We start from the raw sequence: 52,454 nt of genomic DNA on the forward strand, positions 1-52,454 counted from the left end.
AAGGCTCTAAGAAAATAATGCCAGGTGAATTTGACCATAAAATTGAATCCCTAGGAGGTTTAAGTAATGCTTCAACGGGTTATGATGACGTACATTACCACGTCCTCATTCCACCAAATAACTTTAGAGAATCACTTGCTCTTTTGACAAATATTGTTATTTCTCCAGATTTTAATACTGATGAATTCATAAAAGAAAAAGGTGTAGTCATTGATGAAATAAAACAACAAAATGATCAGCCTGAAGAAAAATTATTTAATTACTTTTTAAAAAGGGTTTGGCTAAGTTCTTATTATGCCAATCCGATACTAGGAACAGAAAAAAGTATTAAAAAATTGAATATATACGACCTGGAAAAATTTCATAGGGAAAACTACACTAAAGAGAAAATTTGCATAGCAATCGCAGGCAATCTCTCAGAAGATATTTATAAAACTTTTGAAAAAAGTGATTTATCTGGGATAGCAAAAAAAACAACTTGTAATGATCAAAATTTTAATAACTACAAAAACAAACCTTTCTTAAAAATTAGAAATGGTAGAGAATTAATAAAGTTTGATAATTTAGAGTTTTCAAGAATACTTATGGCCTGGTTTATTCCAAACCTCAGTGATCAAAAGAATATTATTGGACTAGAAATTGTAGCATCAATACTATCTGTAGGAAGAAACAGCAGGTTAGTAAAATTTTTAAAAGAAGATAATAATCTTGTTGAATCAGTATATGTAGATGTTAGTGCTGGTGAATTAGGCGGATTATTAATATTGGAAGCAAGCTGTGAAAACAAAGATATTTATTTAGTAGAAAAGCTAATTAATAAAACAATAGATGAATTTTTAGATTATAAACTTTTAACTTTAGATGAAATAAAAAAAGCTATAAATATTGTAAAAAGTAATTATGTTTTTAATTTAGAAACATCTACACAACTTTCCTCATTCTTTGGAAATGAACTCCTTTGGGGAAGGAAATCTTCAATCTATAAATTAGAAAGTTATTTGAAATATTGGAATGATTTGGATAATTTTAAAGAGATCTTAAGATTTATCAGTGGAGATAAATTCACTTTGATAGCGTCATCTACTAAATGATAAAAAGATTTTTTTTAAATAATAAAAAAAGAAATTTTTCAATTGCTTCAATCTGGATAAAAGGTGGTAGTGATATGGATAGTATTAGCAAAAAAGGGATAAACAATATTCTATGTTCGTTACTTACCCGAGGATGTGAAGGCTTTGAAAATTTTTCCCTTTCTGGATATATTGAGTCCTATGGAGCAGAATTAAATCAAGAAGTCTTTGAAGATGGTATTTCAATAAGCATTAAATCCCTAAATGAACATTTCAACAAATTACTCCCTTTATTGGATTTAATAATTAATAAGCCAATTCTTCCTGAAAGTGAATTTCAAAAAGTAAAAAAATCATCAATTGATTTGATTAAAAAAGATAAAGAGAATCCATTCAATATTTGTTTTGAAAAATGGAGGAAAATTGTTTACTCAAGCCACCCTTATGCTTTCAATACAATTGGTAATGTCAATGATGTCTTAAAAATTTCCTATAAAGATATTTTGTCTGAGTTTAAAAATTTCAAAAAAAGAAATAAGTTTTTAATATCAAACAATCCAGAAATAAATGGAGAGCATTTGGGCACATATGATGAAAAGATCTTAAAAGAAAAATCAAGTCCTCAAAATAATGATTTAGATTCTAATAGCAGGTTTGATTACACTGATAATGATTCAAATCAAACTATAATAATGATTGGGAATCAAACTTGTTCTCGTAGAAGTAGTGAATACTTGCCACTTAAAGTTTTAGAGTCTTATTTATCTTATGGAATGACTGCTGCTTTATTTAAACTTTTTAGAGAAAAAAATGGCATAACTTACGACCTGGGTGTTTTTAATCCTGTTAGATGTAAAAATGCGCCATTTTTAATTTACTTATCAGTATCTAATAAAAATTCCATTTTTGCTTTTGAACTTTTGTCTTCGCTATGGAAAAATTTACTTTTAAAGCCATTGATTGATTCTGAAATTTTTTTAGCTAAAGAAAAATTAAAAAGTTCTTTTCTTTTAAATAATCAATCTTTAGATGAAATTTTACAGAGAAATATACAAATAATTAGCTATGGGATATCACCTATTTCGCAAATTGATTTCAATTCTAAAATAGACGAAATTTCTTCATTAGACATTTTTAAATTAACCAATAAATATTTTTCGAGACCTTTTTTGAGTATCTCTGGCAATAAAAAAATATGTTTAGAAATTAATAAAAGGTGGAAGAAAAATTTTTGAATTAAATTTTTTCAATCTTATCGATATCGATTAAAAAAGAACCTCTTCTAAACTTTACCTCAACAGTATCAAGAGATTTTATTGATAGGATTTCTCCAATTTCTTCAATAGCCACTAAATCAGGTGGTCTAAGCATTGGCATATTATCTGAAGTCTTCAGATAGGAGACAGGAGCTATTAACTTAACCTTATCTTTGATCTCAAATTTCATCAATAAAAAGAATACATTCAAGAGTAATATAAGCATAAAGTTAGAGAAAACATCAACGAAACGCCGTGATTCATTCTAGAATATGTTAATTATCGAATTATAAATTAATGAATCAGAAATTTAAAACAATAATTTTGTGGGCTTTACCTATACTTTTAGTAATTGCACTTACATACCAACTTTTATCTTCTAGCAATGTTGATTCATTAAAATCAAATGGAACAACCATTGCGCCAAGAAATTCCGCGGTAGCTAGAGTTAGTTACGGAAGATTCTTAGATTACATTAATTCAGGAAGGGTTACATCCGTCGATATTTTTGAAGGTGGTAGAAATGCAGTTATAGAGACAATAGATTCAGATTTAGATAATAAAGTTCAAAGATTGCGAGTAGATCTACCTGGCTTAACACCAGAACTTATAAACAATCTAAAGAATGAAGGAATTAGCTTTGATGTACATCCTGTTAAAACAGCTCCACCTGCATTAGGAATTTTGGGTAATTTACTTTTCCCAGCTATTTTAATCGGTGGTCTAATTTTATTAGCTAGAAGATCTAACGGCATGCCTGGAGGTCCAGGCCAAGCAATGCAATTTGGTAAAACAAAGGCTAGATTCGCAATGGAAGCTGAAACAGGGGTTGTATTTGACGATGTAGCAGGAGTTAACGAAGCGAAACAGGATCTAGAAGAAGTTGTGACTTTTCTAAAAAAACCAGAAAAGTTCACTTCTGTGGGAGCAAGAATTCCTAAAGGAGTTTTATTAGTTGGCCCTCCTGGAACTGGTAAAACACTTTTAGCAAAAGCAATTGCAGGTGAAGCTGGAGTACCATTCTTTTCATTGTCAGGTTCAGAATTTGTTGAGATGTTTGTTGGCGTCGGTGCGAGTAGAGTGAGAGACCTTTTTAAAAGAGCTAAAGAAAATAGTCCTTGTTTAATCTTTATTGATGAAATTGATGCGGTTGGGAGGCAAAGAGGTGCTGGTATTGGAGGAGGTAATGATGAGAGAGAACAAACTCTCAATCAACTGCTTACTGAAATGGATGGATTCGAAGGTAATAGTGGCATAATAATAATCGCTGCAACAAATAGACCTGATGTTTTAGATTCAGCCCTAATGAGACCAGGAAGATTTGACAGGCAAGTAACCGTAGATGCGCCAGATATAAAAGGGAGACTATCAATACTTGAAGTACATGCAAGGAATAAAAAACTTCAAAAAGATTTAACTCTTGAAAGTATTGCCAGAAGAACTCCAGGCTTTACTGGAGCAGATTTAGCAAATTTATTAAATGAGGCGGCCATCCTAACAGCGAGAAGAAGAAAAGATTCAATCAGCATTTCAGAAATTGATGATTCTGTAGATAGGATAGTCGCTGGGATGGAGGGTTCTCCTTTAACAGATGGCAGAAGCAAAAGATTAATTGCTTATCATGAGGTTGGACATGCTCTAATTGGTTCGCTAGTAAAAGCTCATGATCCTGTTCAAAAACTAACCGTCATTCCAAGAGGTCAAGCGAAGGGACTAACATGGTTCACTCCAGATGATGAACAAACCCTCGTTAGTAGAGCTCAATTAAAAGCTAGAATAATGGGCGCGTTAGGAGGGAGAGCCGCAGAAGACGTTGTTTTTGGCAAAGGTGAAATTACGACAGGAGCTGGTGGGGATTTCCAACAAGTTGCTTCTATGGCACGCCAAATGGTAACTAGATTTGGAATGAGTAACTTAGGTCCTATTGCTCTAGAGGGTGGCAATCAAGAGGTTTTTGTTGGTAGAGATTTGATGACAAGAAGTGAAGTTTCTGATTCAATATCCAAACAAATCGATGAAAGTGTAAGAGTAATGGTCAAGGACTGTTATAAAGAAACTTACTCTATAGTCAGCCAAAATAGAGAAGCTATGGATAAAATTGTTGACTTACTAATAGAAAAAGAAACACTAGATGGTGAAGAATTTGTAAATATTCTCTCAAAATTCACTACTATTCCTGAGAAAGATAGAACACCCCAATTATTAAGCTAATCTTGAACAGGTTTTTTATCCAATACTAGATCTATTAATCCATACTCAACAGCCTCTGTTGGAGACATATAAAAATCTCTATCAGTATCTTCTTTAACAGTTTCATAGTCTTTACCAGTCCTTTCTGATAATTCAGTATTAAGACGTTCTTTTAAAAACAAAATTTCATCTGCCTGAATTCTTATGTCGCTGGCTTGACCTCTTGCACCTCCAAGTGGTTGATGAATCATTATTCTTGAATGTCTAAGACTGCTTCTTTTACCTTTAGTACCTGCAGCCAATAAGAAAGCACCCATGCTAGCTGCCAACCCCACACAAACTGTATGTATATCTGGCTTAACATGTTGCATTGTGTCGAAAATGCCTAAACCATCGTAGACAGATCCTCCTGGAGAATTTATATACATGTAGATATCCTTCTCAGGATCCTCTGCTTCAAGGAATAATAATTGAGCAACAATTCTATTGGCAGTTTCACTAGTAACTTGTTCTCCTAAAAAGATTATTCTCTCTCTTAATAATCTTGAATAAATATCAAAGACTCTTTCACTACCACCAGATTCTTCTAAAACTAAAGGGATCATAATAATATTTATTTGTTTATTAGATATTAACGATATTGAGTCAACATACGCTAACCTTATTAAGGTTTACATATAAAAAATTGAAAGAAAAATTGACTGTTTCAGATAGCAAAAAGTTATTTCATGAACAATTTCCTTATGTCATACCTGGACTCTATAAAAGAATAGTTGATGAAATGCTTGTTGAGCTAAATCTTTTAAATCATCAAAATGAATTTGCACAGGATTATCTCTTTTGTATTGGCCTGGCTGAAACATTCAAAGTATTAATGAAAGGATACAAACCTGAGAATCATTTAGATTTACTTTTCGAATCATTATGTAGTTCTACGAATTTTAAAGCGAAGGAAATAAAAGAGATCTCTCAAAAATCTCAAGAGGAATTTAAGGATAAATCATCAAAAGATACATTAAAGTTATTAAAAGAAAAAAATAATTCCAAACTTTATCCTTCAAGGATATTAAACTTAGGAGTATATATACTAATTTCAAATTCAAAAGATTTCAAAGATGGAAATGAATCTGAGATGAATAAGATGATGACTGATATTTTTGAGAACTTAAAATTATCTAGTAATAAAGCAGAAAAAGATATTGGAATTTACAAAAGCAGCATATCCAAAATGGAACAAGCTAAAGAACTGATAGAAGAACTAAGAATAAAGGATAAGAAAAAAGATTAATAGCAATAAGATTATTTTTTTAACCTTTTTTTATCCTTCCAAGAGATATAAGAAATATAAATTACAGCTAATGTTATAGATATGAGTAAAACTAATGACGTAATAATAAGAAATTTACTTAAATAGACTTCAAAAGTTAAAAATGAAATCATATGTCAATTGAGCCGTCACCATTTCTTCCCCAAACAACCATTGCGATTGAGAAAGTAAAAATAGCAGCTAAAGAAGCCCATCCTATTTGAAAGATCATTAGATTTAAATCACTTATATAAATATAACAGAACTTCAATTTTTTTTAATCATTTTTCATCTAAAGTTAATTTCTCAGAAATACAATTTAGCAAATAGAATAAAAATAAAAAATTTGGGCAGATTAGTATTAAATCATAGTTCTAACATCGAAGGTCTAATTCCAATTCTTAAAAAGTTAGTCCTTAACACAAACATTAATACTATAACTCCTGCAGCGATATCAAGAGTAAGGGGTAGATCTTCTAAATTGATCATTAGATTATCAGTAAAAACTATAAACGGATATAAAGCCATCGCAAGAAAGGGTAAAACAGCCCAAGAAGTTTTTATTTCAACAGATTTAAGTAAAGATGAATTAAAACAAATTATAGAATCTTACAATATCAAGTAATTTAATAAATAATAATAAAAATTTGCTAAGTAGAAAATCAATGAAAATAGTATTTAATTTTTCTTTGTTTTTATTTGTTTTGCTATTGGGGGTGGATAAGTCATTCTCGCTTACTGATTACCAAATAAAAAATATTTGCAGAAAAGAAATAAGAGAATCAACTTGCATAAAAAATTTAAAAGATAAAAGGTATCTTCTAAAAAAAGGTAATTTTATTGAAATCCCAGTAATACCTTATAAAAGGTAATGAGAATTTAAATTTCAAATTCTGATTCAAAAAGATTAAAAGCATCATTATAATTTTCCAGAAGTCCTTCAGAAATATCATGAAATCCATGTTGATCATAATCTTCATTTACTTTGTCATATAAGTAGACAACCTTGTTAAACGCGCTCATATATTCCGTTTGTATATCTTCATCATCAATATCATAGATTTTGGCCAAAACCAATTCGACATTTTTTTTTGATGAATATATTTTCTTCTCAAAATCTTTATTTAGCTTCCTTCTTTTTTTTTTCATCTATAATTTTTATTTTGAATTCCAATTTACAATACTCAAATTCATAGATAAATTAAATTAAAACTTATAAAATAAAAATATAGTTTCCAAATCAAAATAAAACTCCTACATTCCAAGTATATTATTCGATGATATGAATAAAAAAGAAACAAGTAATCCTAAAGTTGTTAGAAACCAAAATCATGAATCCAAGAAAATGAATACTTCTGAGAACCGCAACAAAAAGAGTAATAATGATCTTCCATGGTGGGTAGAGTTTTTATTTGTTCAAATAGGATTGCCAGATAATTTACTAATAAAAATATTAAGGACAAAAAAGAAATCGAAAGAAATTATAATTAATAATAAAAAATTAATAATATTAATTTTGTTTGGGTTAGCCACATTCTCATATTTTTATCCAGTTATTAAACATGCAAAAAATAAATTAGATTGTGAAAAAATTGCTAAAAACTACATTATTAAAAATAAAAATATAATTCGGATTAATAAAAAAGAGTTAAGAATGTTATCAACAAATTTTTGTTATGGTGGAAACGAAATTAACAAAATTGAAAATTTAAATAATTAAAATTTTCTCTTTATTTTGAATTAACCAACTATATTAAAGTACAATTGCTACTTTGAGTTTAATTAAGATTAAATTTAATCCTATGTCTGATATAAGCCAAAAGAAAGAAAACGTAAAAATGCATTTAAAAGAATTAAGGCAAAATTTAAAAAAAATGCACTTATCTGTAACAGACGAATTGATATTGCCTCAGCCAGATGAAATAAAAATATTGATGAATAAAATGGATCAACTATTAAAGTTAATAGAATCAAAATAAACTATAATTTTAAAAGCTTATTACAATTAAAAGCCAAAATAAAATGAAAAGAATAAAACAACTTTCACAAATATTTTTAATGTTTTTTGTCTTAACTTCATGTAAAACATCAATAAATAAAGAATCCCCTGAAATTAATTCTGAAGAAAGTACTAAAGAGAATGAAATTTCAGAATCGACAAGAATGGAAATAAAATTTTCTTGTGGAGAAGATGGGATTTCTAAATATTTAGATGATGGATGGATTATCTTAAAGGAATATTCTCAAGAAAAAATTTGCACTTGGAAATCTGTCCCTTCTACAAAAGATTGTGATATGGAAAAAGATAAAGGATGTAAAATAACAAAACCTGATAAAATTGGAGAAGAGAAAATTTATTTATTAGAAAAATAATTTTGTTTTATGAATCCAAAATCAGAATATTTAGTAGATTTAATTTTTAAAAAATTAAAAAAATACAAAGCCAAAGAAATTATTTTAGAAAAAGAATCCTTAAAGAAATTTATCTCATCACTTTTAAAATAAAAATAAATTAGAAGAAAATATAATAGAAAATGTTATTATAAATTTAAAATTTGGATGTGAATATGTATAATTTTTCGTCTTTAACTATCGTGCTAATGATTACTTTTATTGTTAGCCTCTATTTTTTATATAAGGTTACTTCAAATGCAAAGAATTGAAAAATATTTCTTACATTTTAGATAATTGGGTCGTCTCTAAGAAATAAAACAGAATTATTGCTTAAACCATCACTGATCCATTCTTTATACTCTTCTAAAACACACTTTTTATCAGAATCACTTAGTAGTTTTATTCTTTTTCTGGCATTATCCATAGCTAAATTAATAGAGAATTCGCAATTTTTAGAATATTGTTGCATTTTTTTCTTTTATTTTAGTAAAAGTGATTACCAAATCTGTATTATAAATGACAATAAATAAGTATTAATTTATAAGGGTATAATGCAATACTGAACTATTTTTTATATATTTGTGATAATTAGACTTTAAATATTATCATGTCATACGAAGCTGGAAGTAAAGAATGTAGACATTTGATTGAGGCGAAAGACAGTCTTCTTTCTGCAATGGAAGCTTTAAGCAATATGAATTCAACGGATTTATTACAAATTCAAATTAAAGAAATATACAACAAACTCGAAAATATGCATGATAATCGCAAAAAAATTGAATCAGCTAAAAATTATTTATAATTAAATTCTGTTGATTTAGAAATCCCCAAATTGAGTTTTTATCTTTCTTACTTTTTTATCTGATAATAAATCCAGTAAAGCATCAAGTTGAGCATGAACTTCCTTTGCCTCATTTGGATCTGGCAATAAATCGTCTTTTATAAGCATTTGATGCATTTCTCTAAGCTCTAACCTAATATATCTAAGGTGAGAACTTACTTCCTCTCTCTTAGTTGCACTCATATTTGCCTTAAATTAAATCCATTATACATTATGAGGTTTTTGTCATGCCTAATTAAATTAAGCTGTATTGGAAAACATTATTTATTTAGTAAATTTTCAAAAATTTTCAATCTTGCAATGTAGTAGTATATTTTTCATGAAAAACAAAAAGTCTAGAAAAATTAAACCTAAATTAAATAAAAAAAATCAAGAATTAGGTCAAACAAAAAGTTCTGCAAAATTAGTCCTTTTTATATTTGGAATAGGTCCAATAATAGGCATAGCAATATTTTTATATAGCAAGGGATTCTTTAATTCACCAATTATGTAAATCTCAAATATTAATTAACTAGAATAATTAAATAAAATAAAAATAGTTATTGAAATTTCTTTAATGAAAATATCCTAAATTCGGCCAATTTTCTAGCATTTTCTGGATTAGAAACTAAAAAAGGATGATCAGCTAAAAATTCAAATACTTTATCTATTTTTAATTGTGAGTCCTCACAATCAATATTTTCCCATACCTCATCAAATGAAATGGCAAAGCTGTCAGCATTATCATAGAGTTTATCATTCATAAGATTTTTAATCTGAATTAAATGATTTTAAAATTTTGAACATGTCTAAGAGAGTAATTACAGGAAGGATATAAGACAAACTTTAACACTAATTTAATAGATATCTTTAATTGAAAGCTTTTTTAAAATTACAAGTTCTTTGATTACTTAACTTCAAATTAATACTATCAATTAAGATATGATCATATTTGACAGAAGTGTTACAATAATGACATATGTAAAAATTTATGGAAAATAAAGTTAAAAGAATCGGATATCTTCCAAGAAAAAGGGTACTTGAAATTATTGATGAAATATCAAAAAGTGAATCTATAAGTAGATCTAAAGTTGTAGGGTTATTAGTTGAGGAAGCCTTAGGTGCTAGAGGAATTGCAAATTTTGGATACAGGAATACTAGTAAATCAAACTTATACAAATCTGATAATTACAAAGATTTAAAGAATGAAAAAGTTAATTTAAATGATCCAGAAGATGAATTTGTTGATGATAGTGGCTACACAGTTTCTTCTCACAAAAAATTAGATCGTTCAATATCATCTGCAGATATCGAATTAGCAAATAAAATTAATATTCTTAAAGAGTCTGGATTAATATAACCTCCAATAATAATTTTTTTATTTCTTTGTGCACAATATTGAATCATTGTTTATTCTTAGTCAAGAAGAATATTCTTTTTACTAAATTGGAATATTAAATCCCTCCTAACACTAATTTTGTAATTAAAAAATGAAAGATATTAAATGTCCTTCATGCGGCAAAACCTTTAAAATTGATCCCAGCAGCTTTGAAGAAATACTTCTTCAAATAAAAGATGAAGAATTTAATAAACAAATAAAAGAAAGACTTCAACTGGCTGAAGAAGATAATAAAAAAGCTTTAGAAATCTTAAAAAGAGAATTAAAAATAAAGTTAATTGAGCAAAATCAAATTAAAGAAGTTGAGATCCAGGCTCTTGAATCTAAATTAAATATTGCAGAAGAAAAAAAAATAAATGCCTTAAATGATTTAAGAAATCAAGCAACAAATAAAGTGAATTCACTTAATAATGAATTGAACAAATTAAAGGATGAAATCAAAAACCAGTCTTTAATTTCAGAATTATCCTTAAAAAATAAAATAAATGAAGCTGTTTCTAATTTAGAACATAAAAACTCATCTCTAATAAATTCCATTGAAAAAATGAAACTTGAACAGTCAATTAATGAAAAATTAATTGAAGAAAAGTTTAAAAGCAAAATTAGTGAAAGGGACCTGACTATTCAGGAGCTAAGAGAAATGAAATCTAAATTGTCTACAAAGATGATTGGAGAAACCCTAGAAATCCATTGCGAAACTCAATTTAATCTTAATCGCGCTACCGCTTTTAAAAATTCATATTTTGAAAAGGATAATGATGCTACTTCAGGAAGTAAAGGTGACTATATATTTAGAGAATTTGATAATAATAGAATTGAAATAGTATCCATAATGTTTGAAATGAAGAATGAGAGTTTGAATGGAACTAATAAAAGAAAAAACGAAGATTTTTTAAAAGAACTAGATAAAGACAGAAGACAAAAATCATGTGAGTATGCAGTACTTGTTTCGCTTCTAGAACCTGATAGTGAATTATATAATACCGGAATAGTAGATGTTTCCCATAGATATCCAAAGATGTATGTCATAAGGCCACAATTCTTTTTGCCAATTATTTCTCTTCTTAGAAACGCATCTATGGAGGCTTTAAAATATAAATCACAAATTGATTTAATGAAACGCGAAAACTATGACATAACAAATTTTGAAAGTACTCTTGAGCAATTTAAAGATGCAGTTGGTAAAAATGTATCTCTAGCCCAAGACAGGTTTAATGATGCGATTTCAGAAATAGATAAATCAATAACCCATTTGCAAAAAACTAAAGAAGCTTTAAATCTTTCAAAAAAACACCTTTTATCCGCTGACAGCAAATCTCAAGATTTAACTGTAAAGAAATTAACTAGAAATAACCCAACCATGAAAAAAAGGTTTAATGATTTAGAAAATTTTGATGAAGAAGTAGCTTAATTAAATCAAGAAAAATTTCAAATTAATAATAGTTAAAAATACATTTAATTACTAATTTATAAATCTATTATTAATAATAAATTCCATAGTAAAGAAAATAAAGTCTATGAACACGCCAATTTTCACAATTGCTAAAGATCTTAATCTTGAAAGTAATAGGATATTACTTGCCTGCAAGAAACTTGGAATCAATGCCAAAGCTGCTACAAAGAGATTAAATAAAGAAGAATTCGAAAAAATTAAAAGTTATTTTGAAACTGGCAAAAATGTATCAGATGAAATAGTCAATCTTAATAATAATGAAAGTAAAGAAAAAAACAGTGCCAGAATAATTAAAGAAAAAGTAAAGATAAATTTTTTCGCAAACAGACTTATTCGCAAATCGTAAAAAAATATAGTCATGAAAAGTTAATAATTTTAGGAGATTTATTCCATAGTAAATATTCAATAGATAAAACTCTTCAACAAAAAGTTGAAGATCTTACAGAGCTTCTCAAAACTAATGTTGAAGTTTAAGAGGAAATCATGATGTAGGTTGTAATCTTAAAAATATAAAAATTTTTGATACAAAAAAAAATAAAAACATGACTTTTAGCCCTGAGCCTGTCAATTCAACAGGTAGTAAAACTTTGAATATTTGTGGACATTATCATCCAAAACTCTTTTTAAGAAGCAATGGTGATAAATTATCTTTTAGATATTTTGCAATGGATAGAAATACTTTATTTTTGCCTGCATTTGGAGACTTAACAGGAGATTATCCCTGTAGAAAGTTATTTAAAAAATGGGCAATTGTTTCTGAAGAGGAAATTATCGAAATATAATTCTTAAGAAAAATTTCTAATAAGCTGCATTAATTTTTTAATTAAATATACTAATTTATACTTAAAAGTCTCATTTAACATTTTCTTCATTTATCTTATAATTAGGTATTTTCTACTAATGAATAAGTAGATGACCAAAATTAAATACATATAATGACTCTTCCTTCAAAAGCCAATTCACGTTATAAAAAAAATAAACGGATTTTATAGAAATGAAAAAATTCATATACTTGATTTTATTTCCATTTCTTATAGTTCCTCTTGGGACATACGCAAATGAAAATTTTTCCGTCGAGATAGAGGCCCTTACACTCGTAATGGAAAAATATAAAGAAGAAACCCAATCTAATATTGAGTTAAAAACTAACAATAAAAAGCCGACTTATTTGGCTCTTAAACAAGATGAATGCAATGCAACTGTTAAAGTTACAGAAAAAACAGGGTTAGAGGTTGTTAATATCGAATCATTCGACGTAAATGTCTGCAAGAGAGAAGTCTATAAAGTCATCAACTAAATAGGGAGAAGATAAGAATTTAATAAAAATAATAATAAAAGAGGACTTTTACTTAAAGAAGGCGAGACCTCGAAACCTAACAGAAAACCTTTGGAACGGGTACTGCATATTTAATTAATAACTTCTATTTGATTTTAGAGATGTAATTAAAAGTACAAAATATTTTTAATTATTTCTTCTTTGATAATGTTTGTGATTCTTCTCTAGACATTAAAGCTTCAATTTGAGCAAGAACTTTCTGAAGTTCATCCGTTTTTGTTAGAGATGCTTCTGCTACATCTCTTAATTTTTCTAACTGTTCTTTAGTTTTATCCATGATAAATAAATTAGAAAGAAACTACTTTAAAAAATAATTGGTTTTGAAACAAATTTTTAGTAACACACAGACCAATATTCTCTCTTTTTTTCATAAAGTCAAATAAATTTCCGCTTATTATTGTTTTTTTGAGAACTTCCAATAAATACTTTATTTATTATTGAAATCATAAGATTATCTAAATTAGAAAAATTTTTGAATCATGAAGTAAATACAGGCAAGCCTATAGTTGCAGTTGTAATTAAGGCACCAGCGAAAATCAAGAATGGTAGAAAAGGAAAGTTTTTCAACATTTAATTTTTAAATTAGAAATAACTATATAGGTATTTATACTGTTTGTCTACCCCTAAAGTGTTTTAGAAGTAAAAATTTTTCTTTTAAAAGTAAAAATTAAACATTAACCAAATTTACCTGATATGTATTCCTGAGTAGTTTTTTCTTTTGGAGAATTAAAAATTTTCTTTGTTGAATTAAATTCTGCAAGATAACCAACTTTTCCACCATCACCATCTTCATATGCGATAGCATTGAAAAATGCAGTCATATCACTAACTCTTAATGCCTGCTGCATATTGTGTGTCACGATTATTATGGTGTAATTCTTCTTAAGTTCGTGCATCGTCTCCTCAATTTTTAACGTAGAGATTGGATCTAATGCAGAGCATGGCTCATCCATGAGAATTATTTCAGGTTCAATCGCAATGGTTCTGGCAATACATAATCTTTGCTGTTGTCCACCAGATAAAGAGTAACCACTGTCATTTAATTTATCCTTACATTCTTCCCATAAAGCAGCTTTTCTAAGTGAACTTTCAACTAATTCATCCATATCTCCCGTAAAACCATTAATTCTTGCTCCAAATGCAATATTTTCGTAGATAGATTTAGGAAAAGGATTAGGTTGTTGAAAAACCATTCCAATTCTTCTTCTTACTTCAACTGGATCTACTCTTTTATCATAAATATTAGTTCCATCAAAAAGGACAGTTCCTTTTAATGAACAATTAGGAATTAGATCGTTCATCCTATTTAAAGATCTAAGAACAGTTGATTTACCACAACCAGAAGGGCCAATAAGAGATGTTATATTGCCTTTTTTAAAGTTACAAAAGACATTTTTTACAGCCTCAAAAGTTCCATAGCTAATAGATACATTATCAAGAGATAAAATGACATTCTTTGTTATCTTTTTCTTAGTTTTAATCATTTATACTCTCTTAGTTTTCTCAGTGAAAGCGGCCAATATTCTTGAAAATATATTTACTGATAGTATCGACAAAACAAGAATAAAGGAAGCTGCCCAAGCTAATTTATTCTGAGCATCGTAGGGTTCTAGAGCAAAATTGTATATTAATACGGCCAAAGAACCCATCTCGTAAAACAAATCTCCAAAACCAGTTATGTAGTAGTAAGAAAATAAAGCAGTAAATATCAAAGGTGCTGTTTCGCCTGCCGCTCTTGCAATTCCAAGTACAACACCAGTAGCAATAGATCTAAAAGCAGAGGGCAGAGTCACTTTCAAAATAGTTGTATACATACTTGCTCCAACGCCAAGAGAAGCATATCTCAATTCATTCGGAACCAACTTTAAACCTTCATCGGTTGTTTTTATCACAGTGGGCAACATTAATATTGAAAGAGCCATTCCTCCCGCCAAGCCACTGTACATACTTCCAAACAAGATCTTTGTAGAAACAATTAAGGCATAAATAAATACACCTGCAATTATTGAGGGAACTCCCGCTAAAACATTTACACCAAATCTGATAAATCTTGAAAAAGCACCACCTTTAGAATATTCAGCTAGATATATGCCACCGCCAACGCCTACTGGTATGGCAATAGCTGAAGCAATAGTAGTAATTATTAATGTCCCGATCAATGCAGGATTTATACCTCCTGCATCTAAATCATCTCCAGGCGGATTTGGTTCTAAAGTAAATAGTTCTGGTGTAATTTGAGCTCCACCTTTGATAAGAATATAAGTCACCAGAGAAATCAAAGGAAGTATTGCAATCAATGCACAAATTGCGGATAAAGAAGTAAAGAATTTATCTCCTATATTTCTTGATAATCTTTTCTGATAATAAAGTGAATTCATAATTATCTAATATTTGAGACTAAATTTCTTAACTAGCCATTGAGCAAAGATATTTACCACTAACGACAGGATCATCAATACAAAAGCCGAATAAAAGAGTGATGAAACCTGACTTCCATCAGCTTCACCAAACTGGTTTGCAAGCATGGATGAGATGGTATATCCAGGGGATAATAGAGACCAACTAAATGTATTGGAATTACCAATAATCATTGTGACCGCCATTGTTTCGCCCATTGCTCTTCCTAAAGCCAATAGAACACCTGCCATAATTCCTGATAATGCTGCCGGCAAAATCACTGAAAATATTGTTTTCCATCTACTTGCTCCAATTCCATAAGCTGCATTTCTTAACTTTTTAGGAACCTGATTAAGTGAATCCCTTGCAATGGAGGTCACTATAGGCAAAAGCATTACAACTAAAATTAATATTGCTAACAAGGAATTCCTACCTGTAGGTTCTGTACTAAATAAAGGCATCCAACCATAGAAATTATGTAAAAAAACAAAAAACGCTCTAAAAAAAGGTTCCATAACAAATATTGCCCAAAGTCCTAATACAACAGATGGAATAGCTGCTAATAATTCAACAAATGAACCTATTGTTTCTCTAACAACTTTAGGCACAAAGTCTTCGGTAATAAATATTGCAGTTCCAACTCCCAGAGGAATAGTTATTAATAACGAAAGAAATGATGTTACCAATGTCCCATATATAGCAGTAAAAGCTCCGTATTCATCTTTTACTGGATTCCATTCAGAGGTTACTAGAAACTTCAAGCCATACCTTGAAAAAGATTCAAATGACTGAAAAAAGACTACTAAAATAATTCCTAAAAGTATTATTGCTACGAAACTAGACAAGACTAGGGCAGTATTCTTGAAGATAATATCTATATGTTTTTCGATACCGAATCTTTTACGATTCTTGAAAAGAGTTAATTTCTCTTCCATTTAAAAAAGAATATCTCTATAAATCTACTACTAAATGCTGTAAATGACGTTAATAGGGGTTAAAGGTATCTGAAAGTCATGATAATTTGTGACATGTATGGAAAATCATATCTACTTTAAGAGCTCTACTGCTACAACAAGATTTCCCAACAAACCGATCAAAATATTTAGCTGTTCTTTGCTACCAAATGCTATTAATACCTGACCTGGTTGAAGTATGAAATTGCCTCCAGGATTGGTTACCAACTTCTCGTTTTCCTTAATGGCTAATATTTTTGCACCACTCTTTTTGCCTATTCCAAGCTCAAAAAGTGATCTTTTCTCGGCAGTTTCAAAAAGACTAATATCATTACTTAATTCAAATTCTTCAATTTCACATTCACTTCCAGCGAGAAGATCAAGAAAGTCAATTGCTATTGGTCTTAAAGCCATTGAGGCCATAGCTCTACCTGCAGCTATATAAGGACTTACAACTATACTTGCACCAGCTAATCTCAACTTACTTGCAGCTTCTTCAGTTCCAGCTCTTGAAATTACTCTAATAGAACTTCTTATACCTTTAGCACTTAAAACCACATATAAATTTGAAGCATCATTAGGTAAGGTAACAACTAAACTTTTACATTTTTCTAATCCTGCCAGTTTTAAGGTCTCATCAAGAGTTGCATCAGCACAAAGCACTTCTAAACCATTTTCTTCGGCAATCTTTTTTCTATCTTCATCACTTTCAACAACAATAATAGGAATGTTTTGCGCTTTTATTTGGTTAGATATTTCCTGCCCTACCCTCCCATATCCGCACAAAATTACATGATTTTCCATTTTTCTAAGAATTCTTTTAAAACGTAATTCGTTTACTCTTTGAAAATAGCCTGACTCGAATAATCTAACAGCTTTTTGAAAGGTAAATTGAATAAAGATCAATCCGCCAACAATTACTAAAAGAGTAACTATCCTGCCTTCTGGACTTAAAGGTTGAACTTCTCCAAAACCAATTGTGGTTATTGTGATTAGAACCATCCATAAGCAATCACTCCATTCCCATCCCTCTGTAATTCGATAACCAATTGCACCTAACAAGAACAGAAAGAATAAAGAAGAAACAAGACCAAACCAAGGCCTTAAATAATCTTTAATAAAATAAAACTCAAATAATCTAGGCTTCATAACCATTATTATCTTTAAATATTCAAAAATTTCAAAATATTTTCTATTATGTTTCTAAAACTATCTATTTTTATAAGTGAAATACATAATAAGCAGGATAATAATATTTATATTTGTAATTCTTTGCATTAAACAAATGATTACTGTGTCAGGTCTTATTTAATTATTGATTAAAAATTAATTAAGGTTTTACTTGTACTGATTCAATTAGAAAATCAGAAGCTGTCCTTAACCAATCAGCAACTGTAAGACGAAGTTCAGGCTGAGAATATACAAGTGCAACAATAATTCCAACTAAGATTATCTTTATCATGGTATTTCAAATATCCTTATGAATTAAAGCACAACTATTTAGTAAAAAGAACCTTAAATTTATAAAAATGAGATTAATTAAAATTTCACTAATTGATTAAACAAGTATTCCACTCTTCTAAGATTAACACCCAAATCAGATTGACCTAATCTTGCTGCAGATCTTATTTGAATGATTCCTTTTGATCTATCTAAATAACTTCTTACATCAAGCTTCAAAATTTCGAGATCATCTGGAAATCTAAAAATCAAGCTTCTACAAACACCTCTCCAATAATTCCTCCCACTTTCAATAACTTCTGTCCTAGGTAACCCTTCTGCGATGGAAACAAGTTGAATAAACTTTTGATCAACATTTATTAATTTCTTTTCTATCAAGACACTATTTAATGGATTAGTTATTGGTGCAAGAGCTTGAATAGAGGAAACCATATTTTTAAAAATTATATAGATCTTCTAACCGATTTCATACACAAAGTGAGAGGAAAAAAGTAATAAATTTTCCTATAAAAGTATTCTCTTTATAAAGATTCCTTATTTTGAAATCAAAATTCTAAAATTTGAGATTTTTTATTGTTTTTTTTGATAGAGATGTTTGCCTACTTTGTTTACTATTTAGTTTCTTAACCCATAAGAAAACTCCTACAAACAAAAAAATTTCAACAATAATTCCAACCTTTATTAAACTCATTTTTTATCCTCTTTTTTCTTATTGGTGCCCTCTATGGATGGCACAAGAATATTTAATAACCACTTTTTAAATGAACTTAACGGTTTCATAATCTATTTACTTGCCTTTTCTCCATAAACTCCTACCTTTGATGAGATCCTCTATATTAGGCCAAGCTGCTATTAATTCCTTAAGTGCTTTTCTATTAGGAGTATAGAAAACACATGACAATGCACTTATTAGATAAAGTATGAACCACAACTTACTTTCTGAATAAGCTAAAAACAAAGAAAAAAGAAAACTTCCAATAAAGAAAAAGAAAAATGACCTATTTACTATCTCTAATGGAGTTCTTTTTAGCCTATAAAATTTAATCTTTTTACTATCTTCTTCAGTATCTTTCTGAATTTTACTTTCGTATGAATTAATTATTTCTTCTTCAAGAACCTTTTCATACTCTAAATTATAAATTGGATCGCTTTTATCCTTTTTATTTTTCATTAGTATCTCTACATTATAAATATAGTAACGAATTTAAAGTGTTTTAAAAAGTATCAAATTTTATCTATCAATAGAAGCTATACGAATAGATCATGGTTTTGAAAATACTTTAAAAATGTCTTATTTATAAAAGATAGATTGCTTAAGACATTCTTTTTTATTTTTCCTAATCTTTGGCCCATTTTAAATAATTACCTCTATAAACTTCTTAGCATTCATTAATTTGGAAGGCAATATTTAATTACGGAGTTAATATAGTTTAGAGATTTAAATATTTATCTATATGCAAAGATATTTGATTTCCTACGAATTTACTGATGGAGAGGATCAAGAAGAAGGTGCGGAAATGCTAATTAATTGGTACGAATCAGGCGGTCCTCAAAATAGACCAGAAAACTATGAGGTTCATTCATGGATTTTTATGGTACAAAATGGGATAGGACATTCTGTAGTTAGTGCAGATTCTCTTGAGACAATTTGGAAGCAATGGCATCCTTGGAGAAGGTTAATGGATATAAGTATTCAGCCATGTATGGATCTTGATGAGACAGTCGGGTTATTCAAAAAACAAAAAATGAATACACGAATTGTCTGAAAGTATTTATAAGACCTAAATAGAAATTTCTTTTTAGTAACCACTAATACTACATACATATTTCCATTCGGTAAAAAGGATAAGATTAATTTTCCATAATGAATGATTCCTATCACATTTACTTCAAAGGAGAAATTCTTTTCAAAAATTTAAGTAAAGATGAATTCGAATTTGTTTGGGGAAAACTTTATACTTCTTATATAAATGCCCTAAGCAAAGAGATTACTTACGAATTAATTAGTGACAATAACACTTTAGAGTCAAACTTTAACCTTGAACCTTCTTATTAAATTAATAAATAGATATTTAATTATGAATAAAACAAGAAAAGCTGTTTCTCTTTTATTTTGAGGAACTCTTTTTCTTCTTTAGTAATATCTAAACCTAGTTTATTTGCCTCAATTTCAACATTTGAACTATAACTTTCATAGTTTTGCTCTTTTAAATAAGCCAACAATACCAATATCTGTCATAAACCAAATAAAGTGATAGGTTTCTCCAATTGGCTCTTTTTTTAAAGAGTCATTAATCAAACTGCATGTTGAATCCATTTATCAGTGAGAGGCTTTTAATTACCCCCATTGCAATACCTTACTGCCTCAGAATTACTCCTACCATCTTCAATAATTTCAACAACACAATTATTAAAAAGTTTAGACTCTTTTTTAACTGAACAGAATCCAAAAGCAATCGCAGCCAAAGCTATTGCAGATACTAAACTAGAACCAAGTTGAATAAAGCCATAGGCAAACATAATGTTTCTCTTGCCAGAACATTTTTTTGAATCCTTTTTTTCTTCTGTCATTTTAAGAATTTAAAGTTCTTTAAATTTATATGATTAATTTAAGGATTGAGAAATAAATACATAGAGAAAACTTAAACAAGTCCAAATTTGAACAATTGAGACAAAATTTTTTAAATTCAAGTTTCCTTTTATTTTTCTTAACTTTAATTGTTAATTTGATACAACATACAAAATTCAAATTTTAAAATTATTTTCAACATTAGTTTAAGAGAAAGGGTTTATTGCTAATTTAAAAAGTAATGATTCCATTGTTATAACAATAGATTATGGTACTTTTTAAACTACATTTATTTTTTTTTTGATGAAGTATAAATACTTAAAAATTAATTTAGAAAAGCTTGTTTTGATAATGCTCCCCGAGAGTTATCCACTTTTTCAGTGTTTTTCAACAGGGTTTTCCACAATATGTTGATTAAATTCAATTTTCTATGTGCAAAATAAAATATTATCTCTTAAAAAAAATAACATCCACAATTTGTTTTTCAGATAACTAGGATATGAATCTTTTTTATTTAGACTTATCTTATGTTGTATTATTCCAATTGAGACTAGAAGGAATTTTACTTCTGAAATCAAAAAAGAATAAAAAATATCAAAGATTGGTGTTCTTACAAATGGAAATCAATCTTTAGTTAAAAACTTTAATAAGGCACGATAATTTTTAGACCCGTAAAAAATATATAAAAAAACTAATAACTTTTATTTTAGGACGTGTTAGTACTTGTCATAAATAAATACATTAAATAAGTATTTATTTAATCAAATATAAACTTTTCATTAAATATCCAAAATAAAAGCCCCGCCTTTAAACGTAAAATTTAAATAATAGTTATATTATTTTTATCCCAGTAAGAGATCTGATCAGAAATATAAATGATAAATATATAGGTTTTATCTATATATATTCATTGCCTATCATCTAAAATTTTTTTTAAGGATGAATACTAAAGAACTCAAATTCAAATACAAAAAGCTTTTAAACAAAGCAGCCAAAGCTAACGGACGTAAAGAAACCGTTTTTCTCTTAAATCGTGCTGCTAAAATCAAATCTAAACTTTATTCTAATGTTAGAGTAAATTGCTCTAAGTGTAATGGAGCAGGATTTCTAAGAATTTCATTGGATGAAACTAAGACTTGTCTCTCTTGTTATGGAAGAGGCTTTTTAATTAAAGAAATTCAACAGTTTTAAAACAAATTTGATTTATTAATGAAAGATCTCATTCAAACTCACAAAAAATTAATCAAAACAGTTAAAGAACAAATGGGGTTTTCAGATTATGGGATGTATTGGCTTGCTTTCCTGGAAGGGGGCTTAACTATTTGGTTGATAGATAGAATCTTTTTTCACTGATTAAATTTTTAATCTAAATTTTTTCAAAAATTTTTTTGATATTAAATAAATAAATTTTTCGAAACCATTTAAAAAGTTGTAGCATAGTAAAAAAACAAAATGCAATTACTGGGATTGATTCTTCTTATAGCTAGTAGCTGGTATTTATGGAAATTAACATCAAACTTTCTCGACGAACCCACAAAAAAAGAGTTATCAAATAGTTTTAATAACCTTAAAATCAAATTTACTGAGGGGAAGCAAAATTTTTCCAAAGCAAAAATAAGTGAAGCTTGGGAGAAATACAAAGAAGAAGGTGGAGCCTTATCCAATAAAGACAAAAGTTAGTGGATTTATTCATTATTACAAGTTTCACTAAAAATATTACTAGAATTGATCTGATAGGAATTTTGCTAGGTCACTTTATTTTTGCCGTTGCATTGACACAGCTTTTAGATTGGAACTGGTTGAAAAAACTTATGAGTGAAGAAGATAAAACAAGGATGCTTAAAAGTTATACATGGAAAGACTTATTAGTTGATGGAGCAATTATTACAGTAATTCTGGGAATTATTTTTTTAATAATTAGCATTTTTTTATAAATGGAAATAACTTACATACTTCTAGTTTTTTTATTGCTATCAATTGTGATTTTCTCTCAAATAATCAATTCTTCTGATAAAAATCGACCTTAATGACAGAAGTAACTAGCAACTCCTCAACTGGATGGTATTTAATCGCTTTGGTAAGTACTTTATCTTTTTTAGCCTTAGTATATTTTGGCCAAAAAAGATAGCTCATACTTTTAAAGAGTATTTAATTCATAAAAAAAACCCTGCAGCTACTTGAGATGCAGAGTTTTTGATGATTAAGTGAATGTTTTATATAAATCTATTAATAATGAAACCCTTTTTCTTAATTAGAGAAAAAGAGACCAATGAATGTGGTGAAGATACTGAATTCACGGTCTCTTTATTAACCGCATTTTTCGGTAGATACGACAATGAATCACCTCCTTTACTAATATTTCTTTAAACATAACTAAAAGAATTAAATAAGAAAAGAAATTCGTTAAAAATTTAAAAGTTTTTTAACAACTTAACTTTCTTAATCTCTGATATTAATAATCAATATAAAAGTAAAGAAATTACCAAGGCAAAACTTCTCCGTTAGCATGCCAAAATGTACCTGAGTTTTTTTTATTTAGAGAATCAATGCGTTTTAGAAGTCCATTTGCTGATTCTTCAGGACTAATTCCATTTCGAGTAAAGCCAGTCATTCTTGTACTCACTAACCCAGGATGCAAAATAGCTACATAAATATCTTCTTTTAATAAATCTATAGAAATTGATTTTGCTGCCATTGATAAAGCAACTTTAGACATCCTGTAACCATAAGAACTTCCAGATGTATTATCCTCAATTGATCCCATTCTACTTGTAATAAAAGCAACTTTAGAAGAACTATTTAAAAGATGCTTAAGAGATTGAGTGATAAGAATTGGACTTAATGCATTCACTTCAAATTGTTGCAAAATACTTTCTTTATCTAAGTTTTCTAAAGAATTAAATTCATAAATTCCTGCATTGTGAATTAAGCAATCCAAATGAACTCCAGATAGTTTTCTACGCAAATTTGTTATTGACTCATTAGAAGAAATTTCTATATTCTCTTCAATTCTCACTCCTAAATTTCTAAGTTCTTTTGACGCTTTCCTACACGTTGCAATTACATTATCTCCCCTCTTATGAATTTGCTTACATAATTCTAATCCAATACCCCTATTTGATCCTGTAATTAGAAAAGTGGACATCTTTGAGATAAGGAATAAAAAATTTATTTAAATTCAAATATAAAAAAACAACCTCGAAAAAGAAAAAAAGTTATACAAATCATAATAAAATTTTTGTATGGTTATAATTAAATTAATATTTATAAGAGTTTATAAAGGTAAGCAACGATATTTTTATCATCCAACATTTAATTTATGGAAGTTTTTAATCAAGAATTTATACAAGAGATTATTAGGTTAACCTGGAGAAATCCTGCTTTCATGGCTATAGCTATTGCCTTAGTTTGGCTTATCCCACAATTATTTATCAGGAAAATTATGAAACAAAAATATGAGCAAAGAAAAATAGAAATTCAGAAAAATAAAATTCAAAAACTTTATCCAAATACTCCTAAATAAAAATTTTTGTTTTAAAGTGTTCTAATAAATCAAAATACTTTTATATTTGAATTAAATATGGTCTACAAAATCATTAGAATTGACGGAGAGCATGATAAATTAACCTCTCAAAATTTTAATAAATATTTCGATGCCTACGATTTGTTAGAGGAATTATATAGTGATTTATGTTGTTCAGATGCTGACTATGGAGATATAACTTATTACGATATTGTGGAAAATAATAAAAACCCATAACAATGGAGAAAAAGAAATGGTCTCCCTCCCAAGAAGAAAATTTAGGTATAATAACTAGTGTATATGAACACATCAAAGAAGAACTTTCAGAACTTCAAAAAGAAACTGGATGTCCCGATTCTTTTATTTATGACTTCATTGGGAATATTCAGAATGAATGGCGTCCAAACTCTTGCCACTCCTTAGTTAGAAATAAAAAAAAGAACAATTAATTTTTTTAAGAATTAGAGTCAAATATGTAAAAATTTAAAGAATTTTTTTTAAATAAAAATTATTGAATATAACCTAAAATTAAAAATACTTAAACATGATTATTAGTGAGCTAGTCATCTGCCTTATTATTGGTAGGAATGCATATTATGGTTTAGTTTTGACTGGAAAAAGTACCCTTTAGTTCTTTTAACTTTTTAAGATTTTTCATGAAATGGCCTCCCACTCTTTGCTGGACTGCACCAAAGACAATTAATGGTAATAGGCATTTTCAAGTTAAAACTTATGGTGGTAAAAATGAAGATAGATGGGTTGATATTTTTCCTACCAAAAATAAAAAAAGATATTAAAAGGATTTCAGGGGCAAAACTAAAAACCGAATGGAATACGGGATGGTTGAGGCTCCCACAAGATAAAAATTAATTTGTCTATGTAAACAAATATTATTAACCAGAAAAATGTAAAATATCATACCTAATACAAAAAAAATATCTTCTAATATTTTTAAAAAGCTATTTAATATGAAGCCAGATTCGAAGAAAAAACTTCCTAATAAAAAAGTTATAAGTTCAGCAAAATTTGAGGCTAAAGAGCAATTCACAAAATCTGCATTAGAAAATTTAAAAACAGAAAATGAGAGACTTGTTAATTCACTGAAAAAATCTGGTGAAATTAAAGAATAAAAAAATATTTTACAAATTTAAAAAAATTTTATTAATATATTATTTTATAGATTAAGCAATGATTGAAAAAATCTCGCTTGCAAATTCACATTTACCTCAACTTATTGGGTTAGTACTTATTTCAATAGGCTATACATTAGGAAATAAATTTTATCTTCCTAAAATCGAACAAAAATAGTTTTTGCCAGTCATTAAACTATTATTGGTAAGTCAATACTAATTAAAGATATATTCTTATAAAAAAGTCTCAATACCCCCTAATTTAGTTTATTTTTTAAACAAATAAATTAATCGCCAAAATCCGCCACACAGAAATGACCTGTCACAATAACGTAACATTTAAGTTAATCTAAAAGTTGAAATCCAAAAATAAAGTAAAAATATATACTTTTTCTTTTAAATCATGTTACATTCATTAATAATTCTAGTTTAATTTTCTTTTTCAATAAAGCAGAGATAAGGAAATTTTTATTATGTAAAAATGTCATTTACACTTTGGCTAATTAATTTATCGCAGATTCAATATAATTATGGATGCTCTCACTAGTTTTATAATTGTAATAATTGCAATTACAATCCAATTTTCTCTTTTCACTATCAAAAGGTTGCAGGAGCCTTTAGAAACCAATTATTTGATAGATCAAAATTCCAAAAAAATTAAAAACTATCTGAGGAAATATTGGAAAAATGCTGAAATTACAAATGGTAGATTAGCTATGATTGGTTTTTCAGCTTTAATATTAAACTATGGCTTTTTTGGTTCTATAATTCCTGGGTTTATTTAAGCGATAATTATATTTAAGATCTTAGAAAAATTAAATCTCGCTTCCTAAAAACTCTCCTTTTTAGAAAATAATTTTTATTATAAGAAAAAAGGCAATTGAGTAATTCTAATTTTGATAAAAATGGATTAGACAGTTTTGGAATACATTGGCTCCAATATACTGCTTTTGCTATCTCTTGTTTTGCTATATTTACGACTTGGGCATTTTTCTATGATGAGATATTTCATAATTTCATAATGAATATTCTCAGATTTATTAACTGCAGCGGCTTTAACTGTAACGGAGCTTTTTAAACTTTTATGGCTAATCAAGATCAGAAACAATCTTAATTGATAATGCGTATGAAGAAATAAAAAATATCTGTATAGATCTTCAAAAAGATAATATTGCTTAGAATTTAGAAATTAAAAATCTATTTAAAATAATTATGAACGAATTGGTAGAAGAGAAAGAACAAAAAATTGGTTTTGTATTAAGTTAATGTTAGCCGCTATCTATAGGAGCTTTGTCTTTACATTAGTAAAATTAAGAATATATCTTATGCTTTAAAATGTAATATTAATACTTTCAGAGTTTTTAAAAAATTAAAAAGGAATGAATCTCGTACAAAAGAAACATTCCTAACTTAGCATTAGTTTTATTTAGATTTAAATTTTATAATTTAACTCCTCTGGTGGACTTTCAATCATTAGATCCCTCCGATTCAACAACTTAAACTTACGCGTTACATACAAAGAAAGTAAATCCGTAAAAATGCTGATTTATTATTTTCTAAAATGTTTGAATTAAAGAAGCCAATTCTGGTGCATCTAATAAAAGTGCAAAAAATGTAAGCACGACTATTAAAAATATGGAAAAATAAAATTGAATCATATTCAAAAATTACTTTAAAAGATTTTTTTAAGTTGTATAAAATAATGCTTTGTTTACATAATTAAATATCTCTACCTAGAAAAGTTTAATTAGAGAAAACTAAGATGCTTCAGGAGAAAATATAGTCCTATTTTTTTGCCAATACTCACAACCTTTAAGTAAAGGATCACACTGTGATATACGTTTTCCCTATCTTGGACAGATCAAGACAGTAGCAAAAGTTTATGGAGTGCTGTAGCGAAAGTGATTGTAAGTAATACAAATCTTTGTATTTTTTCGTTTTAGGATAGATTCTTTTAGATATTCCCATTTTGGCGGATTTACCTTAATGATGATTACTGGAATTTACTAGTAACAATTTGCCAACCTCCTGAAATTAATTCATTCCATTTTTCAAACGCAAACTCAATAGAATGAAGTCTTGAATTTTTAAGTTGGGCTGGTTCACCTAATTCATTTGCATAGAAAAGGTGGGTATATACTTTTAAGTTATTAGATACAGATTTCTTATAACTCTCAAAAAAAATTAATAAACCACTTTTTTGGTTAAACAACCAGCCAGCTGGGGGGTCAATAAGGTTGCCACTATAAAAATTAGTCCGAACATTAGCAACTCCTGATGTCATTAAGATAATACAGTTGTACTATTACTATAAATGTACTATTCTTCAACGTCAAGTATTTTTTCCAAGTAATTATTAAGATACAAAAATTACTTTCCAGAAATAATCAGTCTTAAACTTCTTATTTGGTAATAGTGTATACAAGTAACTCCTTCAAAAGGAAAATATCATTAAAGAGTAAATCCAAAAAAATAAAATGTATCGAAATCCCTTTTATCTAGGATGGAATAAAGGTTGGTCTTTTCTATTTTTTTTAGAGGGTGGCATTGCAAAAATTGAAGCAAAAGGTTTTGGTATATCTATTACAACAAAAGTTCAGAAAGGAGAATCACTCTTAGAATCTGCAGATAGATTAGTCTCGAAAGAGCAAAGAATTAGAAAATCAAGATATTATTCTTGGATTAGATCTATTAATGAAAAAGAATAAATTAAGCAGTCCTTCAATTACTAAAGTAATTTGTTGACAATCAATTTAGAATAGAAGTTAATTAGTTATTTTTAGTGTCCAATAAATTTTATGAATTGTGGAAAAACCACAGAAAAGTTTTAACCTATTTAGCTTTTATCATCTTGTTTGGTTTTTATTTATCTCCTGTTGTCAAAGAAGCGAAATATAAAAACCAATGCATTAAGTACTCTACTAAAGGAGCATTAACTAAATTTAATAAAGACAATATCGGAAAAACTTTATTAGAGGAAACTGGTTTGAAGATTGATGAATTAGCGAAGATTGAAGGTTATAAGAATTGTATTAATTAAAAAATTTGCAAAAATTTCGCTAATTTTTTAAATGATTAAGGGTATTTTTAAACTTATTTTATTAATATTATTATTAGGATTTATATCAATAAGTCCAAAATCAAGATACATGTTTGGTATATCTCTAAAACAAATTTCTTTATTTCTTTTATGGACTGTTAAATTTGAAGATAGAGAAAAATGGATAATAGATAAACCAAGTTGGATACCTAGCCAAAAAATTAAGAGATCGTATTAAATGAAGACTTATCTAGAAGAACGAATTGAATGGTATGACGATAATTATAGAAATGGGAATGCTTTAATTTCTGATAAGCAGTTCGATCAACTTGAAAAGAATTTATTAAGAACAAACCCTAATTGTGATTACTTTAAAAAGAAAAATAAACTAGTTTTGCCTTCATTAGAAAAGGATTCAATTGAAGAATTTTTGAGAGGATTATTAGCAGATACAAGATTATTAATTGAGCCTAAAATTGATGGTTGTGCTGTTGCTTTGCAGTATAGAGATGGAACCTTGGATAAAGCAATTTCAAGAAAAGGGACTGACATTACTAGAAAACTTGTTCAAGTTCAAGACATTCCAAATAATATCCATTTACGAGGAGTGCTTCAAGTTAGAGGTGAATTATACGCACCCAACCAAAGTTCAAATATCTCCCAGAGAATCGCTTCTGGATTTCTCAGAGCTAAAGAAGGATTTTCTGAAAGTCTTAGCTTCTGCGCATTTCAAATACTTAATTCAACACTTAACCAATATGAGTCAAAAAAAAGTCTTTCTAAGCTAGGCTTTAAAATCCCTCAGGATATTTCATGCAACTTTACGAGCCAAGTTCAAGTATTTAGAAAACAATGGCTAGAAGGAAAGCTTTTTAGAAAATATCCAACAGATGGAATAGTAGTAAAGATAAATTCTAGAAAATTACAATTAATTAGAGAAAAATCAAATTTAGATTATCCTTATTGGCAAGTGGCAATAAAAAGTTAATGGAATTAATACACCAGATTTTTCCTACTTGGCATATTTACTTAGACATGTTTTTGGTTGGTTTTGGAACTTACGGTTTTCTAAGAATTAAGAAAAAAATAAAGACCAAATAAATAATTCATAAACAAGATTTCTAAATCATCCTTCTTCTTTAAGCATTGCTCTAAGTTGTTCACTATCTAATTGCTCAAGATAATTTCTCATCGCCAGCCAAGATCTTCTACTTTCTAACTTTCCAATTTGTTTAAATAAATTTGCGGAAACTTTTTCTACCAGTTCTTTATGAGTCATATTTATATTCTTCATCAAGTTCAATGACAACACCATTAAAAAATTCAGCTAATAATTTTGATGAGTCTTGTATCGATATCTTTATATCTTTTTTTGATAGTTTCTTTTTGATTGGATTTAAGTTAGTCATACTGATTCAGGTAATTCAAGTTCTTCAAAAGTCCAACCTTCTAATTGAAGGTCATGCCATTTATCCCAGGCATTATCCAAATACATTTGAGTTGATGATTTAATTGACATAGGCTCACCGAGATCATTTGCATAATATGTATGAGCAAAAATTCTCATACTGTTTCTTGGGGATTTTTTATTCCTTGTAAATAAAATTAATCTTCTACGGTTTGGGCTAAGCAACCAACCACTTGGGGACTCATTACGATAACCGTAAGAAAAATTAGTCCAAACATCAGCTCCTCCTAAAGTCATTACATAATAATACATCTGTACTACTAATATAAATACATTGGTATGGGCCGTCAAGTATTTTGGCAAACAAATTATCTATACTCATTGAGAGCAAAAACAGTCCTGCTGATTCCTAAAAAATACCTACCAAAAGCCTGTTGTAGCAAGCATTTTGATAGGTAACACCGGATCCCCGTCAGTTCTCTGCTGCATCGACCTGGAAATGCCAGAAGAGGATTCAAAGTGAGCTTTCGTTTCCGATTACAAGATCGGTTTACTACCGCATCACGACAGTCTCCTCAAGTCGAAAGAGAGTCAGATCAGAGCACATAAAGAAGAACTTAACCAAAGATCCAGTGATTTAACTCTAACTTATTTTTTTATGAATTTGGAGATGGCCAGATGTCTCTTACCATAGTTAATAAAACTTGTGCCTCATCATATCTCTCTGAATGCGTTTTACCATTTAATAAAAATGTAATGTGAGCCATTTTTCTTCCTAGAATTTCATGAGATTTGCCATAACAATGAATATTTGAACCCTCAATTTCAGATAACATTTTGACTCTTGTTTCCATTGAAATTGGGAAATTCTTTTTTAATCCCAGTAGATTTATCATAATTGCCCCTTCACAGTTCATCTTAATTTCAGGTGGCATTATCCCAGAGGAAATGCAAACATATTGATCAAACTGACTTGAAGTACAAGCTTCAATAGAAAAATGAGCTGAATTATGTGTTCTAGGAGCTATTTCATTAACTAAAAGACCATTGTCTCCATAGAAAAATTCAATAGCTAAAACTCCAACGTAGTTAAGTTCATTTACTATTGAAGAGAAAATATTTATTGCAAATAAGTTTAAATCATATTCAGTTGTTGCAGGTGCAAGAACCCAATCACAAACATGGTTTGATTGGAATGTCTCTACGATGGGAAAAAATCTAATCTTACCGGTACTATCTCTTGAACCCACAAAAGCCAGTTCTTTTTCGTAATCTATCCATTCTTCTATTAACCATTGACCAGAATTATTCTCTTTTAAAAAAGAATCTAAATCTTCTTTTTTCTCTATTTTTTTATTCCCTTTGCCGTCATATCCACCTTTATTTGATTTTGCCATTAAAGGAAAACTCCAATTATTCATTTCCTGATCCGAGAGATTTTTAAAATCTTCAATACTTATCCATTTCGGACAGGTGATATTCATCTTATCTATTAATTTTTTTTGAGAAAACCTATCTACTAAGGGCTTAATTGCATTAAGGCTTGGGACGAAAATATCATTATTTTCAATTAAATTTAATTTATCAATTTTTATCCATTCATTTTCAAAAATTATTTTTTCGCACTCATTAATTAATAATTTATTACCCCTTATCTTTAAAGGATCAGCTTCTATGACATGATCTGCTTTAAAACCGGCAGGATCATCACAAGATTTTGTTTGAACACATACTTCTAAATCTCTTTTTTTTGCTGCTTCGGTTAACATCAAAGCCAATTGACCACCTCCAATTATTCCAAGCGAATAATTTTTCTTAATAATTTTTATATTTTTTTTTAACCTCATAGCATGATTTTATTACGATTTCTAATTCTTAACAACTAATTTTTTAAGTATCTAGAGCTTAGATTTTGCTAATATATAAAGTATTTAATACTAAATATTTATAAATTTAAACTAGGTAATTAATTGTGAATAAGAGAAAAATATTAGTTCCATTAGGTAAAAAGTCATATGAAGTAACTCTAGAAGCGGGATTACTCAATAATATCTGCGAAGAACTTTTAAAAATTGGAATAACAAAAAATAGAAAAATACTTGTGATTTCAAATGAAGAGATATCAAATTTATATGGAGAAAAATTCTTAAATCATTTAAAAGATAATAATTTTAAGGCTCAAATATTTATTATCAAGGCTGGAGAATCACATAAAAACTTGAAAACTTTAAGTGAAATATATGATGTTGCATTTGAATTTGGTTTAGATAGAAATTCAATAATTATTGCCCTTGGAGGAGGAATCGTTGGAGATGTCAGTGGTTTTGCAGCGGCTACTTGGCTTAGAGGTATCGAATATATTCAGATTCCAACAACATTATTATCGATGGTTGATTCTTCCGTAGGAGGAAAAACAGGGGTAAATCATCCTAAAGGCAAAAATTTAATTGGAGCTTTTAATCAACCTAAGGCAGTTTTTATTGATCCAGAAACTTTAAAAAGTTTGCCCAAAAGAGAATTTAGTGCAGGTATGGCCGAAGTAATAAAATACGGAGTCATAAGAGATAAAGAACTTTTTGAATATTTAGAAATTGAAAAGAATAAGAATGAACTTATAAATCTCAAAAATGAATACTTAATTAAAATAATTAATAGTTCAATTGAAACGAAGTCTCATATAGTTTCTCAAGACGAACATGAAAATGGTATCAGAGCAATATTGAATTATGGTCATTCTTTTGGTCACGTTATTGAAAATTTATGTGGATACGGCAAATTTCTACATGGTGAGGCGATATCAATTGGGATGAATATTGCGGGGAAAATAGCTATTGAGAAAGGGTTATGGTCTAAAGAAGAATTAAAAAGACAAGAGAATCTTTTGAATAGTTATGATCTTCCTACTGAGATACCCAAAATAAATAAAGAAGAGGTTCTAACAATACTTATGGGCGACAAAAAAGTACGTGATGGCAAAATGAGATTCATCTTACCGAAAGAGATTGGTGAAGTTGATATTTATGATGACGTAGAGGATTCATTGTTTTTAGAGTTTTTTTCTTAAAGCAAGCAGGTTGAATTTATATTCACTTCCTTCGCCTTAAACTTATTAAAAACAAACCACTTAAAATCTCCAAGACACAAAGGGTCAACCAGTCTAAGTAATGCTTCTCTTCTTAAAAAGGCATTTGATAAATCTTTCTTAAATTCTTGCTGAATTCCATAAAGTCTCTCTGCTAATCCTAGTGCTAACAAAGCTTCTCCTTGTTTAGTTATTCCAGCAGTATTAAATCCAAGAGTCTCAGCATCATTAATTAAGGTTTCTATACACAAATGAGATGTTAAATCGCAATTCCCTGGAGAATCCAGGACATTAGTGTTCATTTTTTGATTTTTATAAGAAACTATCGTCCCATCGCAATTCTTAGAAGTGTAGTATTTTTTAGCATCTTTAGCGTAATCAATTATCAATAAAATACCATTATTAATTTTTCCGTAAATAGCTTTTAACCATTCTGAGTTGTCTACATGCCATTCTGTTGTCCAACCTTCAATGACATCTTCAGGCGGAATAGTTATTCCTAATTCATTTTTCGCAAGTTCGATACTTTTTTCCAATTCACTTGGAATAGGCATTTCATCAAAAAATAATTTACAAGATTTTTTGTCTAAAGATACTGCTTGTCGAAATAATTTTCCCTTAGAAAAAGTTATTCTCTCTACTGGCAAAGCATCTAAAACCTCATTTGCTACAACTATTCCATTAATATTATTTTCCTCTAATTCCTCCAAACCTTTCCACAAAATTTCAATACCTAAGTTTAAAAATTCCTCCAATTTATTTTTTTGTTTTTCTAACATCCCTTTATTAGGTTCAATGATCACAAAAGAAACTCCTTTCAAAAAATTTTTACTACTTCCTAATAAATATTTAATTAATCCACTCATAAAACTTCCATCTCCAGCTCCAAATTCAATTACAGTTAATTTCTTATTAGATAAAAAACCACTTTTTAACTGAATCAACCAATCTTCGATTTGTTTACCAACCAAAAAAGCAAAATCATCTGATAAAGAGGGTGATGTAACAAAATCTCCTCGAAAGCCTAGCTTAGCTTTACCGCTGCCATAGTAACCATTGATAGGATCATTTAAAACAAAGTTCATATAGTCATAAAAACTTATAGTCCCACCCATTTTTATTATTTTTTTTACTAACCAATCTGGATTATTCACGGGTAAGCAATTCATCGGCGAAAATATAAAGAGACGAAACTTATTTATGCCTTCAAAGATTAACTATTTATTGGGAATATTTCTATCAATAGTCTTTTTTATTTCACATAAACCCGTTTTCGCTATAAATAATCCAAATCTCTTACCAGAAGAAAAAACACCTGTAATTGATTTAGCTAAAACATTAAGTCCTAATCAGAAAAAATCTTTAGAGGATAAGCTCAACAAACTAGAAGTTGAAAGTGGATGGAAAATTAAATACTTATCTCAGTTTGAGAGTTCTCCAGGTAGAGCGATAAAGGACTATTGGGATCTGGATGAGACAAGTTTATTAATAGTTGCAGATCCTAGAGGTGGTAATCTATTGAACTTTAACGTCGGAGAGGCTTATTTTGCTTTTATGCCACGATTATTTTGGGTTGAACTTCAAACAAGATTTGGTAATCAATATTATGTAAAAGATCATGGAGAAGATGGAGCAGTACTAGATGCAATTAATTCAGTAAAAGTTTGTCTTGAGAGAGGAGGTTGTCAAGTTGTCCCAGGCCTCCCCAAAGAGCAATATATTTGGACTTTATGTACCTCTATCCTTGGAGGACTAGTAGCGGGATTCGCCTCCGCCCCAAGGAAAGAAGGTAAAGTCATTTCAATTGGATTTTTAGCTCTTCTTTCTCCTTTATGGGGAATGTTATTTGGGATCTTTGGTTTGGCACCGATAATCACCAGAACGAATGATTTATTACCTTTATTTAAAAATGGTTTAGCTTTTACGGCAGCAGGAATTGCGGGGTATCTTTTATCTCAAACGTTATTTTCAAGATATGAAAAGCCAAATAATAGTTAAATTTTGATCGATAATATTTAATCTAAAGGAATTTGTCTTCTTCACAAATTTCACCAGATTCGGAATACCATCTATGAGAAACATGTATTAATTGTTTTTTTTCAAACTCAATCCATGAAAAGTTAATTAATAATTCTCCATTTTCATCAGCTTTATATCTTGGCACTACAGCAGTATTTAAATAAAAAGTTCCTTTACTATCAATTTTAAACATTTCTCTTAAACCAAGATTTCTTTTAAGCCGATTGTGCATATGACCAAAAATTACAAGGTCAACTTTTCTTTTCTTTTGTATTTGTGAAATAGCAAAAGACAAATCTCTATCTCCCCAATCTAAAGAGGGTAATTTCCAATCTTTCCCACAAATACTTCCAGGTTCTGAGCCTAAACCCGAAGGACCAGCATGAGACATAATTATTAAAGGGATATCTTCAATAGTCTTTTCAGAACATTTGATGATTTTATTTACTGAATCTTGTTCGCTGATAGGGCCATAAACTCCTTTTACTTCTTTTGAAAGATAATAACCACCTCCTGAACTGCATGGTCTAGCAGATAGTAAATTTATTTGATTATTAAAAACTTTCAAATCCCATGCACAAAATTTTTCACCAAGAACACGTATTTGCTTTAAGAGAATTTCACCCGTAGAGTCCTTCCCTCTATCATGATTACCTAATACTACAAATGTAGGTATTTTGATTTCATTTATTTTTTTTATTATTTTGACACTCCCATCAGAAATATCACCAACAAATAAAACAATATTTGGTTTAATAATCGATAAAACTTTCAAGTCTAAATCTGACCATTGACCATGACAGTCACCAACAATAGCAATTTTTAAATTTGTCAGAATTTTTTCTGTTTAAAGGCATATAATCTATTTAGAGATATTCTAAATCCTGACCAGTATAACTTCTACTCCAAAACAGAAATCCATTCAAAATGAAGAGGATTTGATTTCTGAAATTAAGGAGCGTTGCATAAAAGCTAATGCTATTATTTTGGCGCATTATTATCAAGCTCCAGAGATTCAAGAAATTGCAGATTTTATTGGAGATTCATTAGATCTATCTAGGAAAGCTGCGAATAATGATGCAGATATAATAATTTTTTGCGGGGTACACTTTATGGCCGAAACCGCAAAAATACTTAGCCCAAATAAAACAGTCTTATTACCCGATATTGACGCAGGATGCTCATTAGCAGACGATTGTCCCGCAGATGAATTTCAAAAGTTTAGGGATAATAATTCAGACCACTATGTCGTAAGTTACATAAATTGTACTGCGGAAGTAAAAGCTCAAAGTGATCTAATATGTACAAGCAGCAATGCAGTCTCATTAGTTAAAAAGATACCTGAAGGGAAAAAGATAATTTTTGCGCCGGATCAGAATCTTGGAAGATGGGTGCAGAAAAATTCAGGAAGAGATCTCAAATTATGGCCTGGCAGCTGCATCGTTCATGAATCATTTAGTGAAGAAGCACTACTAAAATTAAAATTCCAAAATCCAGGAGCAAAAATTATTGCTCACCCTGAATGTAGTCAAAATTTATTACTTCTCTCGGACTTTATTGGATCAACCAGTAAATTGCTTGATTTCGTCAGCAAAGATCCAGCTAAAACTTACATGGTATTAACAGAACCTGGAATAATACATCAGATGAAGAAGGTTGAACCTAATAAAACCTTTATTGAAGTTCCAGACATAGAAGGTTGTAAATGTAACGATTGTCCATATATGAAACTAAACACTTTAGAAAAAATTCTTGATTGTTTAAAAAACAATTCACCGTCTATCGAACTTGACCCTGAAATAATAAGAAAAGCTTACGTACCAATAAAAAGGATGTTGGATATGAGTAATTAATTAAATGAAAATACTCTATTTTCCTTATTAATTTTCAATAATGCATTAAGGTTTGTAGTGGCAGAGTTAAACTGACCTATCTGATTTCTCCTTTTAATTATATTTATTAACTCTTTTTCACCTGCTTTATATTGTTTATCTTTTCTAGTTCCAATCTCTCTTTGAAGAATAGGGTTGATATTCATATTTACTTCTATGTCTGGAATAATTCCAGATTTATTTATATCAATGCCATTCGGAGTTAAATACTTAGCTACTGTAACAGTTAGACCAGAACCATCAACTAAGGTTCTCATGGATTGAACTAGCCCTTTCCCAAAAGTTTTTTTACCAATTAATTTACCTCTTTTGTTATCTTTTATTGCGCCAGAAACTATTTCACTAGCACTAGCAGAGCCCTCATTAACTAAGACAACTAAGGGTTTTTTTGTTAGAGCTTGACCGTTTCCTCTTTTTATTTCTTTTAAACCATCTTTACTTAAGGTGCTTACTATTATTCCCTTATTAATAAAATGTCTAGAGATATCAATGCTTGATTCTAATAATCCTCCCGGATTACTTCTCAAATCAAGAACATATCCTGCGACTTTTTTTGTTTCTAAATCTTTAATAACATCTTTAGTTTCTCTTGATGCATTTGCATTAAATTGTTTAATTCTTACGTAGCCAATTAATAAGCCGTTTTTGGTTTGATTGACTTTACTTAAAACAGATTTTATTTCAATCTTTTCTCTTAATAAAACCTTAAAAAAAGATTTAGAACCTCTAAGAATTTCAAGCTTAACTTTAGTACCTCTTTGTCCTCTTATTAATTTTACGGCGTCCTCTATATTCATCCCTTCTGTAGAAATATCATCTATAGATATTATTTTATCTCTAGCCTTAATTCCAGCATCATAAGCAGGCGTGTCCTCTATTGGAGAAATAATTATTAAATCATCAGATTCTTTATCTTTAACTATTTGGATACCAACTCCAGTTAATTCGCCAGAGGTATCAATTCTCATTTGATTAAATTCTTTAGGTTCTAAAAATCTTGTGTAAGAATCATCTAAGTTCGATAGCATATCTCGAATCGCATCATATGCTTCATTGCTGTCTGAGTATGTTTTTGATAAAAACTCTTTTCTTAGCTTAATCCAATTAGACTTTTGAAATTTACCACTTGAATCAAGAAAATCTCTATATACAATTTGCCAAACATGATCAATTACTTCTTTATAACTATTATTTAAAACTGTTGCATCTGCAAAATTACTAAAAAATATCCCAGAAAAAGTTGTAGTAAATAAAATTATAAAATTTTTTTTTAGCAATTTTTTTATCTTCAAAGAATCAAGTTTTAATCATATTATAAAAAATATTTATTTAAAATTTCAAAATTTGACAAATCCTTAAGGATCAATCCACTTTCCATCATCCTTAATAAGTTGAATTAAAGCATCAACCCCCTCGTCTTCAGGCACTCTTTTTATCTCTTCTTTCCTTCTATATAAAGCGATGGTTCCTTTACCTTTACCAACATAACCATAATCAGCATCTGCCATCTCTCCAGGCCCATTTACTATGCACCCCATTATTGCTATATCTAAACCTGTCAAATGTGAAGTAGCATTTCTAACTTTATCTACGACTTCTTCTAGATTGAAAAGTGTTCTTCCACAACTAGGGCAACTGATGTATTCAACCATCGTTTTTCTTAGTCCTAAAGATTGCAAAATTGAGTAGCATACTGGAATTTCCTTTTCAGGTGCTTCTGTCAAAGAAACTCTAATGGTATCTCCTAATCCCTCTGCCAGAAGTGTTCCGATTCCAGCAGTACTTTTAATCCTTCCATAATCACCATCTCCAGCTTCCGTCACTCCTAAATGCAATGGATAATTATATCCTTCTGAATCAAGTCTATCTGCAATCATCCTGTAAGCTGCCATCATCACAGGTGCTCTAGAAGCTTTCATAGAAATTATTATGTTATGAAAATCAAGCTCATCACAAATTTTGACGAACTCCATCGCAGATTCTGTCATTCCCAATGGAGTATCTCCATAAGTAAATAGCATTCTCTCAGATAGAGATCCATGATTAACTCCAATTCTTAGAGCTTTGTTTTCAGCCTTTAAAACTTCTACTAAAGGGGTAAATCTTTTAAGTATTGTTTCTTTGATAGTTTCAAATTCCTCATCTGTATATTTAGTTCTTGTAGGGTCTGATTTCTCAAATACAAACAATCCAGGATTTATTCTTACTTTATCAACATGTTTTGCAACCTCCATTGCAATTTTCATCCCATTATGATGAACATCCGCGACCAATGGAGTGTTAATATTATCTCCCAATAATTTTTCTTTTATATCTCCTACTGCTTTTGCATGTGCTAAAGAAGGAACAGTTAATCTCACTATTTCACAACCCACATCATGTAGTCTTTTGATAGCCAAGTAAGCATTTTCGACATCCATTGTATCTTCATTTATCATAGATTGAACTCTTACTGGATAATCACTTCCTATTGCTATATCGCCAACCATTACTGTTCTGGTTATCCTCCTCTCAATATGAGTTGAATATCTTTTGGAGAGACTATTAACCTCTTTTGATTGAGTTAATGACATTAAAATTTTTGATATTCAAAAAGGATTCACTAAATTATAAGGCATATAGTTTACCACTTACATTCTCAAGGTCCTTGAAAGTCAGATCATAGGGTTTATTGATTTCTTTTGAAGGAAATCTCAACAAATATGATGGATGAAAAATTACCATAATTTCTCTCCCATCTTTGTTAATCCATTGACCTCTTAAATTACTTATAGGATCTTTAACTTCTAAAATAGCTCTCATAGCAGTCGAACCAGTAAGAATTATAAATTTTGGATCAACAAGTTTTATTTGCTGCATTAACCAAGGTTTATGAATATTAATTTCTCTGGTAGTTGGTTTTCTATTCTTTGATGGACGACATTTAATTACATTACAAAAATAAACATCTTCTTCGTAATCAATACCCGCTTTTCTCAACAATTCGTTTAATAATTTACCAGATTTACCTACATAAGGTTTTCCCTCTAAGTCTTCCTGGGCTCCAGGAGCTTCACCAATTATTAATAAATCTGCGAATACACTTCCTCTTCCAATTACTAACCTTTTCACCGAAAATAAAAATTTAAATTTTTTTTATCTTAAGAAGTTAAAACATGAAAATAAATTAAATTAAGAAAATGTACTAAATTAAACCATTCTGTGATACTCTTACTTATTCTTAATTTATGCATTTGTCATAATTAAAAGCCATATTTGAAAAAGCTATAAATCAATGAATAAAGCTAATTTATCTAAAAGGGCACTTTCAATTGAGCCTTCACTTACACTGCAGATAAGTGCTAAAGCAAATCAATTAGCTGCAGAGGGTGTAGACATCTGCAATTTAAGTGCTGGAGAACCTGATTTTAATGCTCCAAAAGAAGTTATAGATGCTACAAGTAAAGCGATATTTGATGGATTTACAAAGTACGGACCTGCAGCGGGGAATTTAGATCTCCGAAAAGCAATTGCAAAAAAATTTCAAATTCAAAACAATTTAGATATTGAATTTGAGAATGTAATGATCACAAATGGTGCTAAACAAGCAATATATAATTTATTCCAAGTTTTATTAAATGATGGAGACGAAGTTATCATACCTGCTCCATACTGGTTAAGTTATCCCCAGATGGTTAAGTTGGCTGGTGGGAAGCCAATTTTTACAAATTCATCTGCTGAAGATGGATTTAAAATAAATATAAATGATTTGAAGTCTAAAATCTCTACAAAAACTAAATTTATAATTATGAATTCTCCCAATAATCCTACAGGTAGAGTAATGTCAAAAGAAGAGTTATTACAAGTTGCTGATATAGCCAGGGAAAATCCAAATATCAATATTCTTTGTGATGAAATTTACGAACTAATCCTTAAAAAAGATTTTATTCACTACAGTTTATCTACATTAGCTAATGACTTAAAAGAGAGAATTTTTTTAATAAATGGATTTGCTAAAGGATGGGCTATGACAGGATGGAGGATAGGTTATTTAGTAGGTCCCAAAGATGTAATCAAAGCATCCTCAGCATTACAAAGTCAAAGTACAAGTAATGTATGTTCTTTTGTTCAAAAAGGTGCTTTAGAGGCTTTAAAAATTAATAATGAGTTTTTCTCAATGATAAATAGCCATTATGATCAAAGAAGAAGTCTTCTTTATGAGGGCCTTAAAAATATAAATGGGATTTATATTGAAGAACCTAATGGAGCATTTTACGCATTTCCAAGATTACCTAACTCCTCAATTACTTCTGTTGATTTTTGCAAAAAAGCTCTTCAAGATTATGGATTAGTTGTTGTACCTGGAAAAGCTTTTGGTGCTGACGAATGTATAAGAATATCTTGTGCAGCTTCAGTAGTTAAAATAAAAGAGGGCCTAAATAGATTTTCAAAAGCTATATCAGAGTATTATTAATTTAAAACCTAAATATGTTTAATTTAAAAAATTTTATACTGAGTTCATCTCTATTATTTTCTATCTTTTCATTACCTGTATTTTCAAATCCCAAAGTTTTAAAGGTTGGAGCAATACCTGATCAAAACCAAGATGTTTTAGACAAAAGATTTAATTTATTTTCAAAAGAATTATCCAAGCAACTTAATGTAGAAGTTAAATACATTCCTGTTATTAATTATGTTGCAGCAGTAACTGGATTTAGACTTAAAGATTTAGATTTGGTTTGGTTTGGCGGTTTATCAGGAGTTCAAGCAAGATTACAAACTCCTAATTCAATTGTCATAGCTCAAAGAAATATCGATAAGAAATTTGAAAGTGTTTTTATAGTAAATAAACATTCAGAACTTAACTCAATTTCAAACATTAAAGAACTAAAAAAACTCAAGAATTTAAGATTTACTTTTGGCTCTGAAAACTCAACTTCTGGAAGATTAATGCCAGAATATTTCCTAAATCAGGCAGGGGTAGAAATTAAACACTTTAAAGGTAAAAAAGCAAGTTTTAGTGGAAGTCATGATGCCACAATAGCTTTAGTTAATAGTGGGGCATTTGATGCAGGAGCTTTAAATAAACAAGTTTGGGAAAACAATCTTAAAAATAATCCCAAAAGAACAAGTAATTTAAAATTATTCTGGATCACTCCAAAATATGTTGACTATCATTGGTTAGCTCAAGGCGATCTTGACAGGAAATTCGGGGAAGGGTTTACAAAACAACTTAAATCAGTAATTCTAAATTTAGATATAAAGAAAAAATCACATCAACAGATATTAGATATGTTCAATGCAAAAAGATTTATTAATGCAGAAGCAAAACAGTATAAAAAGATTGAGAATATCGGGAGAAAATTAAATAAAATTAGATGAAAAATACTCTCTTAGAACTAAAAAATATATCTTATAAATACAAAAAAAATCTGATTCTAAATAAAGTAAATTTAAAAATCAATTCAGGAGAGAAAATTGCACTTTTAGGTAAAAGTGGTTCAGGAAAAACTACTCTTATATCAGTGCTTAATGGTACTATAAAGCCAACTCTAGGTGAGGTTAAATTATTCAATAAAAGTTTCGAGGAATTAGATAGAAAGCAAAAACACAAGATAACAACTATTTGGCAAGATTTAAGATTAATAGAAGATCTCTCGGCAGAACAAAATGTTAATTGTGGACTACTAGCGGAAAACAATTTTTATTTCGCTTTTAAAAATTTGCTAAATATAAGTTCTTTCAAGAAGGCTCATAAATATATGCAATTATGTAAACTTCATAACTCTATATACGACAAAAAAATCAGAAAACTTTCTGGTGGGCAAAAACAAAGAGTAGCTATAGCTAGATCATTAATTCAAGGATCAAATATATTACTTGCAGATGAGCCTTTTAGTAATTTAGATCCCAAATTGATAAAAACAATTAAAAACCTACTGCTAGAAAATGTGGATAAAAATAATATAAAATTCCCAAAGACAACTTTAGTTGCATTACATAGATTAGATTTGTTGAACGATTTCGATAAAGTTATAGGAATAAGAGATGGTAAAATTTTTTTCAATATTAAAAGAACTAACTTAAAGAAGTTTCATTTAGACAAAATATATTAATTTGTTGAATAAATTAAAATTAAACTATACCTCATTATCTTTTCTTCCAATTTTGGTTTGCATACCTTTGGGGTATCAATTAATAACTAACTTACATTTTGGAGGATTTAAATTATTCCAAGAATTTTTTATTTCTGCATTTAATCCCAAAATCGATAATGAAATTATTTTTACCGTAATTAATCGATTAAATGAAACTATCTTAATTGCGTTTTTTAGTTGGTTAGTAAGTATTATTTTTGGAGCAATTTTTGGAATATTATCCTCAAATATTTTTTATAAAATTTTTAATATTCCAAATCTTTTCTATAGCATAATAAGGTTTTTTCTAACCATAATTAGATCTCTTCATGAAGTAGTTTGGGGATTACTATTAATGCAAATATATGGCATAAATTTTTCGATAGGAATAATAGCAATATGTATTCCTTATATTGCTGTAAATTCAAAAGTCTTTGCTGAACAATTAGAAACTATTGACTACAAAATTTTTGAATCTATAAACCAAATAAACGCCCCTAAATTTTCTTTTTTATTAACTTTAATATGGAATCCAATAATAAATACATTTAAAAACTTTGGTTTATATCGATTAGAGTGTTCAATAAGAAGTACATTGATTTTAGGACTTTTTGGGATTGGAGGAATAGGTACTAGTATTCTCTTATCTTTACAAACTTTGAATTTTAGAGAGTTATGGACTTATTTATGGTCCTTAGCAATTTTGATAATTATTTCTAGCTTAATATTCAAAAAAATTAAATTTAATAATACAAATAAAAATCTATCTATTATTTTTATTGTAGTTATTTTTATAACAATTTTACTTTCTTTTTCATATTTTCTTTATTTTGTTTTTAATAATAATTTTGAAAATTTCAATTCTATTAGTTTTCTATTTAAATCAAGCTCAGATTTAGAATTATTTAATTTCTTAAAACTTATATTGGAAACAATAATTTTAAGTCTATTATCGACAGGAATTGCAATTAGTTTACCTCCATTATTAATAGGATTGTTTAACAACAATACTTCTAAAATTCTTATAAAATTTTTTGCATTTTTATTACGTTTAATACCTACACCTGTAATACTTATAACTCTATTAACTTTTAATAATCCTTCTTTATCTTTAGCAGCTTTAACACTTGGTCTTCATAATGCTGGCATTACAAGCAAATTACTTTTTACAAATCTAGATAGCCAAGATAAAAGTAATTATATCGCAATGAAATCTTTAGGAATCTCAAAAAAGACTAGTTGGCTTTTAGGTTTATTTTCTCAACAAGCAAAAAGTTATTTAGCATATTGCGCTTATAGATCTGACATAATTATTAGAGAAACTGCAATTGTTGGAATTATTGGAAGTGTTGGTCTAGGTTGGCAATTGCAAGAATCTCTAAGTTCCTTCGCAGGGAAAGAAGTTATCATGGTTTTGACAGCTTATAGCTCCATCGCAATAGTTGGCGAATTAATCAATGGTAAAATTAAAAATAGTTTAACTTGATTTGTAAAAATATTTTGTTGAATCAAGTACTTACTTTTTACTATTATAGTGATTAGTTTACCAAAACAGCTAGTTGTAATTGGAGATAGCTCAGTTTATGGATGGGGAGATAATGTAGGTGGCGGGTGGTGTGAGAGGCTTAGAAAAGATTGGTGCAATAACCAAAATGGGCCAGTTATTTATCAACTTGGAGTAAGGGGAGATGGGATAGAAAAAGTTTCATCTAGATGGGAAAAAGAGTGGTCCTCAAGAGGAGAAACGAGAAGAAATAAACCTAAAGCAATCCTACTAAATGTTGGTCTTAATGATACTGCAGCAATTGGTCAGAAAAACGGAAGGCATCAATTAGATATAGATGGATTTGAATATGGTTTAGAGAGACTAATTAATGAAATGAAATCCCAAACAAATGTCTTTGTTATTGGTCTGACACCTGTTGACGAAAGCAAAATGCCGTTCGCAGGATGTCTATGGTATTCTAATGAGTTTTGTAATTCTTATGAAAGGAGAATGGAGGAAGTATGCCTCAATCAGAATGTTCCATTTCTTCCAACTTTTAGAGAAATGTACTCTGATAAAAGGAGTAAAAATTGGATTACTAGTGATGGTATTCATTTAAATTCCAAAGGTCATTTCTGGATTTTCCAAAGACTGAAGAGCTGGGATATTCTTACAAAATGGAAGGTATCCTAAGTCTTTCAAATATTTTTAATTTACAAAATATGAATATAAAATAAGACCAAAGATAGCAAAAACAGAAGCAATACTTGTCTGCATAGCGTTTACCATTTCATTACTTAATTTATATTTATTTTGAAATCTAGCACCAATAATACTTTCGGAGAGTGTTGCCAATAATCCCGAGACTGCAACAATTATGAAGTGGGATTTTGTAGAAATAATTGAAAGACGAAGCATTATAAATGCCATAAATATTGATCCCAAGACACTAGCTAATGTTCCTTCTAAACTTATTCCTCCTTCAGTTCCTCTTTCAACCTTTTTAAGTGAAGTAATTAAATATGTATCCTTTCCAAACCTTTTACCAATTTCGCTGCCAAAAGTATCCGCCAACTTTGCAGCAAAACTTGCAGCAAATCCTATTTTAAACATCACTGCGTTGGGAGCATTAAATTTGGTCATAATGGCAAAAAATAATCCTGTAGCTGCAGAGCCCCATACATTTTCAGGACCTCTTCTCCCACCTCTTTTTTCAGCTATTCCTTGTTCTTTTTTAAATTTAAAACCTATTTTGGTAACGAGAGATCCAAATAATAAATAAATTACAACTGACATCCATCCCTGCCAAGAAAAGCATCCCCACAAAATTGTTCCTAAAATACCTGCACTTATCCAACCACCTTTTGTCATCAAAGGAATCTTGCAAAATATATAAATCAAACTAAAGTTAATGCAAAAACCTATAAAAAATTGATTTCTAATTAATTCCATAATTATCTAATTCCTTAATTTCAAATCAATTCTCCACTGATTTAGAGTTGATGATGCATTAATACTAGCGGTTGAAGTTCTCAAGATAGTGTCAGAGAGCTTAACGAAGGTATTATTATTTTTGTTAAAAAACTCAATTTCTCTTGAAGACCAACCTCCTTCAGGGCCAATTACATTCCAGAAAATAGCCCCTTTTTTATTTAAAAATTCTTTCTGTTTATTTAACCATTGATTTAAGTTATAACAATTATCATCTCTAGTTATAGAAATTGAGACTCTTTCTCGATTATCTCTATTTTTTATCCATTCAATAATATCTATGCCATTTGAAATAGATGGTTTCCATAATCTTTCACTTTGCTCAACTGCTTCTTTGATAATTGAATTCCATCTAAAAATTTTTCTCGTAAAATTTAAATTTTTGTTGACCTGTCTTTCTGAAAATAATGGTTGAATAAAATCAATCCCTATCTCAGTACACATTCTTAAAATATCCTCAAAACCATTCTTTGGTATAACAACAGCTATTCCCAATAATAAATTTTCTTTTTCTTTAAATAAATAAGGGTTTTTAAATTGAATTATGTTTAAACAATTATTTTTAACTTTTATAGCTTTCCACAATGAACCCTCGCCATTACCTATGAATATTTCTTTACCAGTTTTTATCCTCATTACTTTATTTATGTAATGAGCCTCATCATTAGTCAGTTCTAAATTATTATTCTTAATATTTACAATTCTTTCAGGGGAAATAATTAGTCTTGTTAAGTCTTCCATCTAAAACTCTTAATCTTTAAAAACCAAATCTTCATGTTCTTCAGTAGCCCAGTCGTTATTTTCACCACCAATAATTAATTCTTCAATTTTGACATAATTATTTGAGATCTCATTCAAAGAATTAATTAATATATCTATTGAAAGCGAATCTGAAGTCCCAAAATCAACCCAACATCTGGCCCATAGGTTTTGATATTCCATAATTCCTAAATTATGCATTAAAGCAGGAAGAGATGCGTTTTTCAGGTCATTATCGTAAGGCATCCAACTAAGATCTGAACCTTCTTCATGAGTTTGCAAATTTTCAGAATTAAAGCCACCTAATCTTCCTAAAACGTACCAACTATCGAAAACACCATCTAAATAATTTTTTTCATCTTGAGTTGGTGATTCTGAAAACCTTATCCATATCCAACAATTAAAAGGGTCAACTTCTCTAAAAACGATATTCATATTGACTAATAGCTTTTTAGATCTATATCTATTATAAGTAAGTTATTACTAGATTAAAATTCGTACTCATAACTTAATTAATAATGCTTGATTTAAAAGAAATATCTTATCAACCTCAAACTGGTGAAAGAAAAATAATAGATAATCTTAATTTAAAAGTTCATGAAAATGAAATCATCTTAATTTGCGGAAATAGTGGTTCTGGTAAAACCACCCTAATTGAAATAATAAGCGGATTAACAAATCCCCAAAAAGGGGAAATTTCATGGAAAAATAAAATTTTATCTTCTAGGAAAAGAAGATGGTTATGTGGAGTAGTATTCCAATTTCCAGAGAGATACTTTATTGGGACTACTATTGGAAAAGAATTAAAAATTGGCCATAAATCTTTAAGAGAAAAAAATATAGAAATAGTTTTAAATAAGGTCGGTTTGAAAAAATTAAATCTGACGCAACCACCAGAGCAACTTAGCGGCGGACAACAAAGAAGATTAGCTGTGGCAGTTCAGCTGCTTAGAAACCCCACAATTCTTTTATTTGATGAACCAACTGCTGGATTAGACTGGTCAATGAGAAATGATGTGAAGAATTTAATTCTTGATCTAAAAAATAAAAATACAATTATTATTGTTACTCATGAACCTGCCTTATTTGATGGAATTCCATCTAGAATATTAATTCTGGAAAAAGGAAAAATCAAAAATTTTATGAAAGAAAATTATGATGGATAAGTTAGTTCGTGCTAATGCAGCAAATGGAGGAATAAGATTAGTTGCAGTCTTAACAACAGAATCTTCTTTAGAAGCAAAAAAAAGGCACGGTCTTTCTTATTTAACGACCTGCATATTAGGAAGAGCCTTTAGTGCCTCACTTCTTTTAGCAAGTTCGATGAAGATAATGCATGGGAGAGTCACTTTAAGAGTTAGATCTGACGGTCCTTTAAAGGGATTGTTAGTTGATGCAGGTAGAGACGGGAAAGTTAGGGGTTATGTTGGGAATCCTGATTTAGAGTTAGATCTTGTAAAAACTGATAATAATAAATATTCTTTTGATTTTAAAAGAGCATTAGGTACAGGATATTTAAATGTTATTAGAGATAGTGGAATTGGAGAGCCATTTACAAGTACTGTTGAATTAGTAAAGGGAAATATTGCTGAAGACTTGGCTTCATATTTATATTATTCAGAACAAACTCCTTCTGCTGTATTTATAGGAGAAAAAATTCAAAATAAAAATGTTATTTGCAGTGGTGGATTATTAGCTCAAGTTTTACCTAAAAAAGACACTGACCCTATACTTGTCTCACTAATTGAAGAAAGATGTAAAGAAATTAATTCATTTAGCGAAGACCTATTTCAGGCAAAAGATAATCTTATCTCTTTAATAAGAAATATATTCCCCGATATTGACGATGAATCAATATCTGAAAAAGCTCGTTCCCAAGAAGTTAGTTTTGAATGCAAGTGTTCCAAACAAAGAAGCTTAAATGCGATGCAAATGCTAGATAAGAGTGAATTAGAAGATATTCTAAAGAAAGATGGCAAAGCAGAATTGGTATGTGAATTTTGTAAGAATAAATATTTGATAAATTCTGAAGAAATTAGATCGATTATAGAAAATTAATCATAAAAAGATTACTCCCAGCCATAAAATAACCATTGCGGGAATACTTTGAATTTTTTGTATTGATAAAGAATTGTTTGATATCTCTTGAATGAAAGAATTAGTTTCAAGTAATCCGCCGAATATTAGTCCTATTGAAAGAAAAGTAACGCTCCATCCTAAAGAGCCTATAAATCTTTTCCCCGATTTAATTTGGGTATAGGTAAGTATCAATGTTGAGATGGAAAGCAAAAGTCTATTATTCGAATCTGGACTAATAAATAACAAAACTAAAAATAGTAATCCAAGAGATATTTTTATTGAAAGATTATCAAATGAGGGGGGGGTTATTTTAGGAAGACTATACTGGCTTGAATTCTTAGAATTATTATTTAAATTTTTTATCTTAGAAAGTAGTGGGAAATTATTATTGGTAAATTGATTAATTTGTTTTTCTTTTTTTGAAGCACTTACAGCTTCATAACTTACATTTCCTGATTGTCTTGCTTTCAAACTACCCATAAGTAATTGATCAAAGGATGATTCTATTTTTGCTTTTAAAATTAAATCTTCACCAGCCTCTTTAACTTTAATATCTCTAGCCTTTTGGATATCCTCAAAGGCAGCACCTTCTTTTACCCCTAAAATTTCATAAGGTGATTTTTCACTATTGTTTTTACTACTGTTTGAATCCAAAATTTTTTACCAATACTAACAGATTAACTGATTTTATAATCCTTTTAGGATTTATAAAACAATTGGTTCTACTCCACTAACAACAGGAGCAACTTTTTTTAAATTCAAGTGATTATTATCTTCAACAAATTGATTTAGATTCCACTCGTTTTTAAAAAGAATAACTGGTCTATTCCAACAATCCTTAACTATTTTACAATTGAAAACCCTGCCGAGTTTTTCAATAGCCGCCCATCCCTCAGAAACCCATCTAGCTAATTGATATGGCATTGATTCAAGATTTGCATCTACACCATATTCACTTTTTAACCTATGAGATACTACTTCCAACTGTAATTGACCAACAGCTGCGAGTATAGGATCTCTTTTGCTCTCATCAAAGTCATAAAGAATCTGAACAGCGCCTTCTTCACGAAGTTCATTCACGCCTTTTCTAAAGTTTTTAAATGCTGAAGGATTTGGATTTCTTAGCCAGCTGAATATTTCAGGACTAAAGGATGGTATTCCCTCGAACTCTAGATGAGCACCTGTATAAAGAGTATCTCCAATAGAAAACATTCCTGGATTATTTAAGCCAATAACATCACCAGGGTAAGCATCATCAACGACTTCTCTGTCTTGCCCAAATATTTTTTGTGGTCTTGATAATCTGATTGTTTTCCCAGTTCTGGAATGTTTAACTGACATATCCTTTTCAAATTTACCACTACAAACTCTTATGAAAGCGACCCTATCTCTGTGCTTTGGATCCATATTTGCTTGAAGCTTAAAAACAAAACCACTAAATTCATCTCTTACAGGTTCAATATCTCCTTTATTGCTATTTCTTGAAGTTGGTTTTTGAGCCATTTTTAGGAAACTATCTAAAAATGGTCTCACACCAAAATTTGTCATCGCAGATCCAAAGAATACTGGAGTTAAAGAGCCATTAAAAACATTTTCTTTTTCAAATTTCGATCCTGCCTCATCAAGAACCTCCAATTCTTCAAGTGAGATCTCAAGTAACTCTTTCTCCACATATTTTGATAATTCTTTATCTTCAAGACTCAGTCTCTTTTCATTGGATTGTTTCCCTCTTAAGGCTTTATCAAATAAAATTACCTCTCTTGAAAATCTATCAATAACTCCCCTAAATTCCTCGCCACTCCCAATTGGCCAGTTAATAGGTAAAGTATTTAATCCAAGTTCTGATTCAATTTCATCAAGTAAAGAAAATGGCTCTCTTCCTGGCCTATCCATTTTATTTATGAAAGTAAATATTGGTATTTTACGCATCTTGCAAACTTCAAACAATTTTCTAGTTTGGGGTTCTAAGCCTTTAGCAGCATCTTCCAACATAACTGCATTATCAGCAGCAGCTAATGTTCTATAAGTATCTTCAGAGAAATCTTGGTGACCTGGTGTATCTAATAGATTGATTACTGATCTTTCATATTCAAATTGTAATACAGTTGATGTAATTGAAATACCTCTTTGTTTCTCAAGTTCCATCCAGTCTGAAGTAGCTTTTCTCTGATTACCCCGAGCCTTTACTGCACCTGCTTGTTGAATGGCCCCTCCATACAAAAGAAGCTTTTCAGTAAGAGTCGTTTTTCCAGCATCTGGATGTGAAATAATTGCAAAATTTCTTCTTTTATTTACTGCATCAATAATATCTTTATTATTTAAAATTTTAGTACCTAAGCTCATTTATCTAATATAGGGGCCTTTCACTTAGTTCTTAAACATTACCATAGACTATTAAATATTTATCACCATCTTCAAACACTTCTAAAGAAGATAGATCATTCTCTAAAATGAAATTTTTTAATTCTTTAAAAGTATAAGAAGCTCTTAAAGATGCATAATAATCATTAGTCAAAATTTCATCATATTTATCTGAGCATTGTGTTTTTAGTTCTAGAGCAGACTTTTCATCTAAGGGCCTCTTCAAGTCCTTGTGAAAATTGACAGTTATATTACTAGAAAATCTTCTTATAGTGTTAAAGAAGTCTTCTAGACGGGTAATGTGATGAATCAAACTGTTACTTACAAGTAAACTTATTTCTTTCTTAAGTAAAAAATTAGTTGATTTAATGTCTTTAATGTCAGAACAAATGTAGCGTAAATTTTTTAATTTTCTTTGATTCATAGAAATCTCTTTGTTATATTCTGCTCTCAAAATCATCTCTTTAGATCCATCTATTCCAATTACTTCAGTATTAGGCCATTTTATTGCTAACTTCTCAGAAATATTTCCTGGGCCGCATCCTAAATCAACAATTAAATCTTTTTCATTTAAAGAAATATTTTCCCTCAAAAGATAATGACTAATTTGATTAATTAGATTAAGTTCCCCTTCTAAGAAATCAGCTTTGTCATAAGAAATGACCTGCTCTTTTTTTTTCATTAATTCAGGTTCAGGGATTCTTTCCATATTCTTTCTTAAAATAAAGATTTCATATTAAAAATAATTCTACACAAACCGTTAAATAGTGGTAAGAATAGTTGCAGACGCCACAGGTAGAGTTATTCTTCCAATACTGGCATTTACATACGTTTTTTTTTATCGTGACTGTTGCACCAAATAAAGCTTCTTCAGAGAACAACTCCAATAATCTTAAAAAAGATGATTTTCCAAAAACGGCTCCAGCTGCTTATCCTGTCTTTTTTAGATCTTACAGTAGGAAAACTTCCTCTGGGAAAAGAGAGAACTGGAGCGAAGTAGGTGAAAGAAATTTATCGGGATTAAAAAAGTTAGGAAAACTTTCTGATGAAGAATTGATCTTAATGAGAGAGATGCAAAGTAACCAAAAAGCCCAACCTTCAGGGAGATGGTTATGGATTGGCGGAACTCCTTGGATTAATAAGAATCAAAATTTCTCAGGGGCATACAACTGTACTTCAACGAACTTAATTGATTGGGAAGCCTTCGCTCTGATGATGGACTTAGCAATGATGGGATGTGGAACGGGTGCAATAATTGAACCTCATTTTATAAACAAACTACCTAAGGTAATAAACAAAATAAATATTAAATCGGTTAGTGAAGTTGGAATAACCCCTAAAAATCAAAGAGAAGAAAAGTCATCTTTAGAAATCAAAGGAAAAGATCTTCATATCAAAGTTGGAGATAGCCGAAGAGGCTGGGTAGATAGCTATAAATATCTTCTTGAGGCATCAAGTAATGAA

At 29.4% G+C, this 52,454-nt stretch carries 78 protein-coding genes, 1 other RNA gene and 1 pseudogene (2 of these 80 running past the window's edge); 44 read left to right on the plus strand and 36 right to left on the minus strand.

Annotated features, from left to right (window positions below; all coding sequences use genetic code 11):
- Positions 1-1,091, plus strand: partial view of a M16 family metallopeptidase gene (locus EU92_RS02140; RefSeq protein WP_032513499.1) — the 3' portion only. It extends 172 nt beyond the left edge of the window; 1,091 of the gene's 1,263 nt are visible here — the last part of the coding sequence; its start codon lies beyond the left edge, outside the window; the stop codon is at positions 1,089-1,091.
- Positions 1,088-2,305, plus strand: a complete 1,218-nt coding sequence (locus EU92_RS02135; RefSeq protein WP_032513481.1) for a M16 family metallopeptidase — start codon at positions 1,088-1,090, stop codon at positions 2,303-2,305. Before EU92_RS02140 ends, EU92_RS02135 begins: the two co-directional genes overlap by 4 nt.
- A 1-nt stretch (position 2,306) precedes the next feature.
- Here the strand turns inward: EU92_RS02135 and EU92_RS02130 are convergent, their stop codons facing one another.
- Complete coding sequence (locus EU92_RS02130) at positions 2,307-2,516, minus strand: NAD(P)H dehydrogenase assembly family protein (protein WP_032513480.1); 210 nt, start codon at positions 2,514-2,516, stop codon at positions 2,307-2,309.
- A 107-nt stretch (positions 2,517-2,623) separates the two neighbouring features.
- Between EU92_RS02130 and ftsH the strand changes: the two genes are divergently transcribed.
- Positions 2,624-4,537 carry an ATP-dependent zinc metalloprotease FtsH gene (gene ftsH / locus EU92_RS02125; protein WP_032513478.1) on the plus strand — a complete coding sequence of 638 codons (1,914 nt, stop codon included), beginning with the start codon at positions 2,624-2,626 and terminating at the stop codon, positions 4,535-4,537.
- Here the strand turns inward: ftsH and clpP are convergent.
- The gene (gene clpP / locus EU92_RS02120) at positions 4,534-5,124 is read right to left on the minus strand and encodes an ATP-dependent Clp endopeptidase proteolytic subunit ClpP (protein ID WP_275040539.1); all 591 of its coding nucleotides are present in this window, start codon (positions 5,122-5,124) and stop codon (positions 4,534-4,536) included. The genes ftsH and clpP overlap by 4 nt on opposite strands.
- A 32-nt stretch (positions 5,125-5,156) precedes the next feature.
- Between clpP and psb29 the strand changes: the two genes are divergently transcribed.
- Positions 5,157-5,804: a photosystem II biogenesis protein Psp29 gene (gene psb29, locus EU92_RS02115; protein ID WP_032513476.1), complete on the plus strand. Its 648-nt coding sequence runs from the start codon at positions 5,157-5,159 to the stop codon at positions 5,802-5,804.
- A 148-nt stretch (positions 5,805-5,952) separates the two neighbouring features.
- Here psb29 and petN read toward each other — a convergent pair whose 3' ends face one another.
- A complete protein-coding gene (gene petN, locus EU92_RS0109200; RefSeq protein WP_032513475.1) occupies positions 5,953-6,054 on the minus strand; it encodes a cytochrome b6-f complex subunit PetN in 102 nt (33 codons plus the stop codon).
- A 114-nt stretch (positions 6,055-6,168) separates the two neighbouring features.
- On the opposite strand from petN, the gene EU92_RS02110 reads away from it, so the two are divergent.
- Both EU92_RS02110 and EU92_RS02105 read left to right on the plus strand, forming a co-directional pair.
- Positions 6,169-6,447, plus strand: coding sequence for a DUF2103 domain-containing protein (locus EU92_RS02110; RefSeq protein ID WP_032513474.1), 279 nt, complete (start codon positions 6,169-6,171; stop codon positions 6,445-6,447).
- A 40-nt stretch (positions 6,448-6,487) separates the two neighbouring features.
- Positions 6,488-6,694: a hypothetical protein gene (locus tag EU92_RS02105; protein ID WP_032513473.1), complete on the plus strand. Its 207-nt coding sequence runs from the start codon at positions 6,488-6,490 to the stop codon at positions 6,692-6,694.
- 7 nt (positions 6,695-6,701) lie between these two features.
- On the opposite strand, the gene EU92_RS02100 is transcribed toward EU92_RS02105, so the two are convergent.
- Positions 6,702-6,893 carry a hypothetical protein gene (locus EU92_RS02100; RefSeq protein WP_241432578.1) on the minus strand — a complete coding sequence of 64 codons (192 nt, stop codon included), beginning with the start codon at positions 6,891-6,893 and terminating at the stop codon, positions 6,702-6,704.
- A 211-nt stretch (positions 6,894-7,104) separates the two neighbouring features.
- Here EU92_RS02100 and EU92_RS02095 point away from each other — a divergent pair, with 211 nt between their 5' ends.
- The 3 genes from EU92_RS02095 to EU92_RS02085 all read left to right on the plus strand — a co-directional run bounded on the left by EU92_RS02095 (position 7,105) and on the right by EU92_RS02085 (position 8,195).
- A complete protein-coding gene (locus EU92_RS02095; RefSeq protein WP_032513471.1) occupies positions 7,105-7,542 on the plus strand; it encodes a hypothetical protein in 438 nt (145 codons plus the stop codon).
- A gap of 82 nt (positions 7,543-7,624) precedes the next feature.
- Complete coding sequence (locus EU92_RS10005) at positions 7,625-7,801, plus strand: hypothetical protein (protein WP_193741733.1); 177 nt, start codon at positions 7,625-7,627, stop codon at positions 7,799-7,801.
- Between the two features lie 43 nt (positions 7,802-7,844).
- Entirely contained in the window at positions 7,845-8,195 is a 351-nt protein-coding gene (locus tag EU92_RS02085) for a hypothetical protein (protein ID WP_032513468.1), read from the plus strand.
- 307 nt (positions 8,196-8,502) lie between these two features.
- Here the strand turns inward: EU92_RS02085 and EU92_RS02080 are convergent, their stop codons facing one another.
- Positions 8,503-8,685, minus strand: a complete 183-nt coding sequence (locus EU92_RS02080; RefSeq protein ID WP_032513466.1) for a hypothetical protein — start codon at positions 8,683-8,685, stop codon at positions 8,503-8,505.
- Between the two features lie 138 nt (positions 8,686-8,823).
- On the opposite strand from EU92_RS02080, the gene EU92_RS02075 reads away from it, so the two are divergent.
- The gene (locus EU92_RS02075; RefSeq protein WP_032513464.1) at positions 8,824-9,018 is read left to right on the plus strand and encodes a hypothetical protein; all 195 of its coding nucleotides are present in this window, start codon (positions 8,824-8,826) and stop codon (positions 9,016-9,018) included.
- Positions 9,019-9,033: 15 nt separating this feature from the next.
- Here EU92_RS02075 and EU92_RS0109205 read toward each other — a convergent pair whose 3' ends face one another.
- Positions 9,034-9,240 carry a hypothetical protein gene (locus tag EU92_RS0109205; protein WP_032513463.1) on the minus strand — a complete coding sequence of 69 codons (207 nt, stop codon included), beginning with the start codon at positions 9,238-9,240 and terminating at the stop codon, positions 9,034-9,036.
- A gap of 136 nt (positions 9,241-9,376) precedes the next feature.
- Between EU92_RS0109205 and EU92_RS10010 the strand changes: the two genes are divergently transcribed.
- Positions 9,377-9,550 (plus strand): hypothetical protein, encoded by a 174-nt coding sequence (locus tag EU92_RS10010; RefSeq protein WP_193741732.1) that lies wholly within the window; start codon positions 9,377-9,379, stop codon positions 9,548-9,550.
- Positions 9,551-9,596: 46 nt separating this feature from the next.
- Here EU92_RS10010 and EU92_RS02070 read toward each other — a convergent pair whose 3' ends face one another.
- Positions 9,597-9,800 carry a hypothetical protein gene (locus EU92_RS02070; protein WP_032513462.1) on the minus strand — a complete coding sequence of 68 codons (204 nt, stop codon included), beginning with the start codon at positions 9,798-9,800 and terminating at the stop codon, positions 9,597-9,599.
- Positions 9,801-10,027: 227 nt separating this feature from the next.
- Between EU92_RS02070 and EU92_RS02065 the strand changes: the two genes are divergently transcribed.
- From EU92_RS02065 to EU92_RS02050, 5 genes are all read left to right on the plus strand, one after another.
- Positions 10,028-10,396, plus strand: coding sequence for a hypothetical protein (locus EU92_RS02065; RefSeq protein WP_032513461.1), 369 nt, complete (start codon positions 10,028-10,030; stop codon positions 10,394-10,396).
- A gap of 130 nt (positions 10,397-10,526) precedes the next feature.
- Positions 10,527-11,846 (plus strand): DUF2130 domain-containing protein, encoded by a 1,320-nt coding sequence (locus EU92_RS02060; protein ID WP_032513460.1) that lies wholly within the window; start codon positions 10,527-10,529, stop codon positions 11,844-11,846.
- A gap of 106 nt (positions 11,847-11,952) precedes the next feature.
- Positions 11,953-12,234 carry a translation initiation factor IF-2 N-terminal domain-containing protein gene (locus EU92_RS02055; protein ID WP_032513459.1) on the plus strand — a complete coding sequence of 94 codons (282 nt, stop codon included), beginning with the start codon at positions 11,953-11,955 and terminating at the stop codon, positions 12,232-12,234.
- 196 nt (positions 12,235-12,430) lie between these two features.
- Positions 12,431-12,670 carry a hypothetical protein gene (locus EU92_RS10210; protein ID WP_241432579.1) on the plus strand — a complete coding sequence of 80 codons (240 nt, stop codon included), beginning with the start codon at positions 12,431-12,433 and terminating at the stop codon, positions 12,668-12,670.
- 212 nt (positions 12,671-12,882) lie between these two features.
- Entirely contained in the window at positions 12,883-13,185 is a 303-nt protein-coding gene (locus EU92_RS02050) for a hypothetical protein (RefSeq protein WP_032513458.1), read from the plus strand.
- 169 nt (positions 13,186-13,354) lie between these two features.
- Here the strand turns inward: EU92_RS02050 and EU92_RS10015 are convergent, their stop codons facing one another.
- The 9 genes from EU92_RS10015 to EU92_RS02020 all read right to left on the minus strand — a co-directional run bounded on the left by EU92_RS10015 (position 13,355) and on the right by EU92_RS02020 (position 19,206).
- Positions 13,355-13,501 (minus strand): hypothetical protein, encoded by a 147-nt coding sequence (locus tag EU92_RS10015; protein WP_193741731.1) that lies wholly within the window; start codon positions 13,499-13,501, stop codon positions 13,355-13,357.
- A 397-nt stretch (positions 13,502-13,898) separates the two neighbouring features.
- Positions 13,899-14,708 carry a phosphate ABC transporter ATP-binding protein PstB gene (pstB, locus tag EU92_RS02045; protein WP_032523456.1) on the minus strand — a complete coding sequence of 270 codons (810 nt, stop codon included), beginning with the start codon at positions 14,706-14,708 and terminating at the stop codon, positions 13,899-13,901.
- The gene (pstA, locus tag EU92_RS02040) at positions 14,709-15,602 is read right to left on the minus strand and encodes a phosphate ABC transporter permease PstA (RefSeq protein ID WP_032513455.1); all 894 of its coding nucleotides are present in this window, start codon (positions 15,600-15,602) and stop codon (positions 14,709-14,711) included.
- Positions 15,603-15,608: 6 nt separating this feature from the next.
- Entirely contained in the window at positions 15,609-16,556 is a 948-nt protein-coding gene (pstC, locus tag EU92_RS02035) for a phosphate ABC transporter permease subunit PstC (protein WP_032513453.1), read from the minus strand.
- A 111-nt stretch (positions 16,557-16,667) separates the two neighbouring features.
- Positions 16,668-17,723: a potassium channel family protein gene (locus tag EU92_RS02030; RefSeq protein ID WP_032513498.1), complete on the minus strand. Its 1,056-nt coding sequence runs from the start codon at positions 17,721-17,723 to the stop codon at positions 16,668-16,670.
- Positions 17,724-17,904: 181 nt separating this feature from the next.
- The gene (locus tag EU92_RS10310; RefSeq protein WP_275040533.1) at positions 17,905-18,036 is read right to left on the minus strand and encodes a hypothetical protein; all 132 of its coding nucleotides are present in this window, start codon (positions 18,034-18,036) and stop codon (positions 17,905-17,907) included.
- A gap of 77 nt (positions 18,037-18,113) precedes the next feature.
- Positions 18,114-18,467 carry a DUF1499 domain-containing protein gene (locus tag EU92_RS02025; RefSeq protein WP_032513450.1) on the minus strand — a complete coding sequence of 118 codons (354 nt, stop codon included), beginning with the start codon at positions 18,465-18,467 and terminating at the stop codon, positions 18,114-18,116.
- A 121-nt stretch (positions 18,468-18,588) separates the two neighbouring features.
- Positions 18,589-18,726, minus strand: coding sequence for a hypothetical protein (locus EU92_RS10020; protein WP_193741730.1), 138 nt, complete (start codon positions 18,724-18,726; stop codon positions 18,589-18,591).
- Positions 18,727-18,822: 96 nt separating this feature from the next.
- A complete protein-coding gene (locus EU92_RS02020; protein WP_032513449.1) occupies positions 18,823-19,206 on the minus strand; it encodes a hypothetical protein in 384 nt (127 codons plus the stop codon).
- Between the two features lie 283 nt (positions 19,207-19,489).
- Here EU92_RS02020 and EU92_RS02015 point away from each other — a divergent pair, with 283 nt between their 5' ends.
- Together EU92_RS02015 and EU92_RS10150 are read left to right on the plus strand one after the other, a co-directional pair.
- On the plus strand, positions 19,490-19,801 hold the full coding sequence (locus EU92_RS02015) for a DUF3303 domain-containing protein (RefSeq protein WP_011818215.1): 312 nt from the start codon (positions 19,490-19,492) through the stop codon (positions 19,799-19,801).
- 98 nt (positions 19,802-19,899) lie between these two features.
- Positions 19,900-20,091, plus strand: coding sequence for a hypothetical protein (locus EU92_RS10150; RefSeq protein ID WP_032513447.1), 192 nt, complete (start codon positions 19,900-19,902; stop codon positions 20,089-20,091).
- A gap of 135 nt (positions 20,092-20,226) precedes the next feature.
- Here the strand turns inward: EU92_RS10150 and EU92_RS10315 are convergent, their stop codons facing one another.
- Entirely contained in the window at positions 20,227-20,352 is a 126-nt protein-coding gene (locus EU92_RS10315) for a hypothetical protein (RefSeq protein ID WP_275040534.1), read from the minus strand.
- Between the two features lie 17 nt (positions 20,353-20,369).
- The gene (locus EU92_RS0109220) at positions 20,370-20,606 is read right to left on the minus strand and encodes a hypothetical protein (protein WP_032513446.1); all 237 of its coding nucleotides are present in this window, start codon (positions 20,604-20,606) and stop codon (positions 20,370-20,372) included.
- A gap of 937 nt (positions 20,607-21,543) precedes the next feature.
- Between EU92_RS0109220 and EU92_RS02005 the strand changes: the two genes are divergently transcribed.
- From EU92_RS02005 to EU92_RS10320, 5 genes are all read left to right on the plus strand, one after another.
- A complete protein-coding gene (locus EU92_RS02005; protein WP_032513443.1) occupies positions 21,544-21,795 on the plus strand; it encodes a molecular chaperone DnaJ in 252 nt (83 codons plus the stop codon).
- 18 nt (positions 21,796-21,813) lie between these two features.
- Positions 21,814-21,957, plus strand: a complete 144-nt coding sequence (locus EU92_RS10025) for a hypothetical protein (protein ID WP_193741729.1) — start codon at positions 21,814-21,816, stop codon at positions 21,955-21,957.
- Between the two features lie 99 nt (positions 21,958-22,056).
- The gene (locus tag EU92_RS02000; RefSeq protein WP_032513442.1) at positions 22,057-22,284 is read left to right on the plus strand and encodes a hypothetical protein; all 228 of its coding nucleotides are present in this window, start codon (positions 22,057-22,059) and stop codon (positions 22,282-22,284) included.
- Positions 22,284-22,538, plus strand: a complete 255-nt coding sequence (locus EU92_RS01995; RefSeq protein ID WP_032513441.1) for a hypothetical protein — start codon at positions 22,284-22,286, stop codon at positions 22,536-22,538. The genes EU92_RS02000 and EU92_RS01995 overlap by 1 nt, the downstream gene beginning before the upstream one ends.
- A 298-nt stretch (positions 22,539-22,836) precedes the next feature.
- The gene (locus EU92_RS10320) at positions 22,837-22,971 is read left to right on the plus strand and encodes a hypothetical protein (RefSeq protein ID WP_275040535.1); all 135 of its coding nucleotides are present in this window, start codon (positions 22,837-22,839) and stop codon (positions 22,969-22,971) included.
- A gap of 112 nt (positions 22,972-23,083) precedes the next feature.
- Here the strand turns inward: EU92_RS10320 and EU92_RS01990 are convergent, their stop codons facing one another.
- A complete protein-coding gene (locus tag EU92_RS01990; RefSeq protein WP_032513440.1) occupies positions 23,084-23,749 on the minus strand; it encodes an SDR family oxidoreductase in 666 nt (221 codons plus the stop codon).
- 174 nt (positions 23,750-23,923) lie between these two features.
- Here EU92_RS01990 and EU92_RS0109225 point away from each other — a divergent pair, with 174 nt between their 5' ends.
- From EU92_RS0109225 to EU92_RS0109235, 6 genes and pseudogenes are all read left to right on the plus strand, one after another.
- On the plus strand, positions 23,924-24,127 hold the full coding sequence (locus EU92_RS0109225; RefSeq protein ID WP_032513439.1) for a hypothetical protein: 204 nt from the start codon (positions 23,924-23,926) through the stop codon (positions 24,125-24,127).
- Between the two features lie 57 nt (positions 24,128-24,184).
- A complete protein-coding gene (locus EU92_RS01985; RefSeq protein WP_032513438.1) occupies positions 24,185-24,364 on the plus strand; it encodes a hypothetical protein in 180 nt (59 codons plus the stop codon).
- 2 nt (positions 24,365-24,366) lie between these two features.
- The gene (locus tag EU92_RS01980; RefSeq protein ID WP_032513437.1) at positions 24,367-24,576 is read left to right on the plus strand and encodes a hypothetical protein; all 210 of its coding nucleotides are present in this window, start codon (positions 24,367-24,369) and stop codon (positions 24,574-24,576) included.
- A gap of 207 nt (positions 24,577-24,783) precedes the next feature.
- Positions 24,784-24,997, plus strand: a pseudogene (locus tag EU92_RS0109230) (TIGR02450 family Trp-rich protein).
- Positions 24,998-25,095: 98 nt separating this feature from the next.
- Positions 25,096-25,257, plus strand: a complete 162-nt coding sequence (locus tag EU92_RS10030; protein ID WP_193741728.1) for a hypothetical protein — start codon at positions 25,096-25,098, stop codon at positions 25,255-25,257.
- A gap of 530 nt (positions 25,258-25,787) precedes the next feature.
- Positions 25,788-26,042 (plus strand): chlorophyll a/b-binding protein, encoded by a 255-nt coding sequence (locus EU92_RS0109235; RefSeq protein WP_032513436.1) that lies wholly within the window; start codon positions 25,788-25,790, stop codon positions 26,040-26,042.
- Positions 26,043-27,250: 1,208 nt separating this feature from the next.
- On the opposite strand, the gene EU92_RS01975 is transcribed toward EU92_RS0109235, so the two are convergent.
- A complete protein-coding gene (locus EU92_RS01975; protein ID WP_032513435.1) occupies positions 27,251-27,541 on the minus strand; it encodes a DUF1651 domain-containing protein in 291 nt (96 codons plus the stop codon).
- A 193-nt stretch (positions 27,542-27,734) separates the two neighbouring features.
- On the opposite strand from EU92_RS01975, the gene EU92_RS01970 reads away from it, so the two are divergent.
- The 4 genes from EU92_RS01970 (at position 27,735) to EU92_RS01960 (ending at position 29,285) form a co-directional block, all read left to right on the plus strand.
- The gene (locus tag EU92_RS01970) at positions 27,735-27,965 is read left to right on the plus strand and encodes a hypothetical protein (protein ID WP_032513434.1); all 231 of its coding nucleotides are present in this window, start codon (positions 27,735-27,737) and stop codon (positions 27,963-27,965) included.
- Positions 27,966-28,039: 74 nt separating this feature from the next.
- On the plus strand, positions 28,040-28,297 hold the full coding sequence (locus tag EU92_RS01965; RefSeq protein ID WP_032513433.1) for a hypothetical protein: 258 nt from the start codon (positions 28,040-28,042) through the stop codon (positions 28,295-28,297).
- 31 nt (positions 28,298-28,328) lie between these two features.
- Positions 28,329-28,535, plus strand: a complete 207-nt coding sequence (locus EU92_RS0109240; RefSeq protein ID WP_032513432.1) for a hypothetical protein — start codon at positions 28,329-28,331, stop codon at positions 28,533-28,535.
- Entirely contained in the window at positions 28,536-29,285 is a 750-nt protein-coding gene (locus EU92_RS01960; RefSeq protein ID WP_032513431.1) for an NAD-dependent DNA ligase, read from the plus strand. It begins immediately after the preceding gene.
- Between the two features lie 138 nt (positions 29,286-29,423).
- Here the strand turns inward: EU92_RS01960 and EU92_RS10035 are convergent, their stop codons facing one another.
- From EU92_RS10035 to EU92_RS01950, 5 genes are all read right to left on the minus strand, one after another.
- Complete coding sequence (locus tag EU92_RS10035) at positions 29,424-29,591, minus strand: hypothetical protein (RefSeq protein WP_206537413.1); 168 nt, start codon at positions 29,589-29,591, stop codon at positions 29,424-29,426.
- The gene (locus EU92_RS10040) at positions 29,566-29,706 is read right to left on the minus strand and encodes a hypothetical protein (protein ID WP_193741726.1); all 141 of its coding nucleotides are present in this window, start codon (positions 29,704-29,706) and stop codon (positions 29,566-29,568) included. Before EU92_RS10040 ends, EU92_RS10035 begins: the two co-directional genes overlap by 26 nt.
- Positions 29,703-30,002, minus strand: coding sequence for a DUF1651 domain-containing protein (locus EU92_RS01955; RefSeq protein WP_032513430.1), 300 nt, complete (start codon positions 30,000-30,002; stop codon positions 29,703-29,705). Before EU92_RS01955 ends, EU92_RS10040 begins: the two co-directional genes overlap by 4 nt.
- A 157-nt stretch (positions 30,003-30,159) precedes the next feature.
- Positions 30,160-30,344, minus strand: a non-coding RNA gene (gene ssrS / locus EU92_RS09595) — 6S RNA.
- Positions 30,345-30,361: 17 nt separating this feature from the next.
- Positions 30,362-31,552 carry a 5-(carboxyamino)imidazole ribonucleotide synthase gene (locus EU92_RS01950; RefSeq protein WP_032513427.1) on the minus strand — a complete coding sequence of 397 codons (1,191 nt, stop codon included), beginning with the start codon at positions 31,550-31,552 and terminating at the stop codon, positions 30,362-30,364.
- A 125-nt stretch (positions 31,553-31,677) separates the two neighbouring features.
- Here EU92_RS01950 and aroB point away from each other — a divergent pair, with 125 nt between their 5' ends.
- Positions 31,678-32,769: a 3-dehydroquinate synthase gene (gene aroB / locus EU92_RS01945; protein ID WP_032513426.1), complete on the plus strand. Its 1,092-nt coding sequence runs from the start codon at positions 31,678-31,680 to the stop codon at positions 32,767-32,769.
- Here the strand turns inward: aroB and EU92_RS01940 are convergent.
- A complete protein-coding gene (locus EU92_RS01940) occupies positions 32,766-33,956 on the minus strand; it encodes a class I SAM-dependent methyltransferase (protein ID WP_032513425.1) in 1,191 nt (396 codons plus the stop codon). The genes aroB and EU92_RS01940 overlap by 4 nt on opposite strands.
- Before the next feature lie 31 nt (positions 33,957-33,987).
- Between EU92_RS01940 and EU92_RS01935 the strand changes: the two genes are divergently transcribed.
- Positions 33,988-34,785, plus strand: coding sequence for a methanol dehydrogenase (locus EU92_RS01935; protein ID WP_032513424.1), 798 nt, complete (start codon positions 33,988-33,990; stop codon positions 34,783-34,785).
- 22 nt (positions 34,786-34,807) lie between these two features.
- Here the strand turns inward: EU92_RS01935 and EU92_RS01930 are convergent, their stop codons facing one another.
- A complete protein-coding gene (locus EU92_RS01930) occupies positions 34,808-35,581 on the minus strand; it encodes a TIGR04168 family protein (RefSeq protein WP_032513423.1) in 774 nt (257 codons plus the stop codon).
- A gap of 163 nt (positions 35,582-35,744) precedes the next feature.
- Between EU92_RS01930 and nadA the strand changes: the two genes are divergently transcribed.
- Positions 35,745-36,659, plus strand: a complete 915-nt coding sequence (gene nadA, locus EU92_RS01925) for a quinolinate synthase NadA (RefSeq protein WP_032513422.1) — start codon at positions 35,745-35,747, stop codon at positions 36,657-36,659.
- Here the strand turns inward: nadA and EU92_RS01920 are convergent.
- The 3 genes from EU92_RS01920 to EU92_RS01910 form a co-directional block, all read right to left on the minus strand.
- Complete coding sequence (locus EU92_RS01920) at positions 36,656-37,990, minus strand: S41 family peptidase (RefSeq protein WP_032513420.1); 1,335 nt, start codon at positions 37,988-37,990, stop codon at positions 36,656-36,658. The two genes, nadA and EU92_RS01920, sit on opposite strands and share 4 nt — an antisense overlap.
- Before the next feature lie 63 nt (positions 37,991-38,053).
- Positions 38,054-39,271 carry a (E)-4-hydroxy-3-methylbut-2-enyl-diphosphate synthase gene (gene ispG / locus EU92_RS01915; protein ID WP_032513419.1) on the minus strand — a complete coding sequence of 406 codons (1,218 nt, stop codon included), beginning with the start codon at positions 39,269-39,271 and terminating at the stop codon, positions 38,054-38,056.
- 34 nt (positions 39,272-39,305) lie between these two features.
- Positions 39,306-39,809 (minus strand): uracil-DNA glycosylase, encoded by a 504-nt coding sequence (locus EU92_RS01910; RefSeq protein WP_032523455.1) that lies wholly within the window; start codon positions 39,807-39,809, stop codon positions 39,306-39,308.
- A 163-nt stretch (positions 39,810-39,972) separates the two neighbouring features.
- Between EU92_RS01910 and EU92_RS01905 the strand changes: the two genes are divergently transcribed.
- The 5 genes from EU92_RS01905 to EU92_RS01885 are packed head-to-tail and all read left to right on the plus strand — an operon-like array spanning position 39,973 to position 44,993.
- Positions 39,973-41,151, plus strand: a complete 1,179-nt coding sequence (locus tag EU92_RS01905) for a pyridoxal phosphate-dependent aminotransferase (protein ID WP_032513416.1) — start codon at positions 39,973-39,975, stop codon at positions 41,149-41,151.
- A 14-nt stretch (positions 41,152-41,165) separates the two neighbouring features.
- Positions 41,166-42,059 (plus strand): putative selenate ABC transporter substrate-binding protein, encoded by an 894-nt coding sequence (locus tag EU92_RS01900; protein WP_032513414.1) that lies wholly within the window; start codon positions 41,166-41,168, stop codon positions 42,057-42,059.
- On the plus strand, positions 42,056-42,793 hold the full coding sequence (locus tag EU92_RS01895; RefSeq protein WP_032513413.1) for an ATP-binding cassette domain-containing protein: 738 nt from the start codon (positions 42,056-42,058) through the stop codon (positions 42,791-42,793). The genes EU92_RS01900 and EU92_RS01895 overlap by 4 nt, the downstream gene beginning before the upstream one ends.
- Before the next feature lie 4 nt (positions 42,794-42,797).
- Positions 42,798-44,300, plus strand: a complete 1,503-nt coding sequence (locus EU92_RS01890) for a PhnE/PtxC family ABC transporter permease (protein WP_032513496.1) — start codon at positions 42,798-42,800, stop codon at positions 44,298-44,300.
- 48 nt (positions 44,301-44,348) lie between these two features.
- Entirely contained in the window at positions 44,349-44,993 is a 645-nt protein-coding gene (locus EU92_RS01885) for a GDSL-type esterase/lipase family protein (RefSeq protein ID WP_032513412.1), read from the plus strand.
- A gap of 15 nt (positions 44,994-45,008) precedes the next feature.
- Here the strand turns inward: EU92_RS01885 and EU92_RS01880 are convergent, their stop codons facing one another.
- From EU92_RS01880 to EU92_RS01870, 3 genes are read right to left on the minus strand one after another with little or no spacing between them, the layout of a single operon-like run.
- Positions 45,009-45,752, minus strand: coding sequence for a DUF92 domain-containing protein (locus EU92_RS01880; protein ID WP_032513411.1), 744 nt, complete (start codon positions 45,750-45,752; stop codon positions 45,009-45,011).
- 6 nt (positions 45,753-45,758) lie between these two features.
- On the minus strand, positions 45,759-46,532 hold the full coding sequence (locus tag EU92_RS01875) for a 16S rRNA (uracil(1498)-N(3))-methyltransferase (protein ID WP_032513410.1): 774 nt from the start codon (positions 46,530-46,532) through the stop codon (positions 45,759-45,761).
- Between the two features lie 9 nt (positions 46,533-46,541).
- Positions 46,542-46,985 (minus strand): DUF3531 family protein, encoded by a 444-nt coding sequence (locus tag EU92_RS01870; protein ID WP_032513409.1) that lies wholly within the window; start codon positions 46,983-46,985, stop codon positions 46,542-46,544.
- 83 nt (positions 46,986-47,068) lie between these two features.
- Between EU92_RS01870 and EU92_RS01865 the strand changes: the two genes are divergently transcribed.
- Both EU92_RS01865 and hslO read left to right on the plus strand, forming a co-directional pair.
- Entirely contained in the window at positions 47,069-47,716 is a 648-nt protein-coding gene (locus tag EU92_RS01865) for an ABC transporter ATP-binding protein (RefSeq protein WP_032513408.1), read from the plus strand.
- The gene (hslO, locus tag EU92_RS01860) at positions 47,706-48,608 is read left to right on the plus strand and encodes an Hsp33 family molecular chaperone HslO (RefSeq protein WP_032513407.1); all 903 of its coding nucleotides are present in this window, start codon (positions 47,706-47,708) and stop codon (positions 48,606-48,608) included. The genes EU92_RS01865 and hslO overlap by 11 nt, the downstream gene beginning before the upstream one ends.
- Here hslO and EU92_RS01855 read toward each other — a convergent pair whose 3' ends face one another.
- The 3 genes from EU92_RS01855 to EU92_RS01845 are packed head-to-tail and all read right to left on the minus strand — an operon-like array spanning position 48,609 to position 51,699.
- Positions 48,609-49,283, minus strand: coding sequence for a CPP1-like family protein (locus EU92_RS01855; RefSeq protein WP_032513405.1), 675 nt, complete (start codon positions 49,281-49,283; stop codon positions 48,609-48,611).
- Between the two features lie 51 nt (positions 49,284-49,334).
- The gene (locus EU92_RS01850) at positions 49,335-50,972 is read right to left on the minus strand and encodes a peptide chain release factor 3 (RefSeq protein ID WP_032513404.1); all 1,638 of its coding nucleotides are present in this window, start codon (positions 50,970-50,972) and stop codon (positions 49,335-49,337) included.
- A 31-nt stretch (positions 50,973-51,003) separates the two neighbouring features.
- Positions 51,004-51,699, minus strand: coding sequence for a class I SAM-dependent methyltransferase (locus EU92_RS01845; protein WP_032513403.1), 696 nt, complete (start codon positions 51,697-51,699; stop codon positions 51,004-51,006).
- 134 nt (positions 51,700-51,833) lie between these two features.
- Here EU92_RS01845 and nrdJ point away from each other — a divergent pair, with 134 nt between their 5' ends.
- Positions 51,834-52,454, plus strand: the start of a protein-coding gene (gene nrdJ / locus EU92_RS01840) for a ribonucleoside-triphosphate reductase, adenosylcobalamin-dependent (RefSeq protein WP_032513401.1). 1,713 nt of this gene lie beyond the right edge of the window; the window shows 621 of its 2,334 coding nt (coding positions 1-621); the start codon lies at positions 51,834-51,836; its stop codon lies off the right edge, out of view.

Origin of the sequence: Prochlorococcus marinus str. MIT 9107 (assembly GCF_000759855.1) — a bacterium.
Lineage (GTDB): Bacteria > Cyanobacteriota > Cyanobacteriia > PCC-6307 > Cyanobiaceae > Prochlorococcus_A > Prochlorococcus_A marinus_N.

Excerpts from the sequence above, each read along its gene's own strand:
- EU92_RS01895 (WP_032513413.1), top strand. The coding sequence starts at position 42,056 with ATGAAAAATACTCTCTTAGAACTAAAAAATATATCTTATAAATACAAA.
- EU92_RS02085 (WP_032513468.1), top strand. The coding sequence starts at position 7,845 with ATGAAAAGAATAAAACAACTTTCACAAATATTTTTAATGTTTTTTGTC.
- EU92_RS01985 (WP_032513438.1), top strand. The coding sequence starts at position 24,185 with ATGGTCTACAAAATCATTAGAATTGACGGAGAGCATGATAAATTAACC.
- EU92_RS01955 (WP_032513430.1), bottom strand. The coding sequence starts at position 30,002 with ATGACTTTAGGAGGAGCTGATGTTTGGACTAATTTTTCTTACGGTTAT.
- EU92_RS10210 (WP_241432579.1), top strand. The coding sequence starts at position 12,431 with ATGACTTTTAGCCCTGAGCCTGTCAATTCAACAGGTAGTAAAACTTTG.
- EU92_RS01870 (WP_032513409.1), bottom strand. The coding sequence starts at position 46,985 with ATGAATATCGTTTTTAGAGAAGTTGACCCTTTTAATTGTTGGATATGG.
- EU92_RS01875 (WP_032513410.1), bottom strand. The coding sequence starts at position 46,532 with ATGGAAGACTTAACAAGACTAATTATTTCCCCTGAAAGAATTGTAAAT.
- EU92_RS01990 (WP_032513440.1), bottom strand. The coding sequence starts at position 23,749 with ATGTCCACTTTTCTAATTACAGGATCAAATAGGGGTATTGGATTAGAA.
- pstB (WP_032523456.1), bottom strand. The coding sequence starts at position 14,708 with ATGATTAAAACTAAGAAAAAGATAACAAAGAATGTCATTTTATCTCTT.
- EU92_RS01865 (WP_032513408.1), top strand. The coding sequence starts at position 47,069 with ATGCTTGATTTAAAAGAAATATCTTATCAACCTCAAACTGGTGAAAGA.
- EU92_RS10025 (WP_193741729.1), top strand. The coding sequence starts at position 21,814 with ATGAAAGATCTCATTCAAACTCACAAAAAATTAATCAAAACAGTTAAA.
- EU92_RS10020 (WP_193741730.1), bottom strand. The coding sequence starts at position 18,726 with ATGAGTTTAATAAAGGTTGGAATTATTGTTGAAATTTTTTTGTTTGTA.
- EU92_RS02075 (WP_032513464.1), top strand. The coding sequence starts at position 8,824 with ATGTCATACGAAGCTGGAAGTAAAGAATGTAGACATTTGATTGAGGCG.
- EU92_RS10320 (WP_275040535.1), top strand. The coding sequence starts at position 22,837 with ATGAAACCCTTTTTCTTAATTAGAGAAAAAGAGACCAATGAATGTGGT.
- petN (WP_032513475.1), bottom strand. The coding sequence starts at position 6,054 with ATGATCTTTCAAATAGGATGGGCTTCTTTAGCTGCTATTTTTACTTTC.
- EU92_RS01970 (WP_032513434.1), top strand. The coding sequence starts at position 27,735 with ATGTATCGAAATCCCTTTTATCTAGGATGGAATAAAGGTTGGTCTTTT.
- EU92_RS01960 (WP_032513431.1), top strand. The coding sequence starts at position 28,536 with ATGAAGACTTATCTAGAAGAACGAATTGAATGGTATGACGATAATTAT.
- EU92_RS01950 (WP_032513427.1), bottom strand. The coding sequence starts at position 31,552 with ATGAGGTTAAAAAAAAATATAAAAATTATTAAGAAAAATTATTCGCTT.
- EU92_RS02060 (WP_032513460.1), top strand. The coding sequence starts at position 10,527 with ATGAAAGATATTAAATGTCCTTCATGCGGCAAAACCTTTAAAATTGAT.
- EU92_RS01900 (WP_032513414.1), top strand. The coding sequence starts at position 41,166 with ATGTTTAATTTAAAAAATTTTATACTGAGTTCATCTCTATTATTTTCT.
- EU92_RS0109235 (WP_032513436.1), top strand. The coding sequence starts at position 25,788 with ATGGATGCTCTCACTAGTTTTATAATTGTAATAATTGCAATTACAATC.
- EU92_RS01845 (WP_032513403.1), bottom strand. The coding sequence starts at position 51,699 with ATGGAAAGAATCCCTGAACCTGAATTAATGAAAAAAAAAGAGCAGGTC.
- EU92_RS10015 (WP_193741731.1), bottom strand. The coding sequence starts at position 13,501 with ATGGATAAAACTAAAGAACAGTTAGAAAAATTAAGAGATGTAGCAGAA.
- EU92_RS10035 (WP_206537413.1), bottom strand. The coding sequence starts at position 29,591 with ATGAAGAATATAAATATGACTCATAAAGAACTGGTAGAAAAAGTTTCC.
- EU92_RS0109240 (WP_032513432.1), top strand. The coding sequence starts at position 28,329 with ATGATTAAGGGTATTTTTAAACTTATTTTATTAATATTATTATTAGGA.
- EU92_RS01980 (WP_032513437.1), top strand. The coding sequence starts at position 24,367 with ATGGAGAAAAAGAAATGGTCTCCCTCCCAAGAAGAAAATTTAGGTATA.
- EU92_RS01975 (WP_032513435.1), bottom strand. The coding sequence starts at position 27,541 with ATGACATCAGGAGTTGCTAATGTTCGGACTAATTTTTATAGTGGCAAC.
- EU92_RS0109205 (WP_032513463.1), bottom strand. The coding sequence starts at position 9,240 with ATGAGTGCAACTAAGAGAGAGGAAGTAAGTTCTCACCTTAGATATATT.
- EU92_RS02070 (WP_032513462.1), bottom strand. The coding sequence starts at position 9,800 with ATGAATGATAAACTCTATGATAATGCTGACAGCTTTGCCATTTCATTT.
- EU92_RS02055 (WP_032513459.1), top strand. The coding sequence starts at position 11,953 with ATGAACACGCCAATTTTCACAATTGCTAAAGATCTTAATCTTGAAAGT.
- EU92_RS02030 (WP_032513498.1), bottom strand. The coding sequence starts at position 17,723 with ATGAAGCCTAGATTATTTGAGTTTTATTTTATTAAAGATTATTTAAGG.
- EU92_RS10005 (WP_193741733.1), top strand. The coding sequence starts at position 7,625 with ATGTCTGATATAAGCCAAAAGAAAGAAAACGTAAAAATGCATTTAAAA.
- ftsH (WP_032513478.1), top strand. The coding sequence starts at position 2,624 with ATGAATCAGAAATTTAAAACAATAATTTTGTGGGCTTTACCTATACTT.
- EU92_RS02105 (WP_032513473.1), top strand. The coding sequence starts at position 6,488 with ATGAAAATAGTATTTAATTTTTCTTTGTTTTTATTTGTTTTGCTATTG.
- EU92_RS02065 (WP_032513461.1), top strand. The coding sequence starts at position 10,028 with ATGGAAAATAAAGTTAAAAGAATCGGATATCTTCCAAGAAAAAGGGTA.
- EU92_RS02005 (WP_032513443.1), top strand. The coding sequence starts at position 21,544 with ATGAATACTAAAGAACTCAAATTCAAATACAAAAAGCTTTTAAACAAA.
- EU92_RS10315 (WP_275040534.1), bottom strand. The coding sequence starts at position 20,352 with ATGGATTCAACATGCAGTTTGATTAATGACTCTTTAAAAAAAGAGCCA.
- EU92_RS02095 (WP_032513471.1), top strand. The coding sequence starts at position 7,105 with ATGAATAAAAAAGAAACAAGTAATCCTAAAGTTGTTAGAAACCAAAAT.
- ispG (WP_032513419.1), bottom strand. The coding sequence starts at position 39,271 with ATGTCATTAACTCAATCAAAAGAGGTTAATAGTCTCTCCAAAAGATAT.
- EU92_RS02135 (WP_032513481.1), top strand. The coding sequence starts at position 1,088 with ATGATAAAAAGATTTTTTTTAAATAATAAAAAAAGAAATTTTTCAATT.
- pstA (WP_032513455.1), bottom strand. The coding sequence starts at position 15,602 with ATGAATTCACTTTATTATCAGAAAAGATTATCAAGAAATATAGGAGAT.
- EU92_RS0109220 (WP_032513446.1), bottom strand. The coding sequence starts at position 20,606 with ATGACAGAAGAAAAAAAGGATTCAAAAAAATGTTCTGGCAAGAGAAAC.
- EU92_RS02130 (WP_032513480.1), bottom strand. The coding sequence starts at position 2,516 with ATGAAATTTGAGATCAAAGATAAGGTTAAGTTAATAGCTCCTGTCTCC.
- EU92_RS10040 (WP_193741726.1), bottom strand. The coding sequence starts at position 29,706 with ATGACTAACTTAAATCCAATCAAAAAGAAACTATCAAAAAAAGATATA.
- EU92_RS02080 (WP_032513466.1), bottom strand. The coding sequence starts at position 8,685 with ATGCAACAATATTCTAAAAATTGCGAATTCTCTATTAATTTAGCTATG.
- EU92_RS01850 (WP_032513404.1), bottom strand. The coding sequence starts at position 50,972 with ATGAGCTTAGGTACTAAAATTTTAAATAATAAAGATATTATTGATGCA.
- pstC (WP_032513453.1), bottom strand. The coding sequence starts at position 16,556 with ATGGAAGAGAAATTAACTCTTTTCAAGAATCGTAAAAGATTCGGTATC.
- EU92_RS01935 (WP_032513424.1), top strand. The coding sequence starts at position 33,988 with ATGCCTTCAAAGATTAACTATTTATTGGGAATATTTCTATCAATAGTC.
- EU92_RS0109225 (WP_032513439.1), top strand. The coding sequence starts at position 23,924 with ATGGAAGTTTTTAATCAAGAATTTATACAAGAGATTATTAGGTTAACC.
- EU92_RS10310 (WP_275040533.1), bottom strand. The coding sequence starts at position 18,036 with ATGATAAAGATAATCTTAGTTGGAATTATTGTTGCACTTGTATATTCT.
- EU92_RS02025 (WP_032513450.1), bottom strand. The coding sequence starts at position 18,467 with ATGGTTTCCTCTATTCAAGCTCTTGCACCAATAACTAATCCATTAAAT.
- EU92_RS02020 (WP_032513449.1), bottom strand. The coding sequence starts at position 19,206 with ATGAAAAATAAAAAGGATAAAAGCGATCCAATTTATAATTTAGAGTAT.
- EU92_RS01880 (WP_032513411.1), bottom strand. The coding sequence starts at position 45,752 with ATGGAATTAATTAGAAATCAATTTTTTATAGGTTTTTGCATTAACTTT.
- EU92_RS02000 (WP_032513442.1), top strand. The coding sequence starts at position 22,057 with ATGCAATTACTGGGATTGATTCTTCTTATAGCTAGTAGCTGGTATTTA.
- EU92_RS10010 (WP_193741732.1), top strand. The coding sequence starts at position 9,377 with ATGAAAAACAAAAAGTCTAGAAAAATTAAACCTAAATTAAATAAAAAA.
- EU92_RS02015 (WP_011818215.1), top strand. The coding sequence starts at position 19,490 with ATGCAAAGATATTTGATTTCCTACGAATTTACTGATGGAGAGGATCAA.
- EU92_RS10030 (WP_193741728.1), top strand. The coding sequence starts at position 25,096 with ATGAAGCCAGATTCGAAGAAAAAACTTCCTAATAAAAAAGTTATAAGT.
- EU92_RS02050 (WP_032513458.1), top strand. The coding sequence starts at position 12,883 with ATGAAAAAATTCATATACTTGATTTTATTTCCATTTCTTATAGTTCCT.
- hslO (WP_032513407.1), top strand. The coding sequence starts at position 47,706 with ATGATGGATAAGTTAGTTCGTGCTAATGCAGCAAATGGAGGAATAAGA.
- EU92_RS10150 (WP_032513447.1), top strand. The coding sequence starts at position 19,900 with ATGAATGATTCCTATCACATTTACTTCAAAGGAGAAATTCTTTTCAAA.
- EU92_RS01940 (WP_032513425.1), bottom strand. The coding sequence starts at position 33,956 with ATGAATTGCTTACCCGTGAATAATCCAGATTGGTTAGTAAAAAAAATA.
- EU92_RS01905 (WP_032513416.1), top strand. The coding sequence starts at position 39,973 with ATGAATAAAGCTAATTTATCTAAAAGGGCACTTTCAATTGAGCCTTCA.